This window comes from Nocardia jejuensis NBRC 103114 (genome assembly GCF_001613145.1).
GTDB lineage: Bacteria > Actinomycetota > Actinomycetes > Mycobacteriales > Mycobacteriaceae > Nocardia > Nocardia jejuensis.
Window position 1 is genome coordinate 1 of sequence record NZ_BDBU01000063.1, and the last position, 52,348, is coordinate 52,348.

Below are 52,348 nucleotides of genomic sequence, written 5' to 3' on the forward strand. Positions count from 1 at the left end.
CTCCCGCGCCGGCGCCGGAAGCCGCCCCGGGAGATACGCCGCAGCCCTGATTTCGCCGATATTCGCGGGCCGTTCGGGTCCGGTGCCGCACGTGCGCCGGTAATCCGAACGGCCCGTTGGCTTTTCGGGCGCGGATCAGGTTCCGGCGGCGTCGCCGACACGGTGCCGGACAGCGCGCCGCGGCGGTCTCGGTGCGGTGACGGAACCGGTGCGGGAGCCGGGCGATGCCCGCCGCCCGCTCTACACTGCTGGCATGGGGTCCCGCCGGGATTTCGGGGGCGTCGAGGTTGGGCTGACCAACCTCGACAAGGTGTTGTATCCGGACACGGGCACCGTCAAGGGCGAGGTCATCGACTATTTCACCGCCATCGCCCCGGCGCTGCTCCCGCATATCGCCGGGCGCCCGGTGACCCGCAAGCGCTGGCCGAACGGTGTCCGGGAGTCCTCGTTCTTCGAGAAGAACCTGCCCGAGCACGCACCCGGCTGGCTCGAACGCCGCTCGGTGCGGCATTCGGACCGCACCGTGGTGTACCCGCTCATCGATTCGGTCGCCGGAATGGCCTGGCTCGGCCAGCAGGCGGCACTGGAACTGCATGTGCCGCAATGGCGTTTCGACGGCCGCGAGGTCGGGCCGGTCACCCGGCTGGTCTTCGATCTCGATCCGGGGCCGGGTGCGGGACTGACCGAATGCGCCGAGGTCGCGCTGATCCTGCGCGACGTGGTTCGCGAGGTGGGCCTGGACGCGTACCCGGTGACCAGTGGATCCAAGGGTATTCACGTCTACGTGCCGCTGGATCACACGCTCGAGCCGAACGGCGCGTCCGCAGTCGCCAAGCAGGTGGCCACGAACCTGCAGCAGCTGCGCCCGGAACTCGTGACCGCCACCATGGCCAAGGTCGCGCGCGATGGCAAGGTGTTCCTGGACTGGAGCCAGAACAATCCGTCCAAGACCACGATCGCGCCGTACTCACTGCGTGGCCGTTCCGAGCCGTGGGTCGCCGCACCCCGCTCCTGGGACGAGATCGAACAGCGAAAAGACCTGCGGCACTTGCGGATGGACGAGGTCCTGAAGCGGTTCCGGGAACACGGCGACCTGCTCGCGGGCCTGGACGATCCGCTCGAAGACGCCACCCCGGACCGGCTGCACGCCTACCGGTCCATGCGCGACGCCGAGCGCACGCCCGAGCCCGTGCCCGCCGGTTCTCCGGTGCCGAGTATCGGGAATCGCTATGTGATACAGGAACATCGGGCCCGTCGACTGCACTATGACCTGCGCCTGGAACGAGACGGCGTGCTGGTGTCCTGGGCGGTGCCCAAGGGTCCGCCGATCGACACCCACGAGAACCGGCTCGCGGTGCACACCGAGGACCATCCGCTGGAATACCTGGACTTCCACGGTTCGATTCCCAAGGGGGAGTACGGGGCCGGGCAGATGGAGATCTGGGACACCGGCACCTACGAGACCGAGAAGTGGCGTGCGGACGAGGTCATCGTGCGCTTGAGCGGCGAGCGGCTGAACGGGCGGTACGCGCTCATCCGGACCAGCGGCACCCAGTGGCTCATGCATCTGATGAAGGACCAGACTCCGCAGACCGGCGATTTCGATGCCGAAAGCGCTGGTGCACAACGGGATACCGCTGTTCGCGATGCTCCGTTCCCGCACGCCCTGGCTCCGATGCTCGCCTCACCCGGGGACGTGGCCACCCTCGACGCCGAACACTGGGCATTCGAGACGAAATGGGACGGCTTCCGCCTGATCGCCGAGATCGAGGACGGCACGGTGACCCTGCGCAGCCGGGCCGGGCATATCGTCACCGGGAAGTATCCGGGCATCGCGGCGCTGGGGACGGAACTGGCCGGGCATCGCGCGGTGCTCGACGGCGAGGCCGTGGTGCTCGACGAGCACGGCGGCGCGAATCTCGCTCTGCTGCGCGCGGACGCGGGCCGAGCGGTCTTCGTCGCCTTCGACGTGCTGTACCTGGACGGCACCTCACTGGTGCGCAAGCGCTACGAGGACAGACGCCGGGTGCTCGAAGCCTTTGCCGCACAGGCGCCTTCGCTGAAGGTTCCGGCGCGGCTCGAGGGTTCGGGTGCGCAAGCCCTGCGCCACACCCGCGATCACGCGCTGGAGGGAGTCGTGGCCAAGCGCCGCGATTCGGTGTATCTGCCCGGCAAGCGCGGACAGTCGTGGATCAAGACCCGCAATTGGCGCACCCTGCCGGTGGTGGTCGGCGGCTACCGGCGATCGGAGAACCGCCGGTTCGCCTCGCTGCTGGTCGGTGTCCGCCACGAGGGCGAACTGTATTACCTGGGCCGGGTCGGCACCGGTTTCAGCGAGCGGGAGATGAGCGAACTCGCCTCCCGATTGGGTCGCCTGGAGCGCAAGACCAGCCCGTTCGTGAACGAACTCACCGCCGAGGAGATCAGGGACGCGACGTGGGTGACCCCGAAGGTGACCGGCGTCGTGCGCTTCCAGAACTGGACCGAGGCCGGACGCCTGTGGCATCCGGCCTGGATTCCCGACCCGGACTGAGCCTTTCGGGTCGCTCCGGCGACTCGGGCCCGGTCCGGGTGCTAGCTCGTCTTCTCCAGCAGCGGTGCGATGGTGTCCACGTCGGTCACCAGGCGTGCCCCTGGAACGCGAAATCCTCCATGGCCCTGACCATTCCGGGCTTGTCCTTACCGCCCACCGCATCCTCCACGACCACCGGCAGGAACCCGAGATCGGTGGAATGCGTGACGGTGGGCGCGATGCCGATCTCCAGGGCCACGCCCACGATGGCGTAGGCGCCGATGCCGAGATCGCGCAGCGTGGAAGCCAGCGGGGTGCCCTCGAACGCCGACATGGAGGTCTTGTCGAACACCATCTCGCCGGGCTGCGGCTGTAGCTCCGGCACCAGCTGGAATCCCGGCGTATCCCGCTGCAGAATCGGCGTGACCGCCTCCACCGAGTCCACGCCCTGCCAGCTCATGGCCATCCGCAGCGCGAACGTCCCCATCAGTCGCTTGGGCAGGAACATGTGCCGCAGGAAGATGATCGGATACCCGCCTCGGCGCGCGGCCTCCACCACGCGCACCACCCGCTCGACGATCGCGGGCCCGTCCGTCAACTGCCCCAGCACCCCGGCCTGCATGTCGTACACGATCAATGCCATGCGCTCGGGCGCACACACATCCTCGAGCGTCTCCGGAATTTCCAGCCCGTTACCGTGCCGCATCGTTCCCCGCTATCGGTAGCTCCCACAACAACTTTGGAACTCCACACTACGTGAGCCCGCGCCGGCCTCGGCGCAGGTCGCGACGGCGACCGGCCTGACCGTACGGCAGGCCGGGACCGATGGTGACGACGGACGCCGACATGCGAAGGCGTGCCCCAGCAGGCGCACGGCGTTCTGATGTCCGGGTAAGTGGTCGCCCAGTTCGCCGCGGATCTTCGGGGGTGAGGGTGGGGTCGGCGGCAGTGAGGTCGGAGGCCGAGCGGGAAGCGCGGTGATCCGAGGGTGTGCCTGTGCGACGTCGGCGGTGAGGTCGGGGCCGAGCTGGCGGGGCGGTGATCCGAGAGCATGCCCGTGCGGCGACGGCGGTCAGGCGGCGAGCGGTCGGGTGGTCTCGGTGCCGGGTTCCGGGGCGGTACGCGCGGGGTGCGCCGGCGTCTCGTGGAAGCCCGGCAGGAAGCGGTCGACCAGCGGGATCATCAGGTGGATGAGCGGCCCGATGCCGAAGGCGTACACCAGGGTTCCGATTCCGAGGCTCCCGCCCAGCACCCATCCGACCGAGAGCACCGTGACCTCGATCGTCGTGCGCACCGCCCACACCGGCCGCCCGGTGCGCCGGACCAGCCCGGTCATCAGACCGTCGCGCGGCCCGGGCCCCATCCCGGCCCCGATGTACAGCACCGAGGCGACGGCATTGAGCACGACCGCCGTGAGCATGGCCCCGATCCGCAGCCCGAGCCCCTGCACCTGCGGCAGCATCCAGAGGCTCGCGTCCACCGCGATCCCGATCACCACGACATTGCTGATCGTCCCGAGTCCGGGCCGCTGTCGCAACGGAATCCAGGCCAGCAACACCAGCGCGCCCACCAGCGCCACCACGGTCCCGAAACTCAGCGGCACCCTCCCGGCAACGCCCTGATGAAAGACGTCCCACGGATCCAGCCCCATCGCCGCCCGCAGCATCACGGCCATCGAGAACCCGTACAACCACAGTCCGGCGTAGAGGGCGACGAGGCGACGGATCAGCATCCCACAATGATCGCCACGACTGGACCCCTAAAACAGATCCAGTCATCGATTGCTGGACTGACTCCTGCGATGAGTCGTCTGCCGGAGCTTCTCGGAGCGTGAGCGGTTGGTCGGACTCAGGCGTTGGTCGGACTCAGGCGTTGGCGGCCCTGGTCGCGGCGTGCTTGGGTGCGCCGGGATCCTTCACCGCGCCGAGCGAGATCAGGCTCTCGGCGGTCTCGAAAAGGGATTGATCGACCGGGCGCATGGTCCAGCCGAGGTCGTGCTGCGCCTTGGCGGCGGAGACCTTCTCCTCGCGGCCGAGGAATCGAGAAGCGTTGCGGGCGTTGGCGTCGAAGCGTCCGGCCAGGCGCACCAGCCAATCGGGCAGGGTCCGCGTGGCGACGCGGTACCGACCGGCCAGGATGCGGGCCATATCCGGGAACGAGATCTGTTCGCCCGCCGCGATGTAGCGGTTCCCGGCGGCCTGGGGCAATTCCATGGCCAGTCGGTGCGCGGTGGCTACGTCGCGAACATCCACCGTGGCGAAGTTCAGGCGCGGGACGCCCGGCATCTCCCCGGCGAGCAGGGTGCGAATGGCGCCGACAGAGGTGCTCAGGCCCGCGTGCTGCACGGGCCCGGTGATCATGCCGGGATTGATCACGGCCAGTTCGAGTTCGGGATGCTCGGCCACGAAATCCCAGGCGGCGCGCTCGGCGAGCGTCTTGCTCTTGGGGTACGGATCGCACGCCGCGAGCGCGGACCAGTCGTCCTCGGTGAGGGTGTGGCCGGTGTTGCCCGCCATGATCGCGGCGACCGACGAGGTGAGCACGACCCGCTCCACGCCCGCGGCCTCGGCCGCCCGCAGCACCCGCAGCGTGCCGTCCACCGCGGGCCGAATGATCTCGTTCTCGTCCTTCGGGTCCGCGGCCGGAAAGGGGGAGGCGGTGTGCACCACATACCGGCAACCGGCCACGGCCTCGGCCCACCCCGCGTCGGCGCCGAGCTCGGCCTCCACGAGTTCGATTCCGGCGGGCAGATGATCCAGTGCCGACTTCCGGGCGAGGGAGCGCACGGTGCCGCGCAGCCGATAGCCCTGGTCGGCGAGTTCGCTGATGACGTGTCCGGCCAGATAGCCGGACGCTCCGGTGACGAGAACGAGATCGGGCATTGCCTTGCTCCAATCTGAGCAGTGTTTAGAATGTAATCACTGTATAGATTGCTGAGGCCCGAAGTGTCAACCCCGTACTCTCATCCAATGCCGCCGACCAAGGACCGCTATCACCACGGGGCCCTCCGCGAAGAGCTGCTGCGCGCCTCGCTGCAGCTCATCGACACCGAGGGTCTGGCCGCGGTGAGTCTGCGCCGGGTGGCTCGCGAGGCCGGGGTCAGTCCCGGCGCGCCCTATCACCATTTTCCGGATCGCGCCGCCCTGCTGGCCGCCCTGTCCACTCGCGGCTACGAGATCCTGCGTGAGGAACTGCTCGCGGCCCGCGCCGCCGATCCCGATCCGCGCGCCGTGCTCACCGGCATGGCCGAGGCCTACGTCCGCTTCGCCGTGGCGAACCCCTCCTACTTCCGCCTCATGTTCCGGCCCGAGCTCATCCGCTCGGACAAGGTCCACGAACCCGGTGATGCCGGCGACGCCGCCTTCGCCGTCCTGGAAACTGCTCTCGCCGACGCGATTCGGGCCGGAGTGCTTCCCGCCGCCGATGCCGAAACCCTGGCCCTGGCCTGGTGGGCTCTCGCTCACGGCCTGGCCTCTCTGGAGATCGACGGCAAGCTCGGCAAGCGCGCCGCCGAAATGGGTACCACCGCAAAAGAACTCGGTAACCGCATCATCACCATGTTCGCCGCGCTGATAGATCGGACCGGGGGCGAACCCACGTAACCGCGTGGGGCTCAATGTGTTCGAAGACCGTCCAGTCTCATATGGCGTTCACGCCGCTCATCCCCAGGTGGGCGGCCGGTTTGTCCGCAACGCGCCAGCAACGACGCGCGGAAGCCCGTTGACCTGGTGTGATAGCCGAAGTACCTTGAATTTTCCGATGCGCCGGAGATTCTATCGGCCGTCCTATGTGCCCGTAGTGCCTGGAGTGTCGGTGAATACGACGCTGGAGGCGCTTCTATGCGGTGGTACGACGGAGCTTTCGGAGCATTCGCGCGGAGTTCTCTGGATCGATACCACCCGGACGGTCTCGCCGCCGCGTTACCGGCGCGGGAAAGAACCTGGTGGAGAGTCGGTCTCGTCGCGGTGGTCGCGCTCCTGGCGGCGGTCGTGGTGGTGCCCGGCACGCGCGCCGATATCCCCTTCCCGGACCAGGATCCGTTCTACGCCGAGCCGGTCGGCCTGAGCGAGTTCGAGAACGGCGCGATCATGAACTCGCGGCCCATCTCGGTACTGGGCCTGCCGCTGCCGGTCTCGGGCTGGCAATTGCAGTATCGGACCACCGGCTCGGCGGGCGAGGCGAACGCCGATGTCGCCACCGTCATGGTCCCCATGGTGCCGTGGCTCGGAGCCGGTTCGCGCCCCCTGCTCTCGTACCAGGTGGCCGAGGACAGTCTCGGAACCCGTTGCGCCCCTTCGTTCGCCCTGCGCGGCGGTCGTGACTTCTCGATCGTGAACACCGTGCTCGACGTGCCGTTCCTGGCCGAGGCCATGCGGCGCGGCTGGGCGGTGGTGGTATCGGACTACGAGGGCCCGCAGTCCCGGTTCTTCGACGGCGTGAACTCGGGACGAGCCGTGCTGGACGGCGTCCGCGCCGCCAGATCCTTTGTGCCACTGGGCATCACCGAGTCCAGTCCGCTCGGCGCCTGGGGCTATTCCGGCGGCGCGTTCGCCACCCTGTGGGCCATGCAGCTGCGCGCGAGCTATGCCCCGGAGCTGTGGTTCGCCGGTGTCACCTCCGGCGGCGTGCCGTCGAACATCCCCGGCATCGTGGGCGGGGTGGACGGCGGTTATCAGGCCGGTCTCGGCGTGCTGATCCTGATCGCCATGGCGCGCAACGACCCCGGATCCGGATTGGCCGACGCGCTCAACGACAACGGTCGCCTGCTCATGGAGCAGGAGGCGGACGCGTGCGGCGGAGACCTGGTCTCGAGGCATCTCTATCGTCACGTGGACGAGTACGCCAACGAGCCGAATCTGTTGGACCACCCGGCTTTTCGCGCAGCGACCAACCGTCAGGAACTCGGCGGCTGGGCTCCGGACGTACCGCTGTACCTCTATCACAGCATCGCCGACGACGTGATCCCGGTGGACGGCTTCACGTCCCTGGTGGACCGCTACTGCGCTCTGGGGGCGAACCTCACCGCGATCCACTCGGGAATCCCCGGCCACAATCCCGCCGCCGCGCTGGAAGCCTTCGGGGCCATGGGTTTTCTGTCCGATCGCTTCGCCGGCATCCCGGCGAGTACCGGGTGCACCGTGCGCTGAGCGCGGTGCACCCGAGGGCTCGGATCAGTTGTCGCCCGGGTACGACCACTGGGTGGAACCGGGCGGCGCGACCAGGGTGCTGATCAGGTCGATACCGGCGATCAGCAGAGTCGGGCCACCGACCAGCAACGAGCCGATGACGCCGCCGACACCCGCGCCGAGGATGACGCTGGCGATGACGGTCGGGCCGGCGATGATGCCGGTCAAGCCGACCAGCGCGCCGATGGCGGTGCCCACCAGCGCGCCGATCGCGGTGGCGATGCCGAACTGACTGGCGAAGTTCTGCTGCGCGCGCAGGTTCTCCTGCGGCGAGGCGACGGGCTTGATCGCCACCGGCCAGGCGGCGGCCTCGTCCTTGACGGCGGTCAGCGACAGCGTGTGCGCGTCGTCGCTGAGCGCGACGGGCATCGGGTACTGCTTGCCGTCCTGGTAGAACGACAGCGGCAGGCTGACCACGGTGTTCCCGGCGGAATCGTTGACGTGCACGGTGTCGCCGGCGACCTCGAACCGACCGTCGGTGAGCGTGGTGATGATGGTGTTGCCGACCAAATCGGTCCGGTAACCGATATCGGGCACGCCCGCATCGGCGTGTGCGACGCCCACGCCCGCGCCCGCGATGGCAACTGCGGTGACAACGGGTGCGGCGACTGCGGTGATCTTACGCAGCATCATGTAATTCCAATCTTCATCAGGTTTTTCGCGCAACGCTCCGCCCACACGATCGAATTCCCTCCACCCCTTGCAAACGTGTTGGGCCGAAAACGGATCGCAACGCGTTCTAATGTCAGCAACATTAGCGCGTACCACCGACGCGTCGAGCAATTTTTGGCCCGATAGTTGCCTGCCCGATGCGCGCGACGATCAGAAGAGCAGATCCACCCCGACCGCCGCCGCGCACACCACCGCCACCACGACCAAGGCGATCGCATCGCCTCGCCCGGGTGAGCTGGGACGAGCCGTCAATTCACCGGTGCCGCCGCGGGTGGTGATGGCCTCGCCGAGTTCGCCCGCACGCCTGCTCGAGACCGCGAGGCTCGCGGTCAGAATGTCCACGAGCGGGTTCTCCGCGGCCTGCTGCACCCAGGAATTCTTCGGCCGGAGTTTGCGGGCAGCTCGCAGGATTCGCATTTCCTCCAGCAATAGCGGAAGCCCGCGCAGTGTCAGTGCCACCACGACCGACCACTCGTTCACCGGAATGCGATGCCGCACACCGCGGCGCGTCCAGCCGATCCGTTTCAGGGGCGCACCGAGTTTGGCCAGGGCGGGCGCGATATCGCCCATCTGAGTGGTCCAGGCGATCAGGAAGGACGCGCCAAGCAGAATGAAGCCGAACACGACGACGTTCGCGTATCGCAGCACCGCGTCGAGCCCGACCGGCGCGTTGATCAGCGCGCCCATCAGGACGCCCAGCCAGAACCACCACGGAAACCGCGGCATGGTGCCCAGGGGCAGCCGCGCGGTCAGCCAGACACCGGCCAGGAACGCGATGACCAGACCCAATACCGGCCAGGACGGAATGAACATGAGCAGCACGCTGATGGCGAAGGCGGCGATCATCTTGGTGCCCGCCCAGAGCCGATGCACCGGGCTGTCCACGGGTACTTCGCGCAGAACAACGCCGCCGCCGCCGCTCATCGGACACCTCCGAACCAGTCGTGCGAGGGGGTGAAGGTCTTCGCTGCTGCGGGGTCCTCGACCAGACGGCCGTCGCGCAGGTGCACGGTGCGGTCGCACACCGCCGCCATATCGGCCACGTCGTGTGAGATGACGATGACGGTCAGTCCCGAATCTCGCAGTCGCGCAATCAATTCCACCACTCCTGTGCGCCCCTCCGGGTCGAGTCCGGCGAGCGGCTCGTCCAGCACCACCACCTGCGGCCGGCTGGCCACGATGGCGGCCAGCACCACGCGCTTGGCCTGTCCGCCGCTGAGTCCCTCGATGGAGTGCGAGGCCAGCGCCCGGTCCAGCCCGACCGCGTCGAGCGCGCGGCCGACGGCGGCGGTGCCGGTGCCGCCCCAATCCTCGATCTCCGCCCCGACGGTCTGCTTCTGCAATTGCAGTCGCGAATGCTGGAACGCCAGCTGCACCGAGCCGATTCGCTTGCTCACCGCTTGTACTCCGCGCCGCGAATGCAATTCGCAGCTGCCTGCACTGGGGACGGTGAGTCCGGCCATGATCCAGGCGAGCGTGGATTTGCCGGAACCGTTGCCGCCCACGACGAGCAGCGCCTCGCCGCGTCGCACCGTCAGATCGATGCCGTGCAGTGCGGGCGCCTCCCACGGCGTGCCGTGGTTGTAGGTGTGCCGCACGCCCTTCAGCGTCAGCACGGTCTCGCCCATGGCTCGCTGTCGCTGGTCGCGGACCGGTCGGGGCCACGCGGGCAGATGATCGACCGACCGTCCGGCGCTCAGGTGCACCACCCGGTCGGCGGCGGCCGCGTCGGCCTCGTGATGGGTGACCAGGACGACGGCCATCTCGTGCCGCCGGGGCAGGGTGGCGAGCAGTGCGACCAGATCGCGCCGGCCCTCGGGATCGATCATCGAGGTGGCTTCGTCGGCGAGCAGCAGGGTGGGTTGCCGCGCGAGTGCCGCGGCGACCGCGAGCCGCTGCTGCTGGCCGCCCGACAGGGTGGCGGTCTCCCGGCCGCCCATGCCCGACAGGCCCACTTCGCCCAGCAGCCCGTCGATGTCCACGCGCGCGGCGACCTCGGTCGGCAGACCCCACACCACGTCGTCGGCGACCAGGACGCCGAGGGTCTGGCTTTCGGGCCGCTGCAACACCATCGCGGTGCCGCCGAGTACGCCCAGGCCCGCGGATCCGGGGCTGGTCACGGTGCCGCCGGTCGGTGGGCGGCCCGCGAGAATCCTGGTGAGCGTGGACTTTCCGGAGCCATTGTGTCCGACCACGGCCACGAATTCGCCCACTCGCACGGTCAGGTCGATGCCCTGCAGCGCGTCGGTGCGTGCGCCCGGGTATCGAAAGGACACGTCCCGCAACGTGATCGGGAGCGGCGCGACCGGACGATCGTCGGCGGGCGCGTCCAGCAGATCGTCGCGTCCGGGCAGCCAGGTCAGCCGGTCCAGGACCGAGCCGAGCACGTACCAGGACACCACGCTGCTGACCATCATCGCGGCGATGATGCCGCCGCCGATGTAGGCCCACCACCAGTGCAGCACCGCATCGGCGAAGGCGGCCACGTTCCTGCCCAGCGGTTCCAGCCACGTCTGGCGCGCGGTGAGATTCTCCAGGCCCTTCGCGCTGCTGCGGATCGTGTCGAAGAGCAGTTCGCGGGTCCGGGAGAACAGCAGCAGCATGCCGATCGAGAACCCCGCGCCCACCGCTCCGGCCAGCGCGGAGAGTCCGAGCACCGCGAGGATGCCGCCGCGCCGCCGCTTCACGATGCCGACGATGCAGCCGACCACGCCGACGCCGACCAGATTGGTCGCCGGGACCAGTCCCGCCGCCACGAAGGTCACCAGGGTCGCGGCGATGGTGGTGCCGACGATGGTGCGCAGCCGGTGCCGGCTGGCGAGCAACCCCATCGGCACCGCCGCCACCAGTTGCAGGGCCGCGGCGAACGGCACCAGCGAGCCGACGGTCACGAGTCCGACGGTCGCGCCGCCCAGGACCGCACCGGTCGCGAGCTCGATCGGACGCAGCGGGCCGTGCGGGGGAGTGGACGCGAGTGGCTGCCCGGGGGCGCCATCTCGAATCCGGAACGAATCGGTCACGTAGACCAGTCTGCCGTGTCCGGGACTCTGCCCAGGTCCGCATCGGTTCGACCCGCCAGAATGGACGCACTTGCACTCATGCGTACTTATGCATTCGGCTTGCTCTTGCGACACGATCACGTGTACCGAGACGCCCCGGAAAGGGCGTCCGGCAACTATGTGGGCCGACCGGTGCGACGTGCTGCGGGTACCGGGCCGAGGACTTCGAGCACGCGACATTGCGGGTGAAGGCCGGGCTCGGCCCGCCGCCGCGCCGAACTGTCGTGGTGAGGGCGGGAATTCGCGCTACTGCGCGGGCTGCTTGGACAGCACCCGCACCAGATGCCAGGTGAACGACGGCGCGTCGGCCGGCGGATCGACCCACGGCCGCTGCTCGACAACCAGGTGATAGCTGAATCCCGGCTCGAAGTCGAAGCCGGTGATCCCGCCGTAGTGCAACTCCCACTCCGCATTCGGGTCGCGCCGCACCTGCAGGCACTCCTGTGGCGCGACGCCCGTGCACGGCACGGTCTCCTCGGCCACGTAGAGATCGAACTGCTGGGACCCGGGAACCGTCGTCTTGGTGATGGTCGTCGGCCTCGGTGCGGCGTCGGAGGCGGTCGAGGAACAGCCGGTCACCGGCAGTGCGGCGGCGAGCGCGATCGGGAGAAGCAGCCGGAGGCGAGTGCGCATGGCGGAGAATATGCCACACGTTTGCCACGGTCCCTCGCGAGCTGCCGCGGGTGAGTCGCCTACCCCGCGCCGGTGAGTCGATAGTCCGACAATTTCACTCGGCGAGTGCGTCGCCGGTAGCTGCGGGTGGTTCCCGGCCAGTTGTTGGTTATCCGTCCCGAGGCGGTCCGATACCAGCTGCTGCAGAAGTTCCACGGCGTCCGCGAGAGTCGTTCCTGCAGTGCGTCGTTGTACTCCCGCTCGATGTCCGCCTTCACCTCGAGGTACTGCCCCGGCCGCTCCGCGAGCACCTGCACCGCGTGCCGGATGTACCGGGCCTGCGATTCGAGCATGTAGATGATGGACCCCACCCCGAGATTGGTGTTCGGTCCGTACACCAGGAACAAATTCGGAAACTCCGGCACGGTGATCCCCAGATACGCGTGCGCCCCGCCCTCCCAGGCGTCCGAGAGGATCCGGCCGCCGCGTCCTCGAATCTTCATGGGCCACAAGAACTCCGTGCCCTTGAACCCGGTGCCGTAGATGATCACATCGGCCGGATGCACCACCCCGTCCGTGGTTCGCACTCCCTCGGCGACGATCTCGCTGATCCCGGTGGTCTCCAGGCTCACGTTCGGCTGGGTGAGCGCCGGGAAGTAGTCGTTGGAGAACAGGCCCCGCTTGCAGCCGATCGGATAGTCCGGCGTCAGCTCGGCCCGCAATTGCGGGTCGGTCACCTGTTCCTCGAGATGCCGCTGGGCCATCCCCGACACCAGCCGGATGATTCCGGGGAACTCCACCAGCCCCAGCGCCACGAACTCGCCGATGGCCCACCACGAAAAGCGTTCCGCCGAAGGCATTCCCGGCATCTCGATCAGTACTCGCTGATGCACCGGCTTGTAGTCGGTGTCGAATTTCGGCAACACCCACGCTGCGGTCCGCTGGAACAGCGTCAGCTCCGCCACCTGCGGCTGAATCTCCGGAATGAACTGAATCGCGCTGGCCCCGGTGCCGATACAGGCCACCCGCTTCCCCGCGAGATCGACCTTGTGATCCCACTGCGCCGAGTGGAACGACTCGCCGCCGAACGCCCCGACCCCCGGAATATCCGGCATCGCGGGCCGGGACAGCTGCCCCACGGCCGAAATCACCACATCGACGGTCCGCGCCACCCCGTCCGAGGTGAGCACCGTCCACTTCCCGGTGCTCTCGTCGAATTCGGCCGCACTGACCTCGGCCCCGAACTCGATGTGCTCGAACAGCCCGTGCCGCTCCGCAACCCCCCGCGCGTACGCGTAGATGTCCTCTCGCTCCGAATACCGCTGCCGCCACTTCGGTTTCGGCTCGTGCGAATACGAGTACAGGGGTGAGGGAACGTCACACGCCGCCCCGGGATAGGTGTTCTCCCGCCACACCCCACCCAGATCCGCCGCCCGCTCCAGAATCGTGAACTCCCGAAACCCGTTCCGCTGCAATTCCACAGCCATCCCGAGCCCCCCGAACCCGGCACCGATGATCACGATCGACGGCATGTGGCCCTCCTCACAAAGACTCCCTCCACTCTAGGAGCGACCACCGGTTTTGGTGGCCGACCCAATTGAGATTTCCGGCCGACAATCCACCCCGCACTCACCCGCGCCGCGCGTTGTTCCGACCTGAGCCTCGAGCGATCACCGGACTCGAATGATCCACCGCTGATACGTCTCCGCGGGCTCCACGGTGATCAGGTCCGCCACCGCGACCAGCCGCGTCGGAGTGAGATCACCGAAATGCCCGAGGTTCGGCGTGATGACGGCCTCCGCATCCGCCCCGCGCACCACCTTGAGCATGATCACCACCGCCGACTCACCGGAACGAAAGTCCGGCCACGTTCACGCTCCAGCCACTCTCTGATATCGGCTACGGATCTCCCACTCCGATGCCGCGCGGTATCGGAGAAATCGACGCTGACAAGCAAAGCAGCGAGCTGCGCCGCAGCCACAATCACCAGAGCGAAGACGGTATCCATCGGAAGTCTCCTGGTCCTCGGTGGAGTAGAGATCGTGCGAGGTACTCAGGTTCGGGCCGGAGGTGTGACGCCGACAATGGCACTTTCGGTTCGAGGGCTTTCGAAGTGCCACAACCGGTCCGGCATGCGAACGACGATGCAGCGTCGAATTCCGTACGGGGTTCAGTATTCCAAGTGGATCAGGTCCGCGAGGTCGCGCATGTCGTCGGTGAGTGTGCGGCGCTTGGCGATCATCCGGCCCACGAGGTCTCGCGCGATGCGCTGTTCGGCGAGCCACGGCCGGGCTTCACGGGCAAGCTGGTGGAGGATCTCGAAGGCGTTGTCGTAGCGCCGCAGGTCCAGATGGGCAGAGGCGACGTCGAGCAGGTGCCGGTTGCGGTTGTCCGATGTCGGCCGCAGTCCTGCGGGGACCTCCAGCGCGAGGCGCAGTGCCAAGTCCGGTTGCTCGTCGACGACGGCATTCTCGGCTGTGATCGATGGCCGATTCGGTCGGATCGAATTCGTCTGACAGGGAGGTTCGGCTCGCGGGGGACGAGCCGAACCCTGGGGTTCACCAGCCGGAGCCGGAACCGCCTGATCCCGTGTTGGCCAGGATGGTGCCGATAACCATCTGTGCGAGTCCGGCGATCACGCCAAGAAATTCCACGCTGTCCTCCGACTATCTCGTCGCCGCTTGTCCGGCGTAGCCGTGAACCTAACCTAGCAACCGACCAAAAGAAACGTGTTTCAGAAAATCAATCCCAGGTCCAACAGGTTGATCGCCCTGTCCGATCCGCCTCTCGACCGCTCTCAGCTACTGGGCGGGAATCAATCCTCCGACGTAACGCGATGTGGCAGTTGACTATTCGCGACGACTCCCGCCGTCCCCGTCTCGAGGGTTGCCAGATCGGCGCTACCGACGGCCACCATCGGTATCCAAGCCCCACGAGAGCATCGGGGAAATCAGCACTTGGCAACGGCGGTGTAGGAGCCGAGGTTGCTTCGCGATATCCACCCTTTGGTGCCCGGGAAGGCCTGGATCCAGGCCCAGGCGTTGCCCGCGTCGTTGGTTTGCCAGCAGTAGATCTTCACCTGAAGGCCCTGCACCACCGTGGCTCCGGTCTTCGAACAGCTCGTCGAGTTTCCGCTGTAGAGGTTGTAGCTGCTGTAGGGGCCGTCCACGGTTGTATCGCGAGCCACCGTGGTCCCGGTGTTGACAGTCCAGTTACATGCCTGCTGTGCCTGCGCGACTGGTGTGCCGAGGAAGGCCGATATGCCGGTCGAGCCGGCGGTCAGTGCGGCGGCCAGCAGAATTCTTGTCTTCATTCCGAGTACCTCTTGCTCCCGAGCCGATCCGAGCGGTTGCTTGGTCTTGGAAACGTAAGTGCACCAATAAATTTCGCCAAGTGGCATCATGTTGCCAAACGACAAAATTTCACATTCACGAAAATGGCGCTGTCCGGTGTGCGTACCGGGCCGATTCGAGCACCGGAGCGATCGGTAGCGCCGGACGACGCCCTCGATCGAAGGCCGCGATGGCGGCCTGAGACCGTACCGACTACCGACCGGAGCGAGATTCTCGGCCGCACGCCGACCCGTCGGCTGTAGTCGGCCCGACGGAAGCCGAATAGCCGTACCGGCTCTGGGCACAAACGAATTCCGGCAGCCGAATCGAATTCGACTGCCGGAATACGGAAGAACTATGCCCGGGGGATCAGGGCAGAACCTGCGGAACGATGGTCGGGGCGACCGCGCCGACGATCAGGCCGACAAGTGCACCCTGGAAGGCCGGTCCGAGGGCGCACAGCGGAATCAGCAGAATGCCCACCACGGTTGCGGCGCAGACGACCGCTCCGAATACGGCTCCGACGATCGCACCCGCGGCCGCACCATTGGCCAGCGGATCATGGTTGGCGGCTTCGGGATTGGTGGCGATGTCCTGCGGGCCGGTGGCGGCCACGTCCTGGGCGATCTCCGGAGCTGCGGGCTGCTCGGCGACCGGCGCGACCACGGCCTCGGCGACCGGCGCGACCTGCGGAGCCGGCGCCAGCTGCACGACGGCGGCCGACTGCGGGGCGGCCTCCACGGCATCGGCGGACGCCGCACCGGCACCGGCGAAAGTAGCCGCGACCGCGAGCGGCAACGCCGCGACAAGAGCCTTACGACCGAAATTGCGCATAGTCCGACGCATGATTGTTCCCTGTCCTCCCCGATCCTGTGCGGCGAACACTATTGGCCCACAGGACGTTTGACGTTGCGAATTGCAACGGAACAAGTTCTATCCGACACCGCCGCCCGAATCAAATCCCCCGAAACCATTCCCGACTTGACGAAATGTGTTCGCCGACACAGTCATTGACCGTCGTTATCGATTTCGCGTTCCTGCGCACCGGTCACGGCCGGAGAATATCCCCGGCCGTGACGTCGAACGGTTTCGCGAGCTCGAATACTTCGATCCGATCGAACGATGGTGGCTAAGCCGAGGGGCTGGCGATCAGGCACCACAGCCCGATCAGCGGATCGAGGTCGCACCAGCCCCCGGCGACGGGCTCGTTCGAGGGTGCTGCGGGTGTTTCGAGGGGGAGGGGAGCGGCGGTTGCGGCTCCGGCTCCGGCGAGGGATGCGGCGGTGATGAGGGTCGCGACGAAGAGTCGGCGTGGTGCGGACATGTCAGAACTCCTGGGGGATCGAATCAACTGACGACACAGGCGGAACCGAGGTTGACGCCGGTGCCGATGTTCACCGGCTGGCGGATCTGGGAGGTGGCGTTCGGCTGGATCGCGTAGAGGTAGGTGGGCTTGGTGGAGGACGGGGTCCAGGTCGCCTTCGCGACACCGCCGGACGGCTTGGCATCGGCGAAACCGGTGGGTCCCTGGCCTTCTTCGAAGAAGTAGACGGTTTGGCTGTCGTCGTCCACCGAGACCGTCACCGTGTAGGAGCAGCCCGTGCCGAAGCTGTGAGCGCCGAAGGTCGGCGAGGGTGCGATCGCGATACCGGTGACGGTCGCCGAGGCGGGCGCGGCGAACGCGGTCACGCTTGCCGCGACGCCGAGTACGGCGACTCCGACGGCGTTGCGAATCAAATTGGACGACTTCATGTTTCGTGTCATGGTGGGGGAGTGTCCTCCGGGTGCATGTGGAAACCATTGTCCCGAAACTTGTTTCGGGTAATAGCTATATGTTGTCAACCGCCGGAGTCTCGACACCATCGGGCACATGCCCTATATCCCTACATCCAGACCCTCAACTTCTCCGGATTGCGGATCGCCCAGATGCGCGTGATGCGAGCGTCGGCGATGTCGAAGGCGTAGACCGAGACGGTGACGCCGTCGACCTGCGCCACCAACCCGGGCTGCCCGTTCACGGTGCGCTCGACGAGGGTCGGTAGGGAGTTTCGTGCGGCGATCTCCATCCAGGTGCGGGCGATCCGGTCGCCGCCGACGATCGGATGGAAGAACGCGGGGACCAGCCCGCCGCTGTCGGCGGTCGCGATCGCCTGCGGATCCAGCAGCGCGACAAGGGCTTCGATGTTCGTTGTCTCCCATGCGTGCTTGAACGCCCTGACCACACCGGCCCGCTCGTCGGTCGACGGACTGCGCGAGGTGCGGATCCGACCCCGGGCGGACGAGGCCAGCTGGCGGCAGGCGGCGGGCGTGCGGCCGACGACCTCGGCGACTTCGGCGAAGGAGTAGCGGAACACGTCGTGCAGGACGAAGGCCACCCGCTCGGCGGGGGTCATGGAATCCAGGACGACCAGAAACGCCATGCTGATCGACTCGTCGAGGGTGACCCGATCGGCCGGATCGGCCGGAACCGGACCACCGAGCCATTCGGCCCGATCCGGCACCGGCTCCGGAATCCATTCCCCCACATAACTTTCCCGGCGCGCACGGGCGGACCCGAGCAGATCCAGGCAGATCCGCCCCGCGACCGTCGTGAACCACGCCCCCGGCGTGTGAACCTCACGGCGCTGTAGTTCGGACAGCGCGTACCAGCGCGCGTAGGTCTCCTGCACCACGTCCTCGGCCTCCGCCAGCGAGCCGAGCAGCCGGTAGGCGAGGTTGATCAGCCGACGGCGTTCGCTGATCACCACGGGCAACTCCGGATCTGTCATGGTGCGCACTCCTTCGGTCGGCTCGAGCCCTTGTTCATCTGACGAATCAGCGACCCGAATTGTGAGGCGGCCTGACATTCCGGTCGGCTGCGTCGTCGGAAGAGTGTGAACATTTCCGGCAGAGCAGGAGCATCGGACATGACCCGAATCGCGATCATCCTCGGTAGTACTCGTCCCAAACGTAACGGCCCGCAGGTCGCCCGGTGGGTGCTGGAGGCCGCCTCGGCCCGCACGGACGCGGAATTCGAACTGATCGACCTGCGCGATCACCCCCTGCCACACCTGGACGAGGCGGTCGCCCCGATGTTCGGCCCGTCGGTCAACGAGCACACCCGTGCCTGGGCCGAGCGGATCGCCCCCTTCGACGGCTACGTCATCGTGACTCCGGAGTACAACTACTCCGTTCCGGGCGTGCTGAAGAACGCCCTCGATCACCTCTTCGCCGAATGGGGCAACAAGGCAGTCGGTTTCGTCTCCTACGGCGCCGGTGGCGGCATCCGCGCCGTGGAACATCTGCGCTCGATCTGCACCGCCCTGGGCATGGCCGATGTGGGACGTCAGGTCGTGGTCTCTGTGCTCACCGATTTCGAGAACTACACGGTCTTCACCCCGCGCGAACGTCACGCCGCCGACCTGACCGCGATGCTCGATCAACTCGTCACCTGGAGCGCCGCCCTCGCACCGGTGCGCGCCCCGATCGCCGTCGGCTGACCAGAAAGGAACGACCAATGCCTGATCGACGCGAATCGAACGATGCCGCGATCACCGCGCAGCTCGGCGCACTCATCGAAGGAATCGAGTCCGCCGATCTCGACGCCCTGATGCGCCTGTACTCCGCCGACGTCGTCTCCTTCGACGTCGAACCCCCACTTCAGCACGTCGGCACCGCCGCGAAATCGAAGAACTGGGCCAAGGTCTTCACCTTCTTCGAGAAACCGACCTACGAGCTGCGAGACCTGACCCTCACCGTCGGTCAGGACGTGGCCTTCGCGCACGCCTTCGGCCGCCTCGGCGGCACCCTGCGCGGCGGTCCGACCGTCACGGGCATGTGGGTCCGGGCCACCTTCGGCTTCCGCAAGCTCGACGGCGTCTGGCTGATCACCCACGACCAGGTCTCGGTCCCGTTCGATATGTCCACCGGTCAGGGCGTCACCGACCTCGAACCCTGATCGCTGCCGGGCCCCCGCCCACCGCATCGAGAATTTCGGCCATACTTTCCCTATGAGTACGGTGCAGGAGGCGGGGATCCGGGACTGGGACTTCGCGCGCGGGATAGCGAGCGTCCTGCTCATGGTCGGCTACGCGCGCGATCACGGCGTGCCGGTCGCCCGAATGTTGCAGGGCAGCGGCCTGAGCGAAGCGACGCTCACCGATCCGGACGCGCAGATCGACGCGCGCACCGAGTTGGCCGTCATCCGCAACCTGGTGCGAGAACTGGGCGACCGGCCGAACCTCGGTCTGGAGGTCGGCCGCCGCTACCGGATCACCACCTTCGGCATCTTCGGTTTCGCCTGTGTCAGCAGCCCGACGCTGGGCGAGGCCATCGCGTTCGCGCTGCGCTACCTGGAACTGAGCTTCACCTTCTGTATCCCCGAAGCACGCTGGCAGCCGGGCGAATTCGTGGCCCGCATCCACGACGAACGAGTGCCCGCGGATGTGCGCCGATTCCTGGTCGAACGCGACGTCACCGCCATGCATCAGATGCTGTGCGACCTGGTCGGCCATCGACTGGAGCTGATGCGGGCGGAGTTCGACTACCCGGCTCCGTCCGACACCGACCAGTACCTCGAAATCTACGGTCTGCTACCGCGTTTCGAGCAGCCGAAGAATCTCCTGTCGATCGATCCCGCGGTACTGGAGAAGCCGCTCCCGCAGGCCAACGAACACACCTGGGCCATGTGCCTGGCGCAGTGCCGTGATCTGGTGTCGCGCCGCCGCGCCCGCACCGGCATAGCGGCCGAGGTGCGCGAGCGCCTGGTCCCGCGCGGCGGCGTGGACGGGTTCGCGGTCCCGCCCGGAATCGACGTCGTGGCAAGGGATCTCAATATGAGCACCCGCACGCTGCGCCGGCACCTGGATACCGCGGGCACCAGCTACCGCCAGCTCCTGGACGAGGTACGGCGCGCGCTGGCCGAGGAAATGCTCACGGCCACACCACTTTCGGTGAGCGATGTGGCGATCCGGCTGGGCTACGCGGAGGCCTCGACCTTCATCCACGCCTTCAAACGCTGGACCGGCACCACTCCGTCGGCCTACCGCCGCAGCGTGTGATCCTCAATCCAGCGGTTCGCCGAGCCATCCGCCCATGGCGATCGGCCGGAACATCGACAGCAGCGCGCCGTCCTTGATCGAGTGGAACACCAGCGACGGATCCGGTGCGAAGTCGATCGGCACGTGACCCGGTCGCGCGGTCTCCCACTCGCAGCCGATGGTGGAGGACACGCTCGGCGCGACGATCAGCGGCTTGCCCGCGAACTGCGCCATCAACCCCGCGTGCACATGCCCGGTCAGCACCGCGAGAATCCGGTCGTCACCGGCCACAATCTCGGCCAGCCGCTCCGGATTGGTGAGCCGGATCGGATCGGTCACCGTGGACTGCACGGGAATCGGCGGATGATGCATGGCCACCAGCACCGATTCATCCTCGGCGGTCTCGGCCAGCGCCGTGGTCAGGAACTCGAAGGTCTCCTCGGCCAGTAACCCCTCGGCCTTGCCCGGAATGCTCGAATCGAGCAGCACCAGGGTCACCTCGTCCGCCCGGAACACCTGATTGATCGGCTCGTAGCTGGAGGCTTCCTCGAACAGCACGGTGCGCATATTGCCGCGATCATCGTGATTGCCGGGCAGGATCAGCACCGGCACATCCGCTACCAGCGCCGCCCGCGCCTGCTGGTACTCCTCGATCTCGCCCTCGTCGGCGATGTCCCCCGTGACCACGATGACGTCCGGTCGCTGCGGCAGCTCGGCGAGGAAGGCCATAACCCGTTCGGCGCGTTCGTTGTTCCGTGCGCCCATGTCGAAGTGGGTGTCACTGAGCTGTGCCAGCAGAACCATCGGTGTTCGCTTTCTGTGAATGGCCGCATCATTGCGCCCGATCGCGCCGCAAACCTCGCGGGCACCCCATCGAGGCTAGTTGACCTGCCGGGATACGGTCTCGGTGAGACTCGCCACCGAATATAGCGATTTCACATCAATGGCGGATGTCGGTGACTCCGGTCATGAGTTCGCTTGCCTTGCTCAGCAGTTGCTCCGGAGCGTCGTTCACGGGCACCCCGTCGATGTTCCAGAAGTCCGCTCCCGGGTGGGCCTCGAGATCCAGCACCGCCGGATCTCGCCACGACGCCTCCAGACCGAGTCGCCAGGAATGCAGATGCGTCCGGGGATACGCCCCGGACCTGTCGAAGAGCGGATCGCCGACGATCGCGTGTCCGATCCACGCCAGGTGTACGCGAATCTGATGCCGTCGCCCGGTGATCGGCCGCAGCGCCAGCACGGTGTGCGTCTGGGTGCGGGCCAGCGTCGCGAACTCCGTGATCGACGGATAGTTCTTGCCCGCCAGCAGATCTCGCTCGTCCACCCGCCAGGCGTCACCGTCGCGCGCGATGCTCTCGCGCGGCGCGGCGATCCGCACCCGGTTCTTGCGACCCACGCTCAGCGGCAGATCGATCACTCCGCGCTCGGGGAGTTCGGTGCCGACGACCACCGCGAGATACGCCTTGGCCGCCGTGCGCTTGTTGAATTGCCGGGTCAGCTCCCCGTGCGCGGGCAATTGTTTGGCCAGCAGCACCAGCCCCGAGGTCACCTTGTCGATCCGATGCACCGGGTAGAGCGTCTCACCGAGCGCGGCCGCCATCTCCACGATGTCGGTGTCGTGTCGCTCGCCCGTCACCGAGATCCCCGCGGGCTTGTTCAAGGCGAGGACGGCGTCATCCTCGGTGATCAGGCACTGGGTGCGCAGCTCGGGCCAGGACGTCTCCACCGGGGCCAGCGTAGTGACCGTGCTTGTGCCGCTCGCCCCGGCCCATCGGACTGTCGGACGCGGGGCGGCGGATCCGGCTCAGGCGACCGCGCGCTCGAGTTCGGCGAGACCGGCCTCCAGATGATCGGGGAAGCGATCGAGGTCGGGGACCGTGCGACGGCAGCCGACGATGCCGAAGTCGAGGTTCTCGCTATTGCTGGTGAGCGTGATGTTCATGGCCTGCGAATCGAACGGAATCGACAGCGGGTAGTTGCTGTCCAGCCTCGCGCCCTGCATGTAGACCGGCTTGCGCGGCCCGGGCACATTCGAGATCACCAGGTTGAACGGCATGCGGGGCAGGCCCTCGAAGCCGGGTATCACCGAGACGCCCAGCGGTGTCATCAGCAGAGCGGACAGCGCCATCGCCTCCAGCTTCGGCAGCTGGGTGAAGACCTGCTTGGTCTCGCGCATCGAGGTGCTGATCGCGGTGAGTCGCTCGATCGGATCGTCCAGGTGGGTGGCCAGGTTCGCCAGGCAGGCCGCGACGATATTGCCTTCGGACGCATCGGATTCCGCGGCGCTGCGAATATTGACCGGCACCATGGCGATCAGCGGGTCGGCGGGCAGGGCGTCGTGCTCGATCAGGTACGCGCGCAATGCCGCCGCGCTCATGGCGAGCACGACATCGTTGACCGTCGCACCGGTGGCCGTGCGAATCGCGTTGACCCGCTCCATCGGCCAGCTTCGCACGGCGATGCTGCGCGCCCCGCCGATCGGCACATTGAACATGGTGGGCGGCGCGGTCATGGGCAGGGTGAGCCGGCCGTCGATGATTCCGCGCAGCGGCGTCGCGATCGAACGGCTGTTGCGGATGATTCGCGGCAGGGCCCGGCGCAGTTGCTGCCAGGGGCTGTCGACGTGCTCGGCCTCGAAGGCGTCCTTGGTGACGGGCGGCGGAGTGACCCACGGGACGCGGACCCGGGTGTCGAGCGGATCGTCGGTGAGTGTGCGCTGCAGCAGTCGCATGGCCGAGACGCCGTCGATGAGCGCGTGATGCATCTTGACGTAGACGGCGAAGCGGCCGTCGTCGAGTCCCTCGATGAGCCGGGTCTCCCACAGCGGGCGATGCCGGTCCAGCAGCTGCCCGTGTAGTCGTTCGGTCAGGTCCAGCAGGTCGCCCATGCCGCCGGGGGAGGGCAGCGCGCTGCGCCGCACGTGATAGTGCAGGTCCACATTTTCCGCGTGTGACCAGGCCAGACTCGAGAAGCCGCCGAACATGCGGCTGGGATGCCTGCGGAATCGGGGGCGCACCTCGGTGGCCGCGGCCATGGTTTCGTAGAGCTCGCGAGCGAACTCGGGACCCGCGTCGGCGGGCGGCTCGAACAGCTGCAGGCCGCCCACGTGCATGGGATGCTCGCGAGATTCGAAGGCCAGGAAGATCGCGTCGAGAGGGTTGAGAAAATCCATCGGTTTCGCCTAACCGGTGGGCCGGAAGCCCGGAGTGGGGATACGGTCAGGCGACGCTGCCCCCGCTGCGGTAGTGGTGAATCAGGTTATCACCGTGTCGTATTCGTCATAACCCGACGCGCGTTGTGTAAACCCACACCGGCGTGTGCTGGAGGATTGCTCACGTTCTATATCCGCCCGGGACGCGAAGGCCATGCTGAGGATGGTGCGGCGGCCGTGCGCGAACGGGTGAACCCGGTGCAGCGTGGTGTCGGCCCGAATCAGGTAGAGGTCACCGGGATTGAGCTCCCAGGAGCGAATCGGATTGCGGGTCAGCGTGCGGTAGATGTCGGAGTGGTCCCAGTCCCGCCGGGTGTGCGCCACCGTCTGCACGAAACCGCCGTCCTGCAGCGGCGGGCACTCGACCACCAGGATGAAGGCGAAAGCGTAGTCGTCCCAATGCCAGCGGCCCGGATCGTCGCTGTGATGCCGCCGCGAAACCCCGTACCGCCGAGCCACCGGATGCGGCAGCACCGATTCGTCGGCGACCACGGACAGCATGTGCCGCAACGGTTCACAGTCGTACAGCAGGGGGATGGCCTGCGCGCCTCCCCGGACCTCCTGTGAACCGATGTCGATCCGCTGCCGTGCCGCAGGCTCACCGCCCTCGGCGTTCTCCCGCGATTCGTCCCACTGCCGATGGTGATCGACCAGGGTCAGCGCCTCGGCGGCGAGCATGCGTTTGACCCGGTGCGGGAGCAGGAAGCCGAGGCGGGCGATGCCGCTCTCCGCCAGTCGGTCTCGTGCGTGGGTGAGCGCGGCGGGATCTATCCGGGACAGATGTCGCCGCGCCGTGTCGAGCGTGCTGTTGGGCTGCACCCGGCAATTGTAATCCGTTGCCTGCCAACGAATGTGGATTCGGATTGCCGCTTGATCACAATCCGACACGCGCGGGTGAGATCAGCTGCGCGCGGTGGGTCCCGAGTTCGGGTCGCGGACTCGCCGGAACGACGGGGGCAGGGCTGGAACGGGCAGGTCAGCAAGGGTAACTTGAAGTTCGCTATGGGCGACTATGGGCATGAGCTCAGGTTCGGGATCTTCGTTCCGCCCGAGGCGGCGCGCGGCCGCTCGCTGCTGCGACTGGTTCGTCTCGCCGACGAGTCCGGGCTCGACGTGCTCGCGGTGCAGGATCACCCGTACCAGCCCGCCTTCCTCGACACCTGGACTCTGCTGTCGTATCTGGCCGCGACCACCCGCAATCTCACCCTGATGCCCGCGGTCGCCAACCTCCCGCTCCGGCCGCCCGCCGTCCTGGCCCGCAGTGCCGCCAGCCTGGATCTGCTCAGCGGCGGCCGGGTCGAACTCGGCCTCGGCGCGGGTGCGTTCTGGGACGCGATCGAGGCGATGGGCGGTCAGCGCCGCACCCCCGGCCAGGCCCTCACCGCCCTGCGCGAGGCCGTGGCCGTGCTGCGCGCGCTGTGGGGGACCGAGGAACGCCTGCGCCTGGACGGTGACTTCTACCCGCTGCGCGGTGCGAAACCCGGTCCAGCCCCGGCACATCCGATCGGCATCTGGTTCGGCGTCTACGGCCCGCGCGCCCTGCGCCTGGCCGGTGAACTGGCCGACGGCTGGCTCGGTGGCTACGCCTACGCCCCGCCGGACACCCTCGCGGCCCACATGCACGCGATAGACGCCGGAGCCCGAGCCGCGGGCCGCGTCCCCGCCCTGATCCGGCGTGCCTACATCATCGACCCCTCGATGCCCCCGGCTCACCTCACCGACATCGCTCTCCGCGAAGGCGTCAGCGAATTCCTGCTGCCCGTCTCCCCGGACGGTGATCAGGCAACCCACCGCTTCGCCACGGAAACAGCCCCCGCTGTCCGTGCGGCGGTAGCGGCCGCGCGCGCCTCTTCCGGTTGAACCGATCGGGACGCGTCGTGAGGGGTTGCGACTCGTGACTTTCCGGCGTCCGAGCCGCACTTCGGCGACCCAGGGTCGAGAGCGCGCTCTCCGAGCTCGCTCTACCCGCGACCGAAGAGCTTGTTGTTGAGGATCTGCCGCAGCGGCGAGAGCGCCCCGTCGTAGGTGACCCGATCGGCGCGCACGGTGTGCAGGCTGGCGTCCCCGCGCTTGGGGTCCTCGCAGATGACGCGGAGCGTCTTGCTGCTGCGGTGCGGTCCGAGCGTGAGATCCACGGTGCCGTCGCTCGCGACCGTGCCCCAGGGCCCGCTCACGTCGGCGGCGGCGATCTGGCACTTGTAGCCGGATTTCTCCCCGCTCACATGGGCGGTGATCGCGGTGCGCCCCTGGATGACGGCCTTGGGCTGGCCATCCGCGGCGGCGGCGCCGGCGGCGAGTGCGGTGCCGATCATGCCGAGTACGACGGCGGTGGTGATGCGGGTGCGGAGCGAGCGGTTCATGGTTCTGATAATCAAGCCTGGTCCGTGAGGATTCTGTGACGTCAGCGGGTTAACCGAGGATGAATTGCGCGCCAAGACTCTCACCCCACGATCTGATCGTTGCGTTCCGTTCTCCGACAGTATCCGATAGCGATCGCCGCGCGAGCGGGCCCGATTCCCGCCCGGATGAATACCGACCGGTATCGCTGCACGTCACCGGGATGTCGGCGACCCGTCGATAGTTTGCGACACGCAGATTCGCCGGTACCGGACCGAACCGCGCTCCGAACCCGGCTTCTCACTGGTCGGCCGGAGTGTTCTCTGCCAGAATGCAATTGCTGTTAGTACGCTGAGTTGCCCCTCAGACCAGGGTGGCGCCGTTCATCGTGGGTTCCGGAGCCGGATCGTCTCGCGCTGCGGACCGACCTCCAGGAGGATGTGGTGACAGCCGTAGCTCCCAAGCCGGAAGCCGGATTACAGGCCTCCCGGCCTTATCCGCCTCGGCTGGGCCCCAAGGGTTCCTTTCTCTACAAGGCGGTGACGACGACCGATCCCAAGGTCCTCGGCGTCATGTACCTGACCACGGCCATCACGTTCTTCCTCATCGGTGGTCTGATGGCGCTGCTCATGCGCGGCGAACTGGCGCGACCGGGCATGCAGTTCCTTTCGACCGAACAGTTCAACCAGCTGTTCACCATGCACGGCACGATCATGCTGCTGTTCTACGCGACGGCCATCGTCTTCGGCTTCGCGAACGTGATCCTGCCGCTGCAGATCGGCGCGCCCGATGTGGCGTTCCCGCGCCTGAACGCCTTCAGCTACTGGCTGTACCTGTTCGGGGCGACCATGGCGACCGCCGGATTCGTGACCCCCGGTGGCGCGGCCGACTTCGGCTGGACCGCGTACACCCCGCTCTCGGACATCGTGCACTCCCCGGGCGTCGGCGCGGATCTGTGGATCCTGGGTCTGGCCGTCTCGGGTCTGGGCACCATTCTCGGTGGCGTCAACATGCTCACCACCGTGGTCTGCCTGCGCTGCCCCGGTATGACCATGTTCCGGATGCCGATCTTCACCTGGAACATCGCGATCACCAGCATCCTGGTCCTGCTGGCCTTCCCGCTGCTGACCGCGGCGCTGTTCGGCCTGGCGTACGACCGGCACCTCGGTGGTCACATCTACGACCCGGCCAACGGCGGCGCGATCCTGTACCAGCACCTGTTCTGGTACTTCGGGCATCCCGAGGTGTACATCATCGCGCTGCCGTTCTTCGGCATCGTCTCGGAGATCTATCCGGTGTTCAGCCGTAAGCCGATCTTCGGGTACACCACCCTGGTCTACGCGACCATGGCCATCGCGGCGCTGTCCATCGCGGTGTGGGCGCACCACATGTACGCGACGGGATCGGTTCTGCTGCCGTACTTCTCGTTCATGACCTTCCTGATCGCCGTGCCGACGGGCGTGAAGTTCTTCAACTGGATCGGCACCATGTGGAAGGGGCAGTTGACCTTCGAGACACCGATGCTGTGGTCCATCGGCTTCCTGGTGACCTTCCTCTTCGGTGGTCTCTCCGGCGTCATCCTGGCGTCGCCGCCGATCGACTTCCATGTCTCGGACTCGTATTTCGTTGTGGCGCACTTCCATTACGTGCTGTTCGGCACCATCGTGTTCGCGACGTTCGCGGGCATCTACTTCTGGTTCCCGAAGATGACCGGCCGCATGATGGACGAGCGCCTGGGCAAGTGGCACTTCTGGGCCACCTTCATCGGCTTCCACACCACCTTCCTGGTGCAGCACTGGCTGGGCAACGAGGGCATGCCGCGCCGGTACGCGGATTACCTTCCGACGGACGGGTTCACGGCGCTGAACACCATCTCCACCATCGGAGCGTTCATCCTGGGCGCGTCGATGCTGCCGTTCGTCTGGAACATCTTCAAGAGCTTCCGGTACGGCGAAGTGGTCACGGTGGACGATCCGTGGGGCTACGGCAATTCGCTCGAATGGGCGACCTCCTGCCCGCCGCCGCGGCACAACTTCTACGAGCTGCCGAAGATCCGTTCGGAACGTCCGGCGTTCGAGCTGCACTACCCGCACATGGTCGAGCGCATGCGCGCCGAGGCCCATGTCGGCTGGGGCTCGAAGTCGCACGACCTGCACGAGCCCATCGAGATCCCCGGCTGATCCATTCCCGGCTCTTCCACGCGGCACCCGTCCTCGCACGGGTGCCGCGTTCGTTTTCCGTGTGGCGTCGGGCATCTCGTGATCCAGGTGGCGCGGGCTCTGGGGGCGTCGCGGGTGGTCGCGGCGGTGGGCGACTCCGGCAAGGCCGACTTCCTGCGTGAGTGCGGCGCGGACGCGGTGGTGACGTACGGCGAGTCGTGGGGTGAGCCCGTCGACGTGCTTCTCGACGGCGTCGGCGGGGAGCTGCTGGGTCGGGGGCTGAATGCTCTTGCGCCGCAGGGTCGTCTGGTCGCCTTCAGTGCGGGTGGCGGCACGATCGACGCGGGTGACCTGCTCGCCGACCTGAAGACCGTCACCGGCTTCTCGATGGGGCTGCTGAGCCGCACCCGGCCCGAACTGCTGGATTCCTGGCGTGCGGAACTGTGGGAGCTGCTCGCCGCCGGACACCTGCGTCCGCGGCACACGGTGCTGCCGTGGGATCGGATCGCCGAGGGCATCGAACTCATCGAATCGCGCCGCAATCTCGGCCGCGTCGCGGTGCGGATCGAGGATCGAGCCGCGTCCTCGCCGGGTTACGGCGGTGCGGTGCGGCATCATTCGGCGATATCGGCGGCGGGCTGATCACTCGTCCACTTACGGCACGAACGGAATTGCAGCAGACTTCCAGCAAATCTACGGTACTGTCCGCGGCGGGACGTGCAAACAACGGCGTTGTCCTATTGCGCCCCGGCGCATTCCGCAGGTCTCGACTTCGGGAGGGACAGTGCTCGCCGATTCTCCGAATGTTTACCAGGCCGTGCCGTTCGAATTGTCCCGAGCACAAACGGAATTGTGGCTCGCGGACGACTTCGCGTGTGTAGACGGCGCTTCGGATGACGTCGACCGCCCACGTGCGCTGCCGGGGCAGGCGCACTATCTGCAGCTGCGGGGTGAGCTCGACGCCGACCTCTTCCACGACGCGAGTCATCGCGCCTTCGAGGAGTTCGGCGTCGGGCGACTGCGGATCGGATCCGCGAGCGGGCGGCCGTACCAGTGGATGGCCGCCGATATCGGCGGCGGGCTCGAGCGCGTCGACCTCGGCGGCGAGCCCGATCCGCATGCGGCAGCGCTGGACTGGATGGACCGCCGGCATCGCACGCCCATCGACCTCGTGGACGCGCCGCTGTGGGCGGCCGCCCTGCTGCGGGTCGGTCCGGACCATCACATCTGGTACGCGCAGATGCATCACATCGCCATCGACGGCTACGGCGGGCTCAGCCTGATCGCACGCATCGGCCAGTGGTACGAGGCGCTGCTGGCCGGCGGCACGCCGCCCGCGTTCGGCGGGCTCGCTCCGGCCCAGATTCAGGCCGCCGACGCCGAGTACCGCGCCTCCACGCGCTTCGCGGCCGATCGCGACTACTGGCGAGATCGCTTCGCGGACTGGACCGCACCGCTGCCGGTGGGCTCCGTCCCGCGTCCACGGCGCCGCGATGCGCTGCCGCCCGCGCTGCGCACCGCGGGCGCGCTGTCGGCGCGGGAGTGGGACCGCCTGGAGCGCCTCGCGGCCGACTGCGCCGCCAGTCCCGCGCAGGTGCTCGTGGCGGCGGTCTGCGCCTTCCGCGCGGGTATGGCGGGCGAGCCGGATCCGACCATCCTGCTGGCCGCCTCGGCGCGAACCACGGCCGCGCTCAAGAAGTCCGGCGGCATGCTCGCCAACGTGCTGCCGATCCGGCTGCGCTGTGCGGGCGGGGTGAGCGTGCGGGAGCTCATCGCGGCCGCGGCCCGCGAGACCACCGGCGGACTGCGGCATCAGCGCTACCGCTTCGAGGATCTGCGCCGCGATCTCGGGGTCGGCGCGGAGCGGACGCTCGGCCCGAGCGTGAATCTGATGTTCTTCGATCGCACCAGCCGGTTCGGAGCGGCGGTCGGTGAATACGCCATCCTCTCGTCCGGTTCCGTGGCCGATCTGCATTTCAATCTCTATCGCGCGGGTGCGGAGCAGGGCCTGTCGGTGGATATCCTCGCCAACCCCGAAAAGCACAGTCCCGGGGAGCTGGACGACCAACTCCGGCACCTACTGCTATTTATCAGCAACTTTATCGAGGCTGACCCTGACTCACCGGTCGGGCGGATTCCACTGCTCGACGATTGCGAGCGTGAGCGAATTCTGCGGGTCCCGATTCCGGCCCCGCCGATCGATCCCGCGCTGCTGCCGGACCTCCTCGCCGCCGGCGTCGGCCGGGCGCCCTCCGCGGCGGCCGTGGTCTGCGGAGACATCAGCCTCACCTACGCCGAACTCGATTCCCTCTCGAATCGTCTGGCTCGCAGCCTCGTTCAGCGTGGTCTGGGCCCGGAGGACATCGTCGCGGTCGCGGCCCGCCGCTCGGCGGAATGGGTGACCGCCGTCTGGGGGATCGCGAAGTCCGGCGCGGCCTACCTCCCCATCGACCCCGGCCACCCCGCCGACCGCATCGAGGCCGCGCTGAGCGGAGCCGCCGTGCGGCTGGTGATCACCACCGCGACAACCGAACTGCCGGACGTCCTGAAGCAGGGGCGGGACGAGTCGGGCCCGGTGCGTGTCGAGCGGGAGTTGCTGGTGCTCGACCACGCGCTGCGGCCCAGCGCGCTCGCGGGCATTCACGACGCGCCGCTGACGGGGGACGAACGGGTTCGACCGCTGCGGCCCGGCCATCCGGCGTACCTCGTCTACACCTCCGGATCCAGCGGAATCCCCAAGGGCGCGATCGTCACTCACGCCGGTCTGTCGAATCTGGTCGCCGCGCAGTCGGAGCATCTCCCCGCCGGACCGGGCGACCGCATGCTGTGCGTCACCACGACCACCTTCGACGCCTCGATCTGGGAACTGCTGCGCGCCGCGACCAGCGGAGCGACCCTGGTCATCGCCACCGGGGACGCCTACGCGGGCCCCCTGCTGGCCGATCTCGTTCGTCGCGAACGCATTTCCCACGCCTTCATCACCCCGGCGGTCCTCGCCGGGACCGATCCGGCGGGCCTGGACTCGCTGCGCTACCTCTGCACCGGGGGCGAGGACTGTCCCCAATCTGTCGTCACGGCGTGGTCTTCGGGCCGCACATTGGTCAATGCCTACGGTCCGACCGAGGCCACCATCGTCACCAACCTCGGTCTGCTGGACCCCGATCGCCAGGTCTCGCTCGGCTCGGCCGTCCCCGGCGTCCGCTGCCATGTGCTGGACCCGTGGCTGCGACCCGTCCCCGTCGGTGTCCTGGGCGAGCTCTACCTGGGCGGCCCCGCACTGGCCCGCGGCTACCTGGCCCTACCGGGCTCGACCGCCGCGCGTTTCCTGGCCGATCCCTTCAGCACGGGTGATCGGCTCTACCGCACCGGCGACCTGGTGACCCGGAACGAGCACGGCGACATCGACTTCCACGGCCGGGCCGACTTCCAGGTCAAGGTTCGCGGCCTGCGCGTCGAACTCGGCGAAATCGAATCCGTCATCGGTGACCACCCCGGCGTGGCGCAGGCCGTGGTCATCGTCCGGACCGACGGGATCGCCGCGGCCGAGCCCGAGGGCGGTCCGCGATCCGCGCCCCGGATCGTCGCCTACGCCGTCCCCGAACCGGGCTGCCTGCTCACCACCCGGGAATTGGAAGAGACCGCGGCGCAGAGCCTGCCCGCCTACATGATGCCGACGATCGTCCTGCTGGATCGATTCCCCGTCACGGCCAACGGGAAGGTCGACCGCCGGGCGCTGCCTGCCCCGGCAAGGGTCGAGACGGCCTACCGGGCTCCCGTCACGGCGGTGGAAAAGATTGTGGCGGAGGCCTTCTCGGCCGTCCTGCGTGGCGAGGTCCGCGCGCCCGAGGACGGCGGTGAAGATGTTGCCGCCGAGCAGGAGTCGCCCGGCGCGAGCGTCGTTCGATCGGACCGAGAGTCTTCGGCGGGGATCCACGGGGTCGCGCGATCGGCGAACGAGCGTGCGCGGCGGCACGGTGAGACCGGCGGACCGTCTGTCGGCCTGGATCACGACTTCTTCGCCCTGGGCGGGGATTCGCTGACGGCGGCGCTGGTGGCGGCGCGCGTGGGCGCTGCGCTCGGCATCGAGTTCGGGGTCCGGGATTTGTTCGAGGCGAGCACGGTGCAGGGGTTGGCCCAGCGCCTGCACCGGCAACTGGACCGGATCGACCGTGACCCGAACATGCTTGTCTGTGAACCCGCTTCGCTGTCCGCGGCCGATCGCCGCAGCGTGCTGCACGAGTGGAACGACACCAGCCAGGCCGTCCCGCTGACCTTGCCGCAACTGCTCACCCGTGCCGCCGCCTATGCCCCCGACGCCGAGGCAGTGGTGTGCGAACACGCCACGCTGACCTATCGGGATCTGTCCGCGCGGTCGAATCGGCTGGCGCGCACCCTGATCGCTCGCGGCATCGGGCCGGAAGACGTGGTCGCGGTGGCATTGCCACGGTCCGTGGAGTGGGTGGTCGCGGTGTGCGCGGTGGCACACGCCGGTGCGGCATACCTGCCCGTGGATCCGGACGCACCCGCCGAACGCATTCGCGCCATGCTCACCGATTCCCGTGCGGCATTTGGCATCACCACGGCGAGTTACCATCCCGAATTGCCCCGACTCTCGGGCGAATGGCTCCTGGCCGAGTCGATCCCGGCCGCCCACCTGGACGGCCGAGTCGCCGGTACCGATTCGGTCACCCCGGCCGCCGAGTCCGATCCGGTTGTCCCGATCACCGACGCCGACCGGATCCGCCCGCTGCGGCTGCAACATCCGGCCTACATCGTCTACCGCTCGAGTTCCGAGAGAACGCTCAGAGGCGTCACCCTCACACATGCCGGGCTGGCGAATATCGTTGTCACCCAGGCGCAGAGATGCGACGCCGATCCCGACGCCCGCGTGCTCGCCGCCGCGGCACCGGCCGACGACTCCTCGATCTGGGAACTGCTGCTGGCGCTGGCGGGCGGCGCGACCCTGGTGCTCGCCCCACCGCGGGTGAACCTCGACGCCGACCTGCGCGAACTGCTCGTGCGCGAGCGCATCACCCACTGCATGCTCACTCCCGGCGTCGTGGCATCCCTCCCGGATCCGCGCCGTCTGCCCGACCTGCGGCTCGTGGTCACCCAAGGCGAGTGCTGCCCCGCCGACCTGGCCCGCCCGTGGTCGCCGGACCGAACGTTCCTCACCGCGTACGGCCCCGCCGAGGCCACCATCGTCTCGACCGTCAGCCGCCCGTACAGCGAATCGGACTCGCACACCGCCGTTCCCATCGGCCAACCGGTGGTCGGAGCCCGCTGCTATGTCCTGGACCGCCGGCTCGAGCCCGTACCCCCGGGCGTGGTCGGCGAGGTCTACATCGCCGGTCCCGGCCTGGCTCGCGGGTACCTGCACCGCCCGTCCGCCACCGGCGCGGGCTTCGTGGCGGACCCCTTCCACGCCCCGGGCCGCCGCATGTACCGCACCGGTGACCTGGGCTCCTGGCACCCCGACGGCCATCTGGAACACCACGGCCGCACCGACTTCCACCCCGCGCCGTGCGACATCCACATCGCCCGCCCCGCCGATTCCAGCGACCCCGCCGTCCCACCGCCCCCCTTCCCGGGCTCCGATTCGCCCACCGGAGCCGAAAACATCACCGGAGCCGAGGCGACTACCCAGTTCACGGTCTCCGCGAGCGGACAGACGGCCACCCGGAGCAGCGTCAGCACGAAGGGAGAGGCGATATCCGGAGCCGGAGTTGGCGCTGGGACCGAAGCCAGGGCAGAAGCCGTGGCCGAGACCGAGACAACCGCCGGGCGCGGGAGGACCACCGGAGCCGATTCGGCGATCACTGGGGATACAGTCACCTCGCCGAGTCGCGACAGTGATTCCGTAGCAGCGCCTTCGGCAGGTGAAACGCGGTCGGCCGAACCAGTTGGCATGGTCGACGTCGACGCTGGCGCAGCGGGTTCGGCCGCGGCGCTGCCGGAGCCGGCAGACGCCACGACGGCGTCCCCGTGGGATCAGGTCCGGCCGGAGCGAGTTCCGCTTTCTCCGGCGCAGCACGGGATCTGGCTGCTCGATCGGGCCGGTGCGGGCGCGGCCTATCACATTCCGCTGGCGGTGCGGCTGCGCGGCGTACTGGATGTGTCAGCCATGGCCGCGGCCGTCGGCGATGTCGTGGCGCGGCACGAGGCCCTGCGGACGTACTTTCCGGAGCACGCCGGTGAGCCGTATCAGGCTGTGGCGGAAGCGGATTTCAGATCGCTGGAAGTGCAGCGGGTATCGGCGCGGAATCTCGATCGAGCACTCGCTGAGTTCGCGGCCGCTCCGTTCGACCTGGCTGTCGCGCCGCCGCTGCGAGTTCGCCTGTACGCGGTCGACGGTGTGGCGCAGGCACATTGGGTCCTGGCCATGGTGGTGCATCATGTGAACGCGGACGGGTTTTCGCTGGGCCCGCTGAGCCGGGATCTGGCCCGGGCGTATGTGTCTCGCGCGCGAGGTGTTCCGCCGGACTGGTCGCCGCTGCCCGTGCAGTACGCGGAGTACACGCGGTGGAAACAGGCTCGGCTGGGAAACCCTCAGGACCCCGGTTCCGAGCTGAACCGCGGACTCGCGCACTGGTCCCGGGTGCTGGCGAACGCGCCGGGCGAACTGCTGCTGCCCAGGGATCGACCGCGTCCCGACATCGCGCGCCATACCGGCTCCTGCGTGGAATGCGTTCTCCCGCAGGTCACCGCCACCGGCATCCGGGAGCTCGCGCGCGCACATCGCGCCTCACCCTTCATGGTGGTGCACGCCGCCCTGGCGGTGCTGCTGGCCAGGCTCTCGCGGACCCCGGATGTGGTCATCGGTGTGCCCGTCGCGGGTCGCGAAGCAGCGGGGCTGGAGGACCTCGTCGGCATGTTCGTGAACTCGGTCGCCCTGCGCACCGTCATCGATCCCGACGAAGCCTTCGAGGACCTGCTGGCCCGGGTGCGGGAAGCCGACATCGACGCGTTCACCCACTCGTTCGTGCCCTTCGACCGGGTGGTCGAGGCGGTCGATCCGCCGAGGTCGGCGTCCCGGCACCCGCTGTTCCAGGTGTGCCTGGCCTTCCGGACCCCCGGTCCGGCCGAGTTCCGACTACCGGGCCTATCGGTCGACCCCATCGAGCCCGGCGCCACCACCGTGCGGTTCGACCTCGAATTCGAAGTGGTCGAACGGGAATCGGGTACGGAACTCTCTCTGCGCTACGACACGGACCTCTTCGATTCCGGGACCGCACGGCTGCTCCTGTACCGCCTCGCCCGGCTGCTCACCCAGGTGTCATCGGATCCGGCCCGCCCGGTCCACACCCTGGACCTGCTCGAACTCGCCGAACGCCGTCTCCTGCTGCAGGAGTGGAACAACTCGGGCGCCGCGCCGCCGACCACCCTCCCGGCCCTGCTGTCCCGCGCCGTCCAGCTCGCCCCGGACTCCGGCGCCGTCTGGTTCGAAGGCCGCGCCTTCACCTATCGCGAGATCGATCACCGTTCGAACCGGCTGGCGCACTGGCTGATTCGTCAGGGTATCGGCCCCGACCACGTCGTGGCCGTAGCGCTGCGCCGCTCGGCGAACTGGCTCGTCGCGCTCTGGGCCGTCGCCAAATCCGGTGCGACCTATCTGCCGATCGACCCCGGCTATCCCGCAGGGCGAATCACCGGCATGCTGAGCGACACCGGCGCGGTGCTCGGCTTGACCGCCACCGAACTGCACGGCCGGCTCCCCGAATTCCCCTGCGCCGAGCCACGATCGGGCTGGATCGCGCTGGACGATCAGGCTGTGCTCGCGGCGGTCACCGCCGTTCCGGCCACGGCGGTCACCGAGTCGGACCGGCTGCGGCCCGTGCGTCCGCTCGACGCGGCGTACATCATCTTCACCTCCGGTTCCACGGGTGCTCCGAAGGGTGTCGTCACCACCCACTCCGGCCTGGCGAACCTGGTCGCCGCCCAGGCCGAACACTGTGCACCCGACAGGCATTCGCGCGTACTGCAATTGGCATCGCCGAGTTTCGACGCCTCGATCTGGGAGGTGCTGCTGGCCGTCGGAGCCGCGGCCACCCTCGTGGTCACGGATCCTCATGTGCACGGGGGTCAGGACCTGGTCGATCTGCTCCGGCGGCAGCGTGTCACCCACGCCCTCATCACCCCCGCGGTGCTGGCGGGAATGGATCCCGCCTCCCTCGCCGGTCCCGGATCGAGCTCCGCGCTTCGCGTGCTGGTCACCGGCGGCGAGACGATCGCACCGGCCGTGGCCGCCCGCTGGGCCGTCGGCCGCACCCTCCTGATCGCATACGGCCCTACCGAATCCACCGTCGTCTCCCACCTGAGTGCCCCGTATCGCCCGGGCGGGTCGATCACGATCGGCGCGCCGATCAACGGTGCCCGCGGTTACGTGCTCGACGAGCGCCTCACCCCGGCCCCCATCGGCGTTCCGGGTGAGCTCTACCTCGCCGGGCCCGCGATCGCCCGCGGCTACCATGAGCGTCCCGGCCTCACGGCCGCTCGATTCCTGCCCGATCCCTTCGGCTCGGGCCGGATGTATCGCACCGGAGACCTGGTCCGTCATCGTCCCGACGGGGCACTGGAGTTCTTGGGCCGCAACGATTCCCAGATCAAGATTCGCGGCATGCGGGTCGAACTCGGGGAGATCGAAGCCGCTGTCTCGGCTCTGGCGGGCATCTTCCAGGCCGTGGTCGTGATTCGCCAGGACAGCCCCGTCGGTCCCCGGATCGTCGCCTACATCGTGCCCGACAAATCGCGGCTCGGCCTGCAGATCGTCCCTGATCGCGCTGCGGCACAGTCGATTCAGCCTCTCGCGGCGGGGCATGGAACCGGAGATTCGGCGCCCGGCTCCGCTGCGTCTCGGGTAGGTTCCCGCCCACCGGTGGACTCCGTGACGGCCACGATGTCACCCCCGGAGTCCGGTGCGCTGCGCGCCCAGCTCCGTCAGCGCCTCCCCGAGCACATGGTGCCCTCGACGTTCGTGGTGTGCGAGCACCTGCCGCTCACCGTGAACGGCAAGGTGGATCGGGCGGCCCTGCCCGCGCCGCAGTGGGAGGCCGGGCCGTTCCGAGCGCCCGTGACGCCCATGGAGCGGACCGTGGCGCGGGTGTTCCAGGAGGTGCTGGGGGTCCAGCGGGTCGGCGCGGACGACGACTTCTTCCATCTGGGCGGGAACTCGGTGAACGCCGCGCGGGTGGCCGCGCGGCTGGGCGTGAGCACGGGTGGCCGGGTACGGGTCCAAGAGATCTTCGACGCGCCGACCGTGTGCGCGCTGGCCGAGCGCGTGAGCAGGCCCGCCGTCACCGCCCGGCCGTCGCTGGTAGCGCTCACGCGGCCCGAGCAGGTGCCGCTCTCCTTCGCGCAGCAGCGCCTGTGGCTGCTCAACCGCTTGGACCCGGAGTCGGCGGCGTACAACATTCCCCTGGTGCTGCGCCTGCGGGGCGAGCTGGACGCGGCCGCGATGACCACGGCCCTGCGCCACGTCCTCACCCGCCACGAGGCCCTGCGCACGTATTACCCCGCGTACGACGGCATCGGACATCAGCGGGTGGACTCCGCGGAGCACGCCCTGTCGGTGGCGCTGGGCGGCCACGCCGGCCTCGAGGCCCCCGGGACGTCGCTGACCGCGCGGGTGGTGGCCCCGGACGCGCTCGCGACGGTCCTGGCCGAATTCTGCGCCGAGCCCTTCGATCTGGTTGCCCGTGTTCCGGTGCGAATCGGAATCTTCGAGGTGGGCGCGGGCACGCGGGAGTGGGTGCTGGCCTTCGTCGTTCATCACGCGAACGCGGACGGCTACTCACTCGGACCCCTCGCCCGGGATATGGGTGAGGCGTACGGGGCGGCGCTGACAGGTGCGCGGCCCGCCCGGGCCGCGCTTCCCGTGCAGTACGCCGACTACACGCTGTGGCAGCGGGCCGTGCTGGGATCGCCGGGAGATCCGGAGTCGGAGCTGAACCGGCAGATCGCCTACTGGCGAACGACTCTCGCGGACATCACCGCCGAGTCCGGGCTGCCCCTGGACAGGCCACGTCCGGTGGTGGCGTCCCATCGGGGTGCGACGGTGTCGTGCGCGATCGGGCAGGAGACGGTCCGGCGTCTGGAGCAGGTAGCCCGCGACCACGACGCGTCGCTGTTCATGGTGCTGCACGCGGGCCTGGCGCTGCTGCTGAGCGAGTGGGCGGGCAGCTCGGACACGGCGATCGGCACGCCGGTGGCGGGCCGAGGCGAGGCCGCGCTCGACGAGCTGGTCGGAATGTTCGTGAACACCCTCGTGCTGCGCGTGGAGACCGCTGGAGCCGAGACGTTCTCGCAGCTGCTGCAACGGGTGCGCGCGACGGACCTCGCCGCGTTCGAGCATTCCGAACTGCCCTTCGAGCAGGTGGTTCAGGCCGTGGATCCGGCCCGATCGCGCGCGCGGCATCCGTTGTTCCAGGTGCTGCTGGCACTGCAGAACCTGGACCCGGTGCACCTGGACCTCCCGGGGCTGCGGGTCGAACCGCTGCCGGTGGACGCGGCCGCCGTGCGCTTCGACCTCGAATTCGTCCTCGGCCGAACCGATTCCGGGCTGAACCTCGATATCCGCTACGCCACGGACCTGTACGAGCACCGGACCATCGAGGACATGGCCGGGCGCTATCTGCGGCTGCTGGATCAGGCCTGCGCGCATCCGCACACCCCGCACGCGCGACGTGCGCTGCTCGACGAGCAGGAACATCACCGGCTGGTGCACGATTGGAACCGCACCGGCAGTGCCGAGACCGACCTGCTGCTGTCGGACCTGCTGCACGCCGCGGTACGGCGCGCGCCGAATGCCGAGGCCGTCCGCAGCGGCGACACCGCTCTGACCTACCGCGAACTGCACGAGCGCGCGGAGCTGCTCGCACGTTCGCTCCGGCGGCGCGGTATCGGCCCGGAAGACATTGTGGCGCTGGGCCTGCCTCGTTCACTGCCGTGGATCGTCGCCTGCTGGGCGGTCGCGCTGTCCGGGGCGGTGCTGATGCCCGTCGACCCGGGTTTCCCGCCGGCTCGGATCGCCCGCATGATCGGCGACGCCGGTCCGGCGATCATTCTGACGACGGCCGCAGGACGCGACGCCTTCGCCGGAGTGCCGGACGTCGAATCGCTGGTGATCACGGCGGGCGGGACTCCCGTCGAGGAGAACCCGGCCGCCGATACCGATGACGCCTCGGCAACCGTGCGGCCGCTTCGGACGGGCAACGCCGCCTACGTGATTCACACCTCCGGTACGACCGGGGTTCCCAAGGGAGTGGTCGTCACCCACGCGGGCCTGGCGAATCTGGCCGCCGCACAGGCTCGGCAGATCGGCGCCCGCGAGGATTCGCGCGTACTGTGCCTGGCCGCACCGACTTTCGACATATCCATCTGGGAGCTGGTGCTGGCGACGCGGGCCGGCGCCACCCTGGTTGTCGCGCCCGCCGACGCCTACGCCGGCAGCGCGCTCGTGACTCTCATGCGCACCGAGCGGGTGACGCACGCGTTCGTCACCCCCGCGGTGCTGGCCTGCACCGATCCGGCCGATCTGCCCGATCTCTCGGTGGTGATCACCGGCGGCGAGTCCTGCCCGCCGTCCCTGGTCGCGTCCTGGGGCCGCGATCACTGCCTGGTGAACGCCTACGGACCGACCGAGGCCACGGTCCTCACGAGCATGAGCGATGTGCTCGACAGCGATCAGCCGATCACCATCGGCGCTCCGGCGGTGGGGATTCGGTGCTATGTGCTGGACCGCTACCTGCGGCCGGTGCCGGTCGGCGTCACCGGCGAGCTGTACGTCGGCGGAGTCGCCCTGGCGCGCGGCTACCTCGGCCGTCCGGGGGTCACCGCCGCGAGTTTCGTGGCCGGTCCGTTCGGGGCCGAGGGGCAAAGGCTCTACCACACAGGCGATCTCGTCGCCTGGACCCGGGACGGGGAACTGGCGTTCCGAGGCCGCGCCGACTTCCAGGTGAAGGTGCGCGGAATGCGCGTCGAACTGGGTGAGATCGAGGCCGCGGTGGCGGCCGCGCCCGGGGTCGCGCACGCGATCGCCATGCGCACCGACGCGTCCGCCGAGGCGAGCCTGGCCGCGTACGTCGTCCCGGAGCCTGGCCGCACGCTCGACACCGCTGTTCTGACCGCGAGTGTGGCGCAACGACTTCCGGCCTACCTGGTCCCCACCATCGTCGTGCTGGACGAACTGCCGATGCTGGTGAACGGCAAGGTGAATCGCACGGCGCTGCCCGCTCCCGCCATCACCCAGCCGCAATACCGTGCGGCGGTGACCGCGACCGAGTGTGCGGTGGCCGCGGCCTTCGCCCAGGTGCTCGATTACGACCGTGTCGGACTGGACGACGACTTCTTCGCGCTCGGCGGCAATTCGCTCTCCGCCGCGCGGGTCATGTCCCGTCTCGACGGCGTCACCCTGCGTGATCTCTTCGAGGAGCCGACCGTCACCGGCCTGTCCGCCAGGCTCGCGGCCCGGACCGGTTCCACGCGGGACTCGTTCGAGGTGATACTGCCGCTGCGCCGGGGGCCCTCGGCCCCGCTGTTCTGCATCCACCCGGGCGGCGGCATGGCCTGGCCGTACGCGGGCCTGCTCGGCGGGCTGCCGCCGCGGATCTCGCTCTGCGGCATTCAGGACCCCTGGGTGGTGCGCGGTGAGGTTCCGTACGTGAGCCTGCGCGAATACGCCGAGCGCTACGTCCGCGAGATCCGTCGTGAGCAGCCCGAGGGACCCTACCGGCTACTGGGGTGGTCACTCGGCGGTCGCATCGCGCACGAGGTCGCGGTGCGACTGCAAGCCTCCGGAGCGGAAGTCGAGCTGCTGGCTCTCATGGACGCGGCCGTCGATGACGGCACGAACCACACCGAGCGACAAGAGGATTCCGACGCCGCCTGGCTCGAACTACGCGCGCTGGTGACACCCGATACCTTCCCGCCGGACCTCGTCGAACGCGCGACAGCCGCCCTGACCCGTCCGGTGCCCGGAGCGCCGAGCGGCCGCTTCGAGGGCGATCTGCTGTTCTTCACCGCCACCCGCGAGCCCGATCGCAAACAGGCGCGGGGCTGGCGGGATCACATCACCGGCTCGGTGCGGAACATCCCCGTCGATGCCACCCATATCGGCATGGCCCAGCCAGATCCGATGTCCCGCATCGCGGCGGCGCTGACGGAACGACTCGAGCGCAGCCCTGTGGACGACCGGGGACAGAATTGAGCACCGCTCATCTTCCCGAAGCCGTCCGGATTTTCGGGGCGCGGGTGCACAACCTGAGGGATATCGATGTGGATGTCCCGCTGTGGTCCTGGGTGGCGATCACCGGCCTGTCGGGTTCCGGCAAATCCTCGCTGGCCATGAATGTCCTGTACGGCGAGGGCTATCAGCGCTTCCTGGACGGCCTGTCCACCTACACCCGCCGCCGTATCTCCCAGGTCGAGCGACCCGATGTGGATCGCATCGATTTCCTGCCCGCCACGCTCGCACTGCGGCAGCGCCCGCCGATCCCCAGCCGCCGCAGCACGGTCGGCACCATGACCGAGGTGTACAACGTGCTGCGCCTGATCTATTCGCGGCTCGGATCCCATCTGTGCCCCACCGGTTTCCGGTTGCCGCCCACGTTGGACACGGCCAGGAAGGGTTACGTCGATCTGCCGGAATGCGGTGGCAGGGTCGAACTTCCGGGAGCGGAGTCCTTCGCGTTCGATTCCTTCGGCGCCTGTCCGCGCTGCGGCGGCCTGGGCACCATCGAGGAGATCGACGACGCGGCGCTCGTCCCGAACGAGGACCTCACGATCGCGGGCGGCGCGGTCGCCGCCTGGAAGCTGCCGCTGCGAGACTTCCAGCCGCAGATCGCCGCTCAGCTCGGCGTGCGCATCGATGTGCCCTATCGCGAGCTGACGCCCGAGGAAAAGAAGATCGTGCTGGACGGCCCGGCCACCAAACGGCACGTCGTGGTCAGCACCAAATCCGGCCGGGCGGCGGAACTCAACGCCACCTACGAGAACGCCCGTGCCGCCGTGCGTCATTCGCTCACCAATACCTCCAGCGAGACCACCCGCGACCGGCTCGGCAGGTTCTTCACGCTGCACACCTGCCCGCAGTGCCACGGAACCCGGCTCCGCCCCGAGGCCCTCACCACCCTGGTGGATGAGAAGAACATCGCTGAGACCAGTGCGCTCACGCTGGACGAATTACAGCCGTGGGCAATGGGATTGCCGGGCCGATTGCCCACCGGGCTGTCCGAACTCGCGCACCGGCTGACGGGGGAGTTCCTCCGGACCATGACGCCGCTGCTCACCCTCGGGCTCGGCTATCTGACCCTGGATCGCGCCGGTGAATCGCTCTCGACCGGTGAGCGGCAACGCATTCAACTCACCTCCACCCTGCAGGCCCGATCGACCGGCATGCTCTACGTGCTGGACGAGCCGTCCATCGGACTGCATCCGGCCAATGTCGAGGGCCTGCGCGGCGTCATCCGCGCGCTCGTCGACAACGGCAATTCGGTGGTGATGGTGGACCACGACGTGGACCTGCTGCGCTGGGCCGACCATCTGATCGAGATGGGCCCGGGCGCGGGACGTGCGGGCGGCACCGTGGTCGCCCAGGGGACCGTCGAGGAGCTGGCGCGCAACGCCGATTCCGTGACGGGGCCGTATCTTTCGGGCCGGGCCGATACCCGTGCGCGCAAACAGCGCCCGGTGCATCCCGGCGACGATCACCTCGAGATCACCGTCGGGGACTACTACACCCTGCACGAGGTGACCGTCCGCGTCCCGCTCGAGCGCCTCACCCTGATCACCGGCGTATCCGGTTCCGGCAAAACCAGTCTCGTGCTGGACAGTCTCGTGCCCGCACTGTCCCGGCAGCTCGCGCACCAGCCGCTTCCGTCCCACGTGCGCGAGCTGAAGTCCGGTGGCATCACCCGGGTGGTCACCGTGGACTCCACGCCGATCGGCAACAACAGCCGCTCGACGCCCGCCACCTACTCCGGCGCCTTCGACGGCATCCGCGCCCTGTTCGCCGCTACACCTCTCGCCCGCGAAAAGCACTGGGGTGCGGGTCGTTTCTCCTACAACGTCAAGGGCGGACAGTGTCCCACCTGCACCGGTCTCGGTGAGGTGTCATTGGACGTGCAGTACCTGCCCGACATGACCCTCACCTGTCCGGCCTGTCACGGCGCCCGCTACAACCCCGAGACCCTCGAGGTCCGGGTCGACGGTCTCACCATCGCCGATGTGCTGAACCTGACCATCGTGGACGCCGCCGATCGTTTCGCCGACACCCCGCGCATCGGGCCGCCCGTGCAGGCCCTGCGCGAGGTCGGTCTGGGGTATCTGTGTCTCGGCGAACCGACCCCGACGCTGTCCGGCGGCGAGGCCCAGCGCATGCGGCTCGCCGGTGGCCTGCGGTCGGGTCAGGGGCACGCCCTCTACGTCTTCGACGAGCCCACCACCGGCCTGCATCCGCGCGACGTCGGCACCCTGCTCGGGGTGCTGGATCGGCTGTTGCGTTCGGGAGCGACGATCATCGCCATCGACCACGATCTCGACATGATCGCCAATGCCGACCACGTCATCGACATGGGTCCCGGCGGCGGCCCGGCCGGCGGGCGCGTCGTGGCCACCGGTACGCCCCGCCAGATCGCGAAGGCGCCCGACAGTCTCACCGGCCGCTATCTCCGTCATCACCAATTCGACTGAGTCACAGAGGCTTCAGAGAACCCCTGGGGGTCCACTCGGCCGGTGGCCGTGATCTCGCCGCGCCCGTCATCGGAGCCCCGGCACCGATACGAACACCGCGCTGGCGGCATCCTGACGGAGGTAGTAGTCGGCGGGCGGAGCCTGATAGGCGTCCAGCTTCGAATCTCCCAGCCAGTCGAAGTCGGTGAGCCGCAACGACAGCGGTCCCGCGGGCACGACCAGTTCCACCTCGACGCCCTCGGCGGCCGGTGCGTAGAACCGGAATCCGTCCTCCGGCGGTGCGGCGATCTCGCGCCCGCCCACCCGCAGGGACTGCGGTCGCACATCCCAGTGCAGATCGATGCGGGTCCCGCCCCGCGGGGAACGCAGTCGCAGCTTCACCGTGCGCTGTCCCGATCCGGTGGTGTCGGAAAGGATGTCGGCGGTCGGAGCCGCGAGCGACTGGGCGGGTGCGGGTCCGCTCGACACGGCACTCGGCCACAGATCGCTGTACGGAGCTCCGGGCTTGTTGTCGCTCACATAGTTTCGGGTCCACCCGTCGGGGGTCGTCGCGGAGATCCACCGCGCCTCGTGTGTGTCGCCGTCGAGTGCGTACACCAGGTTCGTCATGCGCGGATGTGCATCGTCGAAGCGGTCCACGGCCAGCCCCGCCGCGCACAGCGCGACGGTCACCAGCACGGCGGTGGCCGGGATCGTCCAGCCGCGCTCGGCCGGCCAGGTGCGCGCGAGCGTCAACAGGAGCAGCCCGCCCAGCAGCACCACGGCGGGCGCGGTCAGGAACGGCGCGGTGGTCAGCCCCGTCTGCACGCCGAGCCACGCGTTCCCGCCCAGGAATACCGCTGCGGGCAACAGCGATACGGTCAGCACCGGCAATCGTCGGCGCTCGGGCGTGCGGAAGGTGAGGGCGACCCCGATCACGGCGGAGCAGGTCGGGATCACCAGCACCGCGGCGGCGGCCGGCAGCAGCGCCGCGAGCCCCGCGCCGATCAGGGCGATCCCGCTCAGCAGTCCGATCAATGCGCCAGGCGCGCCGAAGACCTTGCGCGCGAACGCGAACCAGGCCAGCAGGGCGGCGGCCGACAGCACGATCATCGCGACCTGGAAGAACTCCGGGCGATAGGGATCGATGGGCATGCCCTTGTACACGGGCTCGACGCGCTGCAGGACCCACCACATCCCGTAGGTCGCGCCGACCGCGACCGGCAGCGCCAGCAGGGCGGTCACGCCCGCGAGCAGCACGCGCCGGAGGGTGGTCTCGCCATTGCGCCGCACCTGCCGAATCACCCAGGCCAGCACCGCGACCATCACCACGGCCACCGCGATGATCACCCACAGCGGCAGCACCACGAGAATCTCGAAGGGCAGCATGAAGTACGCCCGGTTCTCGTCGATCGTCTTGTCGCCCAGATCTTTCTGGCCGAACTCCTCGGCCTGGGCCAGCGTGTTCTCGCCCATCTGCTGCAGGCCGGGCAGATTGACGTGAGCCGGATCGTCCAGTCGATTGTGGTAGTACGCGGTCTTTCCGGCGTACGCCCAGTCCAGCACGCGCAGGCCGCCGGGCTTGAACGCGACGAAGTCGGTGGTGCTCGAGGTCGCCTCACCGGCCAGCGCGGTGGTGATCGAATCGGTGTTGGGGTAGGGAACCGCTGCTGCCACAGCCTCGATCAGCGCGCCGTCGGGCCGGGTGAGCCGCCACAGCAGCGGCGAACCGCCCGCGCCGCGCGCCTCGTGATTGATCACCACGCTGTGCTCGCGGTCGTAACCGCCTGCGGCGACGAAGGCTTCGGCCCCGAACAGGCCCGGTTCCTCGCCGTCGCTGAGCAGGACCACCACGTCGTTGCGCAGGCCGGTTTCGCCGTGCCGCAGCACCCGCAGGGTCTCCATGATCGCGGCGACACCCGCGCCGTCGTCATTCGCGCCCGGCCCCGACGGCACCGAATCATAGTGGGCGACAAGGTAAACGGTGCCGGTGGAGTCGGTCCCGCGCATGCGGGCGACGATATTGTCGACCCGTCCGATCCCGATCTCACCCGACTTGAAATCGACCGGCCAGCGCCCGATCCCGCTGCGGATCTCGGTGTCCAGGCCCAGTGTGCGCAACTCACCGGCGAGGTAGTCCCGCACCCGATCGTGCTCGGGTGTGCCGACCGGATGCGGCGCCCGCGCGATCTCCTCGATGGTGCGCAGCGCACGGCCCGCGCTGAATTCGTCGGCGGGAGCCGACTCCGGCCGGAATCCCGACGGTTGCTGCTGCCATGCCGTGGCCGCGGTGACGATCAGCAGCAGTGCGAACGCCAGCAGTCCTCGAAGTCCTCGTCCCACCCGCATGGCTCCGATAGTAGGCACGAAGATCAACGGGTCGGTGAATCACGCCTGCTGCGTGGGCAGGATGACGGCCTGGCGCAGGTTGACGTGGGCGGGACGGCTGGTGGTGTACGCGATCAGATCGGCGATATCGCCCGCGCTCAGCGCGGAGACCGCCTCGAACATGTAGTCCAGCTGCCCGCTGATCTCCGGATTGTCGATGTGGGTGGCGAGCTCGGTGTCGGTCAGGCCGGGCTCGATATTGGTCACGCGCACCTTGCGCGGCCCCAGTTCCGCGCGCAGCGTCGCCGACAGCTGGGTGATCGCGGCCTGCGTCGCGCCGTATACGGCGTAGGTCGGGAACGGGACGTGTGCGCCGATCGAGGAGATGTTCACCAGATCGGCGGTGCGGCCCGCGTCGGCGGCGGCCAGCAGATCCGGGACGAAGGCGCGGATCATGCGCAGCCGCCCGCCGAGATTGGTGTCGATCATGCGGGCCCACTCGTCCTCACGACCGTCGGTGATCGGATTGGGCAGCATCACGCCCGCCGAATTGACCACCAGATCCACCGGTCCGAAGACCTCGTGCACCCGCTCGGCCGCCGCGGTGACGCTCGCGGAGTCCGTGACGTCCACGGGCACCGCCAGAGCGGTTCCGCCCTCGGCCTCGATCTTGGCGGCCAGGGTCTCCAGCCGGTCCGCGCGGCGGGCCAGCAGTGCCACTCGCGCACCGGAGGCGGCCAGCAGCAGTGCCGTCTGCTCGCCCATACCGCTGGCCGCTCCGGCGACGACGGCGGTGCGGCCGGCCAGGTTCTCGTAGCTCATCTCAGGTATTTCCTCACTGTGTGGTGTCTTGCTCTGCACTCATCCTGCGAGGACCGCGCCAGGTCAGCGAGGGTTCCGGTTTTCCTGGGTCTGGCAGTACCAGGTTGGGTTCGTAGGCTGTAGAGCATGGACAGCGATCTCGGTGAATTCCTGCGGTCCCGCCGCTCCCGGATCCGGCCGGACGAGGCCGGCCTGCGCGAGTACGGCCGGCGCCGCGTTCCGGGACTGCGCCGCGAGGAGGTGGCGCAACTCGCAGGGGTCAGCGTGGACTACTACATCCGCCTCGAACAGGGGCGCGGCCGCAATGCCTCGGACGCCGTTCTGGACGCCGTGGCGCGGGCACTGCGGCTGACCGATCCCGAACGCCTGCACCTGTACGCCCTGGCGCGCCCGGTCCCGGCGGCTCGGGCGGTCGTGGCCGCGGGCGCCGACACCCTGCGGCCGGGCGCCCGGCTGGTGCTCGACGCGCTGACCGCTCCGGCCTTCGTGCTCGGCCGTCGGATGGACGTGCTGGCCTGGAATGCCATGGGCGACGCGGTATCCGGCTTCGCCTCCGTGCCCGAGGGGGAGCGCAACCAGGCCCGCTACCTGTTCCTCGATCCGGCCGCGAGCGTGCTGTACCCGGACTGGGAGGAGGTGGCCGCCGAGACCGTCGCCTTCCTGCGCCGGGATGCCGGATTGCACCCGGGCGACCCGCTCCTCGATGCCCTGGTGGCGGAACTGTCCGCCCGCTCGGAGCCGTTCCGGCGAATCTGGGCGACGCACACGGTGCGGGACAAGACTCACGGAGACAAGCGAATTCAGCACCCCGTGGTGGGACTGCTCGAACTCGGCTACGAAACCCTCGCGCTGCCCGGCGATCCCGATCAACTGCTCGTGGTCTACACCGCCGCTCCGGGCTCGGCGGCGGCCGCGGGTCTGGCCGAGCTGGCTGCCCGGGCGGTGCTGGTCTAGCGTTTCGAGCGCCCTTGCCCACCCCTCAGCGATTGCTCGGCAGTGCGTCGGTCGCGATATCGGGGGTGGCGGGCCGTGTGACGGGCGGGTCGGGACGCCACGCCTCGGTTGTGCCCGCGATACCGTCGCGGACCACATAGCTGGCCCGCGTGGTGACCGGAGCGCCCGGCCGGTGCACATAGGGCAGCACTCGGAAGTCCGTGCGGCACAGTTGCTGATCCAGTTCCACCCGGACATATCCGCGCTGACCGTTGAAGAACTTGAGGTCCGGATTGGCGGCCTCGAGGCGGCGTCCCACATCGCTCATGTCCTCGCCGTCCCCGCCGCTGCTGATCGAGGTCCCGGTGAACTCCGTTGCCACCACGGGAGATTCGAGATCGGAGAAGTCGCTGCGCAGATCGGCGGCGTAATTGTGATGCCGGTCCCCGGTGATCACCACCAGATTGTCCACACCGCGCCGCGCCACCGTGCCCAGCAGCGTATTGCGGTCGGCCACATAGCCGTCCCAGGCATCGGTGCCCAGGGCCTCGCCGTCGCCGGGATCGTAATCGGATCGGGCCATGGCCACCTGATTGCCCAGGATCTGCCAGCGCGAAGGCGAGGACGTCAGGCCGTTCAGCAGCCAATCGCGCTGCCGGGCACCGAGAATCGTGCGATCGGGATCGAACCGGGCCGGGCAGTCGGTGACGACGTCGCCGTCACCGCAGGCCTGCGGGCTCCGGTACTGCCGGGTGTCGAGCAGGGTGATCTCGGCCAGGTCGCCGAAGGCGTAGCGCCGGTGCATCAGGATCTCCGGGCCCGAGGGCAGCTGCGCGATGCGCAGCGGCTGGTGCTCGTAGAGCGCCTGGAAGGCGGCCGTGCGCCGACGCCGGAACAGGGCGGGCAGGTGGTAGACGTCGAAGCTCGGGCCATTGTGGTCCCCGGCCCAATTGTCGTGCACCTCATGGTCGTCCATGGTGATCAGCCACGGGAACGCGGCGTGCGCGGCCTGCAGCGGCGCTTCGGATCTGACCTGCGCGTACCGCATTCGATAGCCGCGCAGATCGAAGGCCTCGTCCGCCAGATCCCGCTGGGTGCTGCCCGCTCGGCCCTGCACCCAGGCGCTCTCGTAGATGTAGTCGCCCAGGTGCACGACCAGATCCAGATCCTCCGCGCTCATGTGGTCGTAGGCCGTGAAATAGCCGTACCCCCAGGACTGACAGGACGCGTACGCGAATCGCATTCGCGCGGTGGCGCTTCCGGGGCGCGGGGCGGTCTTGGTCCGCCCGGTCGGTGAGATGCTCTCGCCCGCGCGGAATCGGTAGAAGTACCACCGATCCGGTTCCAGGCCGTTGATCTCGGGATGCACGCTGTGCGCCAGCTCCCGGGTGGCCACCGCGCTGCCGCGCACCACCACGTCCCGGAAGCCCTCGTCCCGCGCGAGTTCGAAGTCCACGGTGACCGGTGCGAGCGTCATGCCGCCGAACCCGTCCGGTGCCAGGGGATCCGGTGCGAGCCGGGTCCACAGCACCACGCCATCGGGGGTCGGATCGCCCGAGGCCACGCCCAGGGTGAACGGATCGCCCAGTCGGCGGGGCGCGCGGAAGCGTTCACTGCTCACCGCCGCCGCCCCCACGAGCACTGCCGTCGATCCAGCAGCGCCGAAACGCAGTAACTGCCGCCGAGAAACGGTCATGAACCAGGCTAGGAATGCCCAGGGTGTGCTGCCGTGAACGCCGAGGGCGGTGTGGTCGAACTTCCGGTGACAGTTCGGCGCGGGCGGCCGATGCGCGAACTCCGGCGCAGGAGTATGCAGGAGTAATGGGCGCTCATCCGCAGCGGACGCCGTTCTACGGCGTGCTGTTGCTGATCACCTTCATGATCGCCGGGCTGTGGGCCCGGGATCTGCCGTGGCTGTGGCTGCGCGTCGTCGTGTTTGCCGGGCTTGTGGTCATGGCTGTGATCGGATTCGTCATGACGTTCCGCGACTATTCCTGACCATCTCCTGACCATCGGAGTCGATTGCCGAAAGATAGCCCTTGCGCCGCTCGGGCATGATTCGCGCTGCGAAGTGTTGCACACATAGTGATGTATGCATATGGTGTGAGGCGGTAAAGATCGAAGGAGGGTTCATGGGCGCCGGACACGACCACGCCGCAGGTTCAACCGTCGACGAGTCCGACGGCGGGCATTCCCACAGCGGGCATTCCCACGGCGGAGAGTCCCACGGTGGGCACTCGCACGGCGGCCATGCCGGGCACTCGCACGGCGCGACCGCCGACAGCGACAAGCGCTGGCTGGCCGGCGCGCTCGCCGTCATCGTCGTGTTCCTGCTCGGCGAGGTCATCGTCGGTGTGGTCTCCGGATCGCTGGCCCTGCTCTCGGACGCGGCGCACATGCTCACCGACGCGGCCTCGATCGTGCTGGCGCTGTGGGCGATCCGGCTCGCCGCCAAACCGGCGCAGGGTCGGATGACCTTCGGCTGGAAGCGAGCGGAGATCCTCTCCGCCCAGGCCAACGGGCTCACCCTGCTGGGCCTGGCTGCCTGGCTGACCTACGAGGCCATCCGCCGCCTCATCGATCCGCCCGAGGTCACCGGCGGCCTGGTGTTGATCACCGCGCTGATCGGCATCGTGGTGAACGTGCTGGCGAGTTGGATGATCAGCCGCGCCAACCGCACCAGCCTCAATGTCGAGGGCGCGTACCAGCACATCCTCAACGACCTTTTCGCCTTCATCGCCACCGCGATCGCCGGCGTCGTCATCATGCTGACCGGATTCGCCCGCGCCGACGGCATCGCCACCCTGATCGTGGTCGTGCTCATGGTCAAGGCGGGAATCGGCCTGGTTCGCGCCTCGGGCCGGATCTTCCTCGAGGCCGCTCCGGCCTACCTGGACCCCGAGGAGATCGGCGAGCGGATGGCCGCCACCGACACCGTGGTCGAGGTGCACGATCTGCACATCTGGGAGATCACCTCCGGGGTTCCGTCGCTGTCGGCGCACGTGCTGGTCGAACCCGGCCGGGACTGCCAGCGGGCCCGCGCGGACGTGGCGCGGATGCTCGCCGAGCGCTACCGGATCGACCACGCGGTCCTTCAGGTCGATTACGTGGAGTGCGCCGACGAGGAGCACGCCGACCACGACCACGCCCCGCACTGCGCGGACTCGCACGGCCCCGTGCATCGCTCGGTCTCGGCGAGCTGATGTACCGGACACGGGTTCCGCTCGTACGCTGGGGATGAGGCCATCCCCACGGCAGGAGGCGACCATGTCCGGTAATTGCCCAGGTCACACTGCTAATTGCCCAGGTCACGCCGGCCGATGCGCGGCGGCGCGAACTCGAACGACCGGTGCACCGCGATGAATTCGGCCGCGGCGCGCTTCCGCCCTCGTGACCTGGTCGAGGTCGAATTGGACCTGGGCTCCTCCCGCCCCAATCCGCAGTGGTGGCTCGACACCCGTGCCGCACGCCGGCTCTTGGTCGCGGTCGATGCCGCGCCGCACGCCGACGCGAGCCGGGTGGAGAACGATCCCGGCTATCGAGGTCTGGTCGTCTCGGTGTCCGACGGCCGGATCATCCGCATCCGGCGCGGCACCATCGAGGTCACCGGCGAGACCGGTGTCGCGGAACCCATTCGGCGTGCCGACCCCGATCGGGCGCTGGAGCGCTGGCTGCTCGACACCGGCCGCACGATGATCGGCGACCCCGAATACGCCGCCGTCACAGCGGGATTCGAGCAGTAGCCGCGCTCGCCGTTCGGAATCAGGCCAGGTAGCGGGCGTACCAGTCGGTGACGCGCTGCCAGGCTTGCGCCGCCGCGGCCGGTTGGTAGCGCTGACCGGTGTCGTTGAAGAAGGCGTGGTCGGCGTCCTCGGCCACGAACATCTCGTGTGGCAGACCGGCCTTGTCCAGGGCGGCCTCGGCCGCGGGGCGCGATGCGTCCACCCGGCTGTCCAGGGCGCCGTAGACCCCCAGTACGGCCGCGTCCACGCCGGTGAACTCGCCGCCGTCCGGGAACGGTCCGTAAAACGGTGTGGCCGCGGCCAATTCGGAGACGCCGGAGGTGAGCAGCAGCCAGGTGAGCCCGCCGCCGAAGCAGAATCCGGTGGCCCCCAGCTTCTTTCCCGGGACCCGCCGCTGTAGCTCGGTCAGGCCCGCGCGCAGATCCGCGACGAACCGCTCCTGCGGGAGCTTCCCGAGTGCGGCGGTCGCGGCCGCCGGATCGGTGAAGGTGGCGGTGCCGCCCTCCTCCGAGAGCAGGTCGACCGCGAGCGCCGAATACCCGACGCCCGCGAAACGTCCTGCTACGGAACGAATATGGTCCGTCAGCCCCTTGTTCTCGTGGATCACCAGCACCCCGCCGCGTGGTTGCGCGGCCTCGGCCCATGCGGCCTGCAGGGTCCGGCCCTCCGGCCCGGCGAAGGTGATCGCGCTCGGCGTGATCGCGGTGGCGGTCCCCGGGGGCGGCCCGGACGGCGCTGCCGAGGTCGCGCCCACG

General features: G+C 68.5%; 39 protein-coding genes. 15 read left to right on the plus strand and 24 right to left on the minus strand.

The genetic code is table 11. The features are described from left to right. Positions 1-253: 253 nt before the first annotated feature. Positions 254-2,533 (plus strand): ATP-dependent DNA ligase, encoded by a 2,280-nt coding sequence (locus NJ1_RS35110; protein ID WP_067703857.1) that lies wholly within the window; start codon positions 254-256, stop codon positions 2,531-2,533. Positions 2,534-2,618: 85 nt separating this feature from the next. Here the strand turns inward: NJ1_RS35110 and NJ1_RS35115 are convergent, their stop codons facing one another. The 3 genes from NJ1_RS35115 to NJ1_RS35125 form a co-directional block, all read right to left on the minus strand. Next, positions 2,619-3,218: a cysteine hydrolase family protein gene (locus NJ1_RS35115; protein WP_084479184.1), complete on the minus strand. Its 600-nt coding sequence runs from the start codon at positions 3,216-3,218 to the stop codon at positions 2,619-2,621. Positions 3,219-3,584: 366 nt separating this feature from the next. Next, positions 3,585-4,244 carry a membrane protein YczE gene (yczE, locus tag NJ1_RS35120; protein WP_067703766.1) on the minus strand — a complete coding sequence of 220 codons (660 nt, stop codon included), beginning with the start codon at positions 4,242-4,244 and terminating at the stop codon, positions 3,585-3,587. 133 nt (positions 4,245-4,377) lie between these two features. Continuing rightward, positions 4,378-5,394, minus strand: coding sequence for an SDR family oxidoreductase (locus tag NJ1_RS35125; RefSeq protein ID WP_067703768.1), 1,017 nt, complete (start codon positions 5,392-5,394; stop codon positions 4,378-4,380). A gap of 87 nt (positions 5,395-5,481) precedes the next feature. On the opposite strand from NJ1_RS35125, the gene NJ1_RS35130 reads away from it, so the two are divergent. After that, positions 5,482-6,114, plus strand: coding sequence for a TetR/AcrR family transcriptional regulator (locus tag NJ1_RS35130; protein WP_067703770.1), 633 nt, complete (start codon positions 5,482-5,484; stop codon positions 6,112-6,114). Positions 6,115-6,477: 363 nt separating this feature from the next. Continuing rightward, positions 6,478-7,659: a lipase family protein gene (locus NJ1_RS35135; RefSeq protein ID WP_157574536.1), complete on the plus strand. Its 1,182-nt coding sequence runs from the start codon at positions 6,478-6,480 to the stop codon at positions 7,657-7,659. 24 nt (positions 7,660-7,683) lie between these two features. On the opposite strand, the gene NJ1_RS35140 is transcribed toward NJ1_RS35135, so the two are convergent. From NJ1_RS35140 to sigJ, 12 genes are all read right to left on the minus strand, one after another. Next, positions 7,684-8,328: a DUF8020 domain-containing protein gene (locus NJ1_RS35140; RefSeq protein WP_339381264.1), complete on the minus strand. Its 645-nt coding sequence runs from the start codon at positions 8,326-8,328 to the stop codon at positions 7,684-7,686. Between the two features lie 192 nt (positions 8,329-8,520). Further along, on the minus strand, positions 8,521-9,294 hold the full coding sequence (locus NJ1_RS35145; RefSeq protein WP_067703776.1) for an energy-coupling factor transporter transmembrane component T family protein: 774 nt from the start codon (positions 9,292-9,294) through the stop codon (positions 8,521-8,523). Next, positions 9,291-11,390 carry an ABC transporter ATP-binding protein gene (locus NJ1_RS35150; RefSeq protein WP_422615805.1) on the minus strand — a complete coding sequence of 700 codons (2,100 nt, stop codon included), beginning with the start codon at positions 11,388-11,390 and terminating at the stop codon, positions 9,291-9,293. Before NJ1_RS35150 ends, NJ1_RS35145 begins: the two co-directional genes overlap by 4 nt. A 285-nt stretch (positions 11,391-11,675) precedes the next feature. After that, positions 11,676-12,062 carry a DUF4377 domain-containing protein gene (locus NJ1_RS35155; protein WP_067703779.1) on the minus strand — a complete coding sequence of 129 codons (387 nt, stop codon included), beginning with the start codon at positions 12,060-12,062 and terminating at the stop codon, positions 11,676-11,678. Between the two features lie 59 nt (positions 12,063-12,121). Beyond that, positions 12,122-13,573: a flavin-containing monooxygenase gene (locus NJ1_RS35160; RefSeq protein WP_067703782.1), complete on the minus strand. Its 1,452-nt coding sequence runs from the start codon at positions 13,571-13,573 to the stop codon at positions 12,122-12,124. Between the two features lie 138 nt (positions 13,574-13,711). Next, positions 13,712-13,879, minus strand: coding sequence for a hypothetical protein (locus NJ1_RS39550; RefSeq protein WP_157574538.1), 168 nt, complete (start codon positions 13,877-13,879; stop codon positions 13,712-13,714). Between the two features lie 332 nt (positions 13,880-14,211). Beyond that, a complete protein-coding gene (locus NJ1_RS35165; protein WP_067703785.1) occupies positions 14,212-14,484 on the minus strand; it encodes a hypothetical protein in 273 nt (90 codons plus the stop codon). Between the two features lie 507 nt (positions 14,485-14,991). After that, the gene (locus NJ1_RS35170) at positions 14,992-15,354 is read right to left on the minus strand and encodes an SH3 domain-containing protein (RefSeq protein WP_067703788.1); all 363 of its coding nucleotides are present in this window, start codon (positions 15,352-15,354) and stop codon (positions 14,992-14,994) included. Positions 15,355-15,742: 388 nt separating this feature from the next. After that, a complete protein-coding gene (locus NJ1_RS35175; protein WP_157574540.1) occupies positions 15,743-16,219 on the minus strand; it encodes a hypothetical protein in 477 nt (158 codons plus the stop codon). A gap of 283 nt (positions 16,220-16,502) precedes the next feature. Further along, the gene (locus NJ1_RS35180) at positions 16,503-16,697 is read right to left on the minus strand and encodes a hypothetical protein (protein WP_067703795.1); all 195 of its coding nucleotides are present in this window, start codon (positions 16,695-16,697) and stop codon (positions 16,503-16,505) included. 23 nt (positions 16,698-16,720) lie between these two features. Then, entirely contained in the window at positions 16,721-17,137 is a 417-nt protein-coding gene (locus tag NJ1_RS35185) for a hypothetical protein (RefSeq protein WP_157574542.1), read from the minus strand. Positions 17,138-17,256: 119 nt separating this feature from the next. Continuing rightward, positions 17,257-18,141 (minus strand): RNA polymerase sigma factor SigJ, encoded by an 885-nt coding sequence (gene sigJ, locus NJ1_RS35190; protein WP_067703801.1) that lies wholly within the window; start codon positions 18,139-18,141, stop codon positions 17,257-17,259. 138 nt (positions 18,142-18,279) lie between these two features. On the opposite strand from sigJ, the gene NJ1_RS35195 reads away from it, so the two are divergent. Genes NJ1_RS35195 through NJ1_RS35205 form a run of 3 tightly spaced genes read left to right on the plus strand, consistent with a single transcriptional unit; the run spans position 18,280 to position 20,412 of the window. After that, positions 18,280-18,852, plus strand: coding sequence for an NADPH-dependent FMN reductase (locus tag NJ1_RS35195; protein WP_067703804.1), 573 nt, complete (start codon positions 18,280-18,282; stop codon positions 18,850-18,852). Positions 18,853-18,869: 17 nt separating this feature from the next. Continuing rightward, entirely contained in the window at positions 18,870-19,310 is a 441-nt protein-coding gene (locus NJ1_RS35200) for a YybH family protein (protein ID WP_067703807.1), read from the plus strand. Positions 19,311-19,362: 52 nt separating this feature from the next. After that, the gene (locus NJ1_RS35205) at positions 19,363-20,412 is read left to right on the plus strand and encodes an AraC family transcriptional regulator (protein ID WP_067703810.1); all 1,050 of its coding nucleotides are present in this window, start codon (positions 19,363-19,365) and stop codon (positions 20,410-20,412) included. Positions 20,413-20,415: 3 nt separating this feature from the next. Here NJ1_RS35205 and NJ1_RS35210 read toward each other — a convergent pair whose 3' ends face one another. The 4 genes from NJ1_RS35210 to NJ1_RS35225 form a co-directional block, all read right to left on the minus strand. Then, positions 20,416-21,195 (minus strand): metallophosphoesterase, encoded by a 780-nt coding sequence (locus NJ1_RS35210; protein WP_067703813.1) that lies wholly within the window; start codon positions 21,193-21,195, stop codon positions 20,416-20,418. A gap of 136 nt (positions 21,196-21,331) precedes the next feature. After that, complete coding sequence (locus NJ1_RS35215; RefSeq protein WP_067703816.1) at positions 21,332-22,120, minus strand: RluA family pseudouridine synthase; 789 nt, start codon at positions 22,118-22,120, stop codon at positions 21,332-21,334. A gap of 78 nt (positions 22,121-22,198) precedes the next feature. Further along, the gene (locus tag NJ1_RS35220) at positions 22,199-23,566 is read right to left on the minus strand and encodes a WS/DGAT/MGAT family O-acyltransferase (protein ID WP_067703819.1); all 1,368 of its coding nucleotides are present in this window, start codon (positions 23,564-23,566) and stop codon (positions 22,199-22,201) included. 81 nt (positions 23,567-23,647) lie between these two features. Continuing rightward, on the minus strand, positions 23,648-24,424 hold the full coding sequence (locus tag NJ1_RS35225) for a HalD/BesD family halogenase (protein WP_067703822.1): 777 nt from the start codon (positions 24,422-24,424) through the stop codon (positions 23,648-23,650). Between the two features lie 183 nt (positions 24,425-24,607). Here NJ1_RS35225 and NJ1_RS35230 point away from each other — a divergent pair, with 183 nt between their 5' ends. Beyond that, positions 24,608-25,465, plus strand: a complete 858-nt coding sequence (locus NJ1_RS35230; protein ID WP_067703825.1) for an LLM class flavin-dependent oxidoreductase — start codon at positions 24,608-24,610, stop codon at positions 25,463-25,465. 101 nt (positions 25,466-25,566) lie between these two features. Here NJ1_RS35230 and NJ1_RS35235 read toward each other — a convergent pair whose 3' ends face one another. After that, positions 25,567-25,965 (minus strand): hypothetical protein, encoded by a 399-nt coding sequence (locus NJ1_RS35235; protein ID WP_067703828.1) that lies wholly within the window; start codon positions 25,963-25,965, stop codon positions 25,567-25,569. 420 nt (positions 25,966-26,385) lie between these two features. Between NJ1_RS35235 and ctaD the strand changes: the two genes are divergently transcribed. The 4 genes from ctaD to NJ1_RS35255 all read left to right on the plus strand — a co-directional run bounded on the left by ctaD (position 26,386) and on the right by NJ1_RS35255 (position 43,788). After that, positions 26,386-28,122, plus strand: coding sequence for an aa3-type cytochrome oxidase subunit I (gene ctaD / locus NJ1_RS35240; RefSeq protein WP_067703867.1), 1,737 nt, complete (start codon positions 26,386-26,388; stop codon positions 28,120-28,122). Positions 28,123-28,125: 3 nt separating this feature from the next. Beyond that, positions 28,126-28,743, plus strand: coding sequence for a zinc-binding dehydrogenase (locus tag NJ1_RS35245; protein WP_084479186.1), 618 nt, complete (start codon positions 28,126-28,128; stop codon positions 28,741-28,743). A gap of 142 nt (positions 28,744-28,885) precedes the next feature. After that, positions 28,886-41,305, plus strand: coding sequence for a non-ribosomal peptide synthetase (locus NJ1_RS35250; protein WP_169813245.1), 12,420 nt, complete (start codon positions 28,886-28,888; stop codon positions 41,303-41,305). Beyond that, the gene (locus NJ1_RS35255; protein ID WP_067703837.1) at positions 41,302-43,788 is read left to right on the plus strand and encodes an excinuclease ABC subunit UvrA; all 2,487 of its coding nucleotides are present in this window, start codon (positions 41,302-41,304) and stop codon (positions 43,786-43,788) included. Before NJ1_RS35250 ends, NJ1_RS35255 begins: the two co-directional genes overlap by 4 nt. A gap of 66 nt (positions 43,789-43,854) precedes the next feature. Here the strand turns inward: NJ1_RS35255 and NJ1_RS35260 are convergent, their stop codons facing one another. Both NJ1_RS35260 and NJ1_RS35265 read right to left on the minus strand, forming a co-directional pair. Further along, on the minus strand, positions 43,855-46,116 hold the full coding sequence (locus tag NJ1_RS35260) for a M28 family peptidase (protein ID WP_067703840.1): 2,262 nt from the start codon (positions 46,114-46,116) through the stop codon (positions 43,855-43,857). Positions 46,117-46,155: 39 nt separating this feature from the next. Continuing rightward, positions 46,156-46,917, minus strand: coding sequence for an SDR family oxidoreductase (locus tag NJ1_RS35265; RefSeq protein WP_067703842.1), 762 nt, complete (start codon positions 46,915-46,917; stop codon positions 46,156-46,158). A gap of 126 nt (positions 46,918-47,043) precedes the next feature. On the opposite strand from NJ1_RS35265, the gene NJ1_RS35270 reads away from it, so the two are divergent. Next, on the plus strand, positions 47,044-47,871 hold the full coding sequence (locus NJ1_RS35270; RefSeq protein ID WP_067703845.1) for a helix-turn-helix transcriptional regulator: 828 nt from the start codon (positions 47,044-47,046) through the stop codon (positions 47,869-47,871). Between the two features lie 25 nt (positions 47,872-47,896). Here NJ1_RS35270 and NJ1_RS35275 read toward each other — a convergent pair whose 3' ends face one another. After that, entirely contained in the window at positions 47,897-49,546 is a 1,650-nt protein-coding gene (locus tag NJ1_RS35275; protein ID WP_067703849.1) for an alkaline phosphatase D family protein, read from the minus strand. Between the two features lie 125 nt (positions 49,547-49,671). Between NJ1_RS35275 and NJ1_RS39920 the strand changes: the two genes are divergently transcribed. The 3 genes from NJ1_RS39920 (at position 49,672) to NJ1_RS35285 (ending at position 51,593) form a co-directional block, all read left to right on the plus strand. Beyond that, on the plus strand, positions 49,672-49,848 hold the full coding sequence (locus NJ1_RS39920) for a hypothetical protein (protein WP_169813246.1): 177 nt from the start codon (positions 49,672-49,674) through the stop codon (positions 49,846-49,848). A gap of 134 nt (positions 49,849-49,982) precedes the next feature. Beyond that, a complete protein-coding gene (locus tag NJ1_RS35280; RefSeq protein ID WP_084479188.1) occupies positions 49,983-51,053 on the plus strand; it encodes a cation diffusion facilitator family transporter in 1,071 nt (356 codons plus the stop codon). A 156-nt stretch (positions 51,054-51,209) separates the two neighbouring features. Further along, a complete protein-coding gene (locus NJ1_RS35285) occupies positions 51,210-51,593 on the plus strand; it encodes a hypothetical protein (protein WP_157574544.1) in 384 nt (127 codons plus the stop codon). Positions 51,594-51,612: 19 nt separating this feature from the next. On the opposite strand, the gene NJ1_RS35290 is transcribed toward NJ1_RS35285, so the two are convergent. Further along, the coding region (locus tag NJ1_RS35290) for a dienelactone hydrolase family protein (protein WP_067703855.1) at positions 51,613-52,348 on the minus strand (736 nt) is incomplete at its 5' end.

Excerpts from the sequence above, each read along its gene's own strand:
- NJ1_RS35110 (WP_067703857.1), top strand. The coding sequence starts at position 254 with ATGGGGTCCCGCCGGGATTTCGGGGGCGTCGAGGTTGGGCTGACCAAC.
- NJ1_RS35115 (WP_084479184.1), bottom strand. The coding sequence starts at position 3,218 with ATGCGGCACGGTAACGGGCTGGAAATTCCGGAGACGCTCGAGGATGTG.
- yczE (WP_067703766.1), bottom strand. The coding sequence starts at position 4,244 with ATGCTGATCCGTCGCCTCGTCGCCCTCTACGCCGGACTGTGGTTGTAC.
- NJ1_RS35125 (WP_067703768.1), bottom strand. The coding sequence starts at position 5,394 with ATGCCCGATCTCGTTCTCGTCACCGGAGCGTCCGGCTATCTGGCCGGA.
- NJ1_RS35130 (WP_067703770.1), top strand. The coding sequence starts at position 5,482 with ATGCCGCCGACCAAGGACCGCTATCACCACGGGGCCCTCCGCGAAGAG.
- NJ1_RS35140 (WP_339381264.1), bottom strand. The coding sequence starts at position 8,328 with ATGCTGCGTAAGATCACCGCAGTCGCCGCACCCGTTGTCACCGCAGTT.
- NJ1_RS35145 (WP_067703776.1), bottom strand. The coding sequence starts at position 9,294 with ATGAGCGGCGGCGGCGGCGTTGTTCTGCGCGAAGTACCCGTGGACAGC.
- NJ1_RS35155 (WP_067703779.1), bottom strand. The coding sequence starts at position 12,062 with ATGCGCACTCGCCTCCGGCTGCTTCTCCCGATCGCGCTCGCCGCCGCA.
- NJ1_RS35160 (WP_067703782.1), bottom strand. The coding sequence starts at position 13,573 with ATGCCGTCGATCGTGATCATCGGTGCCGGGTTCGGGGGGCTCGGGATG.
- NJ1_RS35170 (WP_067703788.1), bottom strand. The coding sequence starts at position 15,354 with ATGAAGACAAGAATTCTGCTGGCCGCCGCACTGACCGCCGGCTCGACC.
- NJ1_RS35175 (WP_157574540.1), bottom strand. The coding sequence starts at position 16,219 with ATGCGTCGGACTATGCGCAATTTCGGTCGTAAGGCTCTTGTCGCGGCG.
- NJ1_RS35180 (WP_067703795.1), bottom strand. The coding sequence starts at position 16,697 with ATGTCCGCACCACGCCGACTCTTCGTCGCGACCCTCATCACCGCCGCA.
- NJ1_RS35185 (WP_157574542.1), bottom strand. The coding sequence starts at position 17,137 with ATGACACGAAACATGAAGTCGTCCAATTTGATTCGCAACGCCGTCGGA.
- sigJ (WP_067703801.1), bottom strand. The coding sequence starts at position 18,141 with ATGACAGATCCGGAGTTGCCCGTGGTGATCAGCGAACGCCGTCGGCTG.
- NJ1_RS35195 (WP_067703804.1), top strand. The coding sequence starts at position 18,280 with ATGACCCGAATCGCGATCATCCTCGGTAGTACTCGTCCCAAACGTAAC.
- NJ1_RS35200 (WP_067703807.1), top strand. The coding sequence starts at position 18,870 with ATGCCTGATCGACGCGAATCGAACGATGCCGCGATCACCGCGCAGCTC.
- NJ1_RS35205 (WP_067703810.1), top strand. The coding sequence starts at position 19,363 with ATGAGTACGGTGCAGGAGGCGGGGATCCGGGACTGGGACTTCGCGCGC.
- NJ1_RS35210 (WP_067703813.1), bottom strand. The coding sequence starts at position 21,195 with ATGGTTCTGCTGGCACAGCTCAGTGACACCCACTTCGACATGGGCGCA.
- NJ1_RS35220 (WP_067703819.1), bottom strand. The coding sequence starts at position 23,566 with ATGGATTTTCTCAACCCTCTCGACGCGATCTTCCTGGCCTTCGAATCT.
- NJ1_RS35230 (WP_067703825.1), top strand. The coding sequence starts at position 24,608 with ATGGGCGACTATGGGCATGAGCTCAGGTTCGGGATCTTCGTTCCGCCC.
- NJ1_RS35235 (WP_067703828.1), bottom strand. The coding sequence starts at position 25,965 with ATGAACCGCTCGCTCCGCACCCGCATCACCACCGCCGTCGTACTCGGC.
- NJ1_RS35260 (WP_067703840.1), bottom strand. The coding sequence starts at position 46,116 with ATGCGGGTGGGACGAGGACTTCGAGGACTGCTGGCGTTCGCACTGCTG.
- NJ1_RS35265 (WP_067703842.1), bottom strand. The coding sequence starts at position 46,917 with ATGAGCTACGAGAACCTGGCCGGCCGCACCGCCGTCGTCGCCGGAGCG.
- NJ1_RS35270 (WP_067703845.1), top strand. The coding sequence starts at position 47,044 with ATGGACAGCGATCTCGGTGAATTCCTGCGGTCCCGCCGCTCCCGGATC.
- NJ1_RS35275 (WP_067703849.1), bottom strand. The coding sequence starts at position 49,546 with ATGACCGTTTCTCGGCGGCAGTTACTGCGTTTCGGCGCTGCTGGATCG.
- NJ1_RS39920 (WP_169813246.1), top strand. The coding sequence starts at position 49,672 with ATGGGCGCTCATCCGCAGCGGACGCCGTTCTACGGCGTGCTGTTGCTG.
- NJ1_RS35280 (WP_084479188.1), top strand. The coding sequence starts at position 49,983 with ATGGGCGCCGGACACGACCACGCCGCAGGTTCAACCGTCGACGAGTCC.
- NJ1_RS35285 (WP_157574544.1), top strand. The coding sequence starts at position 51,210 with ATGAATTCGGCCGCGGCGCGCTTCCGCCCTCGTGACCTGGTCGAGGTC.